Raw genomic sequence first — 57186 nt, 5'->3', positions numbered from 1 at the left:
CATGGTTGCCGCCATTCGTTGTCTTTATTCCTTCAGCATGATGGTGGCGGCTTCACTGGCCCGCACCGACAGCGTGTATTCTTGGTCACCGAGCACCAACATCAGCGGGTCGCCCAAAGGTGCCCGGCCGCTCAGCCGAACTTTCACGCCCGGGATGCAGCCCATCTCCAGCAGCTTCAGTGCCATCTCCGGGTCTTCGAGGCAGCAGATAGTGCCGGTTTCGCCCAAGCGCAGGTCTTTGGCGGTGCGCCGGGTAGTGACGGCTACGGCAGGTTGCGAAGTACGACGGAACAGGGCCACGGGCAGAAATAACTTATTTAGAAAGAATACAAACAAAGGTACGGCATCAAATGCTTTCGGCGCAGCCAGAATTTCGGGAAGTTTACAGGCATCAGTACCCCCTCGCGCACAGGCGTTGGCCTTCTTGTTTTACTCACAAATTGCATGTCCTGATTTTTTCTGATAACTTTCCGACCAGAATTTGTAATTTTGTCCTCCATATCACGCGTACTATGTCTACACGGTTACTAACTATAGCATTATTCTTGGCTGCTTCTGCAACTTCTGCCTTGGCCCAACAGGTTCAAATCAAAGGCACAATCGTTGATAAGGACACAAAGGAGCCATTGCCATTCACCTCCATTGGGTTGAAAAACGAGCAAATTGGGGCACTCAGCAACGAGCATGGCCAATTTCTGGTACCTGCTCCTACCCAAAACACCGCCGACTCGCTCATTGTGGTAGCACTCGGCTATGCTCGCCGAGCGGTGCTGGTGAAGCGCGGCGTAGCCGTGGCCGACCTCGTCATCGAAGTACCTAAACGAGCCGTGCAGCTGAGCAACGTGGTGGTAAAGGGCGGCAAGGTGAAAAACCTGGGCCTCGGTGCCAAGTCCAATGACCCCGGCGAAGGCATGATTCAGGGCTTACCCGGCTCACAATACGCTTTCTTCGTTAAAAATGACAAGAACAAGAAGCTGGGCAACGTGCGGACGGTGTCGTTCTACATCGGAGAGAACGGCTTCCCGCGCGAGCCTTTCCGCGTGCGCCTCTACAAGGCAGATGGCAACTACAACGCGCCCAACACCGACCTGCTGACCGAAAACGTGGTAGTATCGGCTCCGCAAGGCGGCCAATGGTACACCGTCGACCTGACGCCATATAATATTATGGCCCCTGAAGAAGGCTTCTTCGTAGCCATGGAATGGGTAGTTAGCGGCGACAAGTTCTTCGCAACCAACTTCATGGACGACTACACACCTTATGGTCAGATTATGCGCCCCACCTTCGAGTTCAAGGAAAGCCGCACCTGGAACTACTCCATTGGCAAAGGCTGGAGCCTTATCACTGCTGCCAACAGCCAAGGCTTGCGTTACAACGCCATGATTAAGGCTGAAGTAGATATGATTAAATAAATCGCTGACTTTGCTTACTTATGGTTTCCCGGACTACTTCCTTTTCGGAATGAGCATAAAAAAGCTCTGCTAAATAGCAGGGCCTTTTTTTATGCTCATGAAACTGTTTAAGTATTTTAATTATTCGCCAGCTTCACTCGCAGGATACCTAGGATGGAGAACAAGCCAAGGTGGTGAACTGCTTCAGCCTTAACTATACAGACGGCGTTTTCGCTTATCACTACGCTCTATCTCACAATAGAACCACACTTGTACGGCGAAATCGGTGATTAGTGTTTTACGTCTTTTGTCCACAAACCCATAATCCATTCCCGAATGGTTTCTTCAGCCGCTGGCGAGAATAAGGGCATCATTTCGCCGTTCATCAGCGTCCATTCCGTTTTGGGGGGCTGGAACAGGTGATTTACCCCAGGCAGACGCTTCACTGTAACAGCCCGATTAAAGCTTTTCAGTTCTTTTTCCAGCGCCTCAAGGTGCATATCGGCAGGCGCCTGCTGGTCGCTAGTACCATTGAGCAACAGTACAGGGCATTTCACCTGGTCGAGTTCGGCGATGGGGTCAAACGCCAGGAAAAAACGGCGCCATGGCGTGAGCATCTTGGCAGCAGATGCAGTAGCGGCCTCGGGGGTAAGAGTGGGCTGGTCCTGCCGCAACATATTGCTCACAATTGCCTGGGCCTGCGGTGGGTTGGTATTGCGAATGATACCGTACATAGTACGTTGGCGCTCGTAGGCCACCTGCACCAGGGCAGGGTCCAGCTTGGTAGCGCGCAGCTCAGCTACCTGCTGCTCCAAAAGGGTTTGCTCGCCTGGCAGGCCATAGCCGGCCAACGACACCACAAAGGCCGGTGGCAATGGCTGGCCAGCCGCCAGCAAAGCCACATTAGCACCCTCGCCGTGCCCTATCATGCCAATGCGGTTGATATTGATTTCCAGCCGCGCCCGCAGAAAATTCATGGCCGCCTGCACATCACTCACCCGCATGGCCGTGGTGGTGGTAGAAGTGTTACCGCCAGATTGGCCCACACCCCGGTCATCATAGCGCAGCACGGCAATGCCGCGTCGGGTGAGGTAGTCGGCCAAGGCTCCCAGCATGTGATAATCACCGATGGTGCCATCACGGTCCTGGCCGTCCACATCGCTTACCAGCAGCACGGCCGGGAATGGTCCGGGCCCGGCGGGCACTGTCAGGGTAGCACTCAGGTTGAGGCGCGCCGTAGGGTTGTTCACCACCACTTCTTCCTCCCGGTAAGGTGGGGTGAGCCGGGCACCAGGCGCGGAAGTAGTTGGCATGGGTGAGTGCCGCAGCACTACCGGAGATTTCACTCCTCCAGAAGACCAATCACCACTTAGTTCTTGCTTGGCTGCATCATAGCGGGCTTCGTAGTGGCTGCTCACACTAGGCATCCGCATGAGCACAGAATCGCCGCGCACGATGATTTCGGTTATGGTGCGGCTTATTTTCTGTGCCGGCACATCAAGTGCGCCAAAATACTTGCCACCGGCCAGTGGCACTACGCTAATTGTCACATCGAGCTGGCCACCGAGCAAAGGCAGTTTACCTTTCCATAAGCCGCCTAGTACCACTCCACTTTCGTTTGGCACTCCTGTTTCAGCTTGGGCTACACCAGTGCACACCATTCCCAACAGCACAAAGACCCAGAGTAAACGCCTCCTCATTGTAAAAAAGCAATCAAATTATTCAGAACCCGAAAGATAAGCACTGGCATACCGCCTTATTTAAATGGGCTAATATGCTATTACCAGTAACATAGTGGAGGAGGATTACAAAATAACAGAAAACCGCCCAGATAGACCTTACTAAATCTCTAAATGGCATCAATAACTATCTAAAACACGAATGTGCGTCGATAGACTGCCTTGGTCTAAACCAAAGCCAGTCTATCGACGCACATTCTATAGGCGTCAACGCAAAGTGGTGCTGCTAGCGGGTTCGCACGGCAATCTCCACGCGACGATTTTCCTGGCGACCAGCGGCGGTGGCATTAGAGGCCACAGGCATTGCCTCACCCATCGGTTCTACGCTGACACGGTCGGCGGCAATTTTCCCATTGTTCACGAGGTAGTTTTTCACGGCTTCAGCGCGCTGCTCGCTAAGTGCTTTGTTGTAGCTCTTGTCGCCGCGTGAATCGGCAAAACCCATTACCCGCACCTGTTGGGTGCTGTATCGCTGGCCGATAGAACCCGTAATCTGATTCAGAACTTCTGCAGCTGTGGATTTGATATCGGCTTTATCAGTATCGAAAAGCACCGTTTCGTCTACACTATATACGTTATAGGTGCTGTCGCCGCGCACCGATACTCCAGGCAATGTAATTTCTTTGAACTTGACATCGGCCAGCTTGGCTTTAGTCATATCCCAAGCATCGCCTACAGCGGCACCAGCAGCAGAGGCGGCTTCGCCAGCCGTACGACCATCGCGGGCCATTACAGCGGTATCCTGACCAGCTTCACCGAGTTGGTCTTTGGTGGGTGACTGTTTGGTATCGCAGCTACTAAGCAGCGCTGCTGCGGCAAGAACCGAAAAGAAGGCTTTTTTCATGGTATTGGAAGAGAAATGATGGGCAGCATACGGTATTACCAGAAAAAACGCCGAATCATTCTGCTATTTTTTCGGCTTTGTGGGCGGAGTCGCAACGCTTGTCAATTGACTTGGGAAAATCCAAAAAAGCTTTTTCTGCAGCCCCAAGCAATAATCCGGCAATATCAAAGCGTTTGATTAAGCAATGGGGAAAGAAAAAAATCTAATCTCCATGCACTTTACCCCAGTTTTCGAAGCATACAGGTAACAATAGATTGGACTTGAATTTGTAAATTTGCCAGACGACCATCTTATATATTATTTTTGGCGATGATGAAACGCATACTTTTTTTCGCATTATGGCTACTCCTGCCAGCACTGGGCTGGGCACAGGAAAACCGCATTACGGGCCGTGTTGTGGATGCCAAAACCAAGGACCCCGTCCCCTTTGCATCCATTGGCTTGCGGGAAGAGGGCACAGGTGCCCTCACCAATGAATACGGTTATTTCCAGTTGGCCGGCCTGGAAAAAACCAGCCAGGACTCACTGATTGTCATGACATTGGGCTACGAACGCAGTGCCATCTTTATTAAGCGCGGCAGCACCGAAGACCTTATCGTAGAATTGAAAAAGCGGGTAATTGAGCTGAGCAACGTGGTGGTGAAGGGCGGCAAGCTCAAGAACCTAGAACTGGGCTCCAATTCTAATAATCCTGGCGAAGGCATGATTCAGGGCCTACCTGGTTCACAATATGCTTTTTTCGTGAAAAATGATAAGCAAAAAAAGTTGGGCAACGTACGGACGGTATCATTCTACATCGGGGAGAACGGCTTCCCGCGCGAGCCTTTCCGCGTGCGCCTCTACAAGGCGGATGGCAACTACAACGCGCCCAACACCGACCTGCTGACCGAAAATGTGGTGGTATCAGCTTCACGCGGTGGCGAGTGGTACACCATTGACCTGAGCTCTTACAACATCCCCGCACCGGAAGAAGGCTTCTTCGTAGCCATGGAGTGGATTGTGGGCGGTGACAAGTTCTACACCACCAACTTTATGGACAACTACACGCCCTATGGTCAGATTATGCGTCCTACTTTCGAGTTCAAGGAAAGCCGCACCTGGAGCTATACCATCGGCAAGGGTTGGAACCTACTTACACTAGCCAACGGCCAGGGCCGCCGGTATAATGCTATGATTAAGGCTGAGGTAGATATGATTAAATAACCTGGATAGCCACGCTGACGGCTAATAAGTCTAAGCAGCTAATTCGGTATAGAATACAAAAAAGCCCCGCTTCACAGCGGGGCTTTTTTGTATTCTATACCCAGGCAACTACTCTATGTATTAGGGTGCATATCAAGCAGCTATTCAACAGTAGTATTCTGGTTGGCTGCCTTTGTTAGAACAGCTATTTTTTGGTCTGAGCTACTATCCATTCGCGGATGGCTTCTTCGGCTTCCGGCGCAAAGTTTGGCTGTGGCTGACCATTAATGATAGGCCACTTGGTCGGGTCAGGCTGGAACAGGTGATTGACCCCAATGAGTTTGCGCACCGTTACGCTCTTGTTTTTGCTGGATTTCAAGCCTTTTTCTAAGGGGCCCATATTGGCATCTGCGTTGATGGTGAGGTCGGAGGTGCCATTCAGCAGCAGCACCGGGCAATTGACAGCTGCCAGCTTTTCAACAGGGTTAAAGGCCAGGAAGTAGCGGTAACGCGGCGATGTCATTTCGGCGGCGCTGGCCTGAGCAGTAGCATTATCAATAGCCGAATTGTTTTGCTTAAGCATATTGGCCACAATGGCTTGGGCTTGGGCGTTGTCAGTAGTTTGGCGTATGATTTCGAGCATGGCCTGTTGGCGCTTGGTTGCAGCCTCTATTTGAGCCGCGTCGGTGCCAAGGGTACGCAGGGTAGTAGCCTGCTGCTGCACTACAATATCACGACCGGGCAGACCGTAAGCAGCCAGCGTTACCACAAAAGAGGGCGGCAGGGGCTGCGCGGCAGCCAGCAAGGCGACGTTACCGCCCTCGCCGTGGCCTACCAGGCCTAAGTGCGATAGGTCAATTTCGGGACGGGTACGCAGGTAATTGAGCCCCGCTTGAGCATCACTCACTAAGTCGGCAGTAGTTTGGGCAGGTGTGCCACCGGACTTGCCCACACCTCGGTCATCGAAGCGGAGTACGGCAATGCCGCGCCGGGTGAGGTAGTCAGCCAGCTGGCCTAGAGGGGCAAAGTCGCCCACGGTGCCGTCACGGTCGTGCGGGCCGCTGTCACTCAGCAGCACCACAGCCGGGAATGGACCAGGGCCAGCCGGAATAGTGAGCATCCCGCTGAGGCGAGCATTAACAGCAAGGTTGCTGAAGGTAGCCTCTTCCTCGCGATAAGGTGGGGTGAGGCGCACTTTTTTATCATTCATAGCCGGTAAGGCGCTGAAGGCAAGCGTCATCGGCACTTTAAAGCCCGGCGACTGCCAGGTGCCAACCATCTGTTTGCCATCGGCTGAGACGCGACCAGCGAAGCGGGTAGCGGCTTCTTCGGCGTAGAGACGCACGGTGTCGCCTTTTATTTCTGTTTTTACATTCATGCGGCTCACCTTCTGGAGCGGCACGTCGAGTGTACAGAAATATTCGCCACCGGTGAGCTTTACAAAGCGAAAAATAACTTCGAGTTGCCCACCAGGAACTTTGAGAGGGCCTTTCCAAAGACCATCGAGGGGCGGCACATCGGCCACATGAGCCGACACCGACTGAGGACGAGGACCAGCCTGTGCGGGCCCTGTCAATGCCAAGCCAGCTAGTAAAGCGCCAAAAATGTAAAACACCCGAAACGTATTGATTTTCATAAGAAAGAAGAGGTGCCGCAAACTGAATTTTAACCCAAAATTATGCAGGAGCCGCGACGCCCACTGTAAAGTAGCAAAATAAATACCTTGCCAACATTGAGAGAGCCAGCCTCTATTACAAAAAAAGTTTTTGTTTCCTTGCTAAAACAAAACTTACCTCTTTCAAATTTTTCTTTTACAGGCTATTAATCAGATTATTAAAACAAATCTGGGCATTAATATTCCTTGCGGGCTATTCACTCACGAATACCCGCTTTACCCGCTCGCTCACGTTGGTAAGCAGTTCGTACGCAATGGTACCAATGCGGCCAGCCAGCTCGGGCAGCGGCAAGCCATCACCAAATACCAAGGCGACATCGCCAGCCCGCGCCTGCGGTATGGCTGTCACGTCCACCATGCACATATCCATGCACACGGAGCCTAGCAGAGGAGCGGGCTGGCCATGGATGAGTACCGTGCCCGCACCGTTGCCGAAGCGGCGGTCGTAGCCGTCGGCATAGCCAATGGCTAGTGTGGCAATACGGCGCTCAGTAGCGGCGGCGGTGCCCCGGCGGCCATAGCCTACGGTGGCCCCAGCCGGCAGGGTTTTAATCTGAGAAATGGTAGTCCGGAGCTGACTGACCGGGCGGAGGGCGGTAGGGTCGGAGGTGTTACTGGCATCTACGCCGTAGAGGCCGATACCGAGACGCACCATATCGAAATGCGCCTCTGGAAACCGTAGAATGCCCGCTGAATTCAGCACGTGCTTGAGCACTGAATGGCCCAGAGCTGCTTCTAGCACGGTAGTCATGCGGCGAAAAGCAGCCAACTGCTCGCGGGTGAAGTCGTCGTGGCCGGGTTCGTCGGCGGCGGCGAGGTGCGTCATCATGCTGGCTACCGGTAGGTGGGCAGTATGCTGGCGCAAGCGAGCCGCTAGGGTGGGCAGTTCGGCCTCATCGAAGCCAAGACGACGCATACCGGTATCCAGCTTGAGATGGATTTTAGGTGCTGGCAATTCCGAGGGGATATCGAAGGTAGCCAGGTACTCATCCAGCATTTCGAACGAGTAGATTTCGGGCTCCAGGCGGTAGCGGCGCAGGGTTTCGAAGGCGTCGGGGGCCGCATTCATCACCATGATGGGCAGGCTGATGCCGGCCTCACGCAGGGCAATGCCTTCGTCGGCGTAGGCTACGGCAAGGTAATCGGCCCGCTGAAACTCGAGCAAGCTGGCGACTTCGTAGGAGCCTGCGCCGTAGGCAAATGCTTTCACCATCACCATAAGCTTAGTACCCGGGCGCAGTTGGCGGCGGTAGTATTGAAGGTTATGGCTGAGGGCATCGAGGTTAACTTCAAGCACCGTGCCGTGCTGTTGGGCCTGTAAGGCAGCTACAATGCGCTCAAACCCAAAACGACGGGCACCCTTGATGAGAATGGTTTCGTGGACGAAATCGGCAGGATTAAGCTGGGCGAGGAAGGCTTCGGTGGTAGGAAAAACTTGAATTGAGCATGCGGAGTTAACCTCAGACGATTCTACTTCGATGCTTAATTCTTCATTATTTGCGCTTTTCGCGCATAATTCCCTCGAAATTTCCTCTCCGATTCCTACCACACGGCTCACGCCAGCAGCAGGCAGCAGCCCGACTACGCGAGCATAAAGCGCTTCGCCCGTGAGGCCCGATTCGAGGACATCGCTCAAAATGAGTGTACGGCGGCCTGGGCGGCTCTGGCGGGCAAGAGCGTTGAGGGCCAGGGCTAGGCCGGCGAGGTCGTTATTATAGGTATCGTCGAGCAGATAGGAATCGTGGCGGCCGAGCTTCATTTCCAGACGCATGGCCACGGGGTGCAGACGGGCCAGCCGGCGCTGAATTTCGGCGGGCTCAACCTGGCGATGCAGCAGCACGGCCAGGCAGTGCAGCCCATTTTCGATAGACGGCTCATCGGCAAACGGCAGCGAGAATGTGGCTGTGAGGCCTGTAGCCACATACTCGGCTTGCAGGCTGGTGCTGTCGCCGCTAGCTGCGACCAGCGTAAAGCGCAGGTCGGCGGACTGGGTTGGCTGGCGCGTCCAGCAGAAAGTCGGCAAGCCCAACGACACCACGGCGGTGCGCACCAAGGGCTGGTCGGCACAGTAGAATAAGCGCTGAAAATGCGCCCCCTCGAACAGCCGCAGCTTCTCGCGTAACTTCTGCTCTGCGGAGGTGAAACCGGCGTCGTGGGCTGTACCGATTGTAGTGAAAATGCCTTCAGTTGGCTGGATAATAGCGGCTAAGCGCTCCATCTCCCCTACTTCCGAAATACCGGCTTCGAAGATGCCCAACGTATGCCGCTCGGGGTTCAACTCCCACACGCTCAGCGGCACTCCCACCTGCGAGTTGTAAGAGCGCGGCGAGCGGCAGATGTCCTCGTCGGGGCTCAGCAATTGGGCCAACCATTCCTTTACAGTGGTCTTGCCATTAGAGCCCGTGATGCCGAAAACCGGCCCGTTGAACTCCTCCCGGTGGACTGCGGCCAGCGTCTGCAAAGCAGCCAATGGGCTGGCAACTTCGATAATTCCTGCTTCCGAGTACGCTGACAGCCCGTTGAGCAGTGTGGTATTTTCTTCGATGATGAACAAGCGCACGCCTTGGGAATAAAGGGCAGGCAGGTAGCGGTGGCCGTCGTGGCTGAGGCCGCGCAGAGCAAAAAATACCGCGCCAACAGGCAGGCCTACCCGCCGGCTGTCCAGCAGCAGGTGACGGACTTCAGACGTGGCATTGGCGGGGGCCTGGAGCAGGCGGCCGGCCAGCAGGCCAGGCAAATCGAGGAATAGCGGGAACGACATAGCGGTGCAAAGGTCCAGCAAAAAACGGCCGCACGAGGCAGCGCCAGCAGTTAAATCCGTTGCCTGACTTGCCGGGAAAATTGCTACGCATGGCATTACAGGCGGTGGAAACCAAACGTTTAGCCAATAGGTTATTGGCTTTAAAACGAATATGCGAAGTGAATTTGGCCAGGGAATCCGCTGTCCTGTTGACTAACGCTCGGCTCAAGCTTATGGAGGATAGGGCAATAAAAAGCACCGCTACTGCGACCTCACAAGCAGCCATTTACGGTCGAAACGCGTCTGAATATTGTTGGGATACTGCCAGTTGAGGAATACTTTTTGTGATTCCGAGCTTTAGCTACGTGCCATTTCACTTCATTAAGCATCGTTTGGCCATCGTGTGATTCCTGATGTGGCCAAACACTCACTTAATGCCTTGTTTCGTTATCATTTCCTTTCCCGCTTGCTCTTTTATGCGTCACGTCGCCCTGCGACTATTACTACCGCTGTGGCTGCTGTTGAGCCTAGCCCCGGCTGCCCGTGCCCAAACCGTTGCTACCGATAGCCTGCGCCTCGCTCTCTCACACGCGCTCGCCGACTCCAGCCGCGTGCTGCTGCTGCTGAAACTGGCATCAACGTACCGGTCGTCCAAACCTGATTCGACCTTGGAATTGGCCCAGCAGGCCTGCGAACTCGCCCGGCAAGTGAGCTTTGTGAAGGGCCAAGGCCGGGCACAAGGCATGATAGGGTCGGCGTTGCGTGAGCGCGGCGAGCTACCCAAGGCATTTGCCAACCAGATTCAAGCTTATCAAATCAGTCGGCAATGCCGGGACTTGCAGGGCCAGGCTTACAGCTTGAACGGACTGGGCAACATCCGGTTCGACTTGCAGCAGTACCGGCAGGCGCTGGACTACTACCGGCAGTCGAAGGAAATATACACTCGTCTCCATCTTATGCCCTGGGTAGCCGGCACGCTCACCAGCATGGGCAGCTGCTACGAAAAGCTGAATGTGCTCGACTCGGCGCTCATCCTGCAAAGCCAGGCCGCAGCAGTACTGGCCCAAACGCCCCGGCCCCGGCTGGCTTCGGCGGCGCTGGCGCTGCGCAATATGGGCGCTTTGCAGGCCCGACTGGGCAACTATCCGGCGGCCTTTTCCTATTACCGGCAGGCATTGCAGGAAACGGGCAATACCAACGACCTGCGCAATCGAGCCATGGCGCAGTGCCGCATGGCTGGCCTGTACCACACGCTACATCAACCCGATTCGAGCCTGCTCTATGCCCGGCTGGCGCTGCACACGGCCGCCCAAGTGTCGTATCGAACAACTATTTTAGAAGCCAGCAACTTACTAACCCAGCTTCATCGGGTGCGGCACAACGTGGACAGCGCTTTCTATTACCAAAGCCTAGCTGTGACGATGCAGGATAGCCTGTTTGGGCCCGAAAAATTTCAGCAGCTGCAGCTCCTGGCTTTCTCAGAGCAGCAGCGCCAGCAACAGCAGCGCGAGGCGCAGGAGCTGAAAACTACCAGCTATCAGCGCTTCGCGCTACTCGTAGCACTGGGATTTATTCTGACCGTGGCGCTACTGCTGGGCTGGGCCAACCGTCAGCATCGCCGCGCCAACCACTTGCTAAACGAGCGCAACCAGCAGATTGAGGCCCAGCGCAATGCGCTTAATGAAGCCCTCACCGAGCTGCGCGCCGCGCAGGCTCAGCTGGTAGCTACTGAAAAGTGGGCGTTTGTAGGCGAGTTGTCGGCGGGTATTGCCCACGAGCTGCAAAACCCATTGGCTTTCATGAAAAACTTCGCCGATGTGAGTGTGGGTCTGCTCGACCACGACGGCAGCCCCCGGCCCCAGGGCCTGGAAGGTGAAATAATGGCCGGCCTGCGGAAAAATCTGCGGGAAATCAGTCAGCACGGACAGCGTGCTTCGTCCATTATTGCCGATATGCTGGCCCATGCCCGCACCGGCACCAGCCAGCGCGAATCCACCGACTTGAACACATTGGTAACCAACAACCTGCAATTGGCAATCCTGGGCAATTCGGAGGATACACACTCACATCCGGTGCATCTGGAAACGGATTTAGCGCCCGATTTGCCCTCGGTGCTGGCCGCACCGCAGGAACTGGGGCGGGTGTTGCTCAACCTGTTTACCAATGCCTTATACGCCACACGGCGACGCCAGCAATCGAGCCCGCCGGACTACCAGCCGCAGGTGCAGGTACGTACCCGCCGTATGGACCACGAAGTTGAAATTCGGGTGCGCGATAACGGCACAGGCATGCCCGCCACCGTGGCCGCCCAGGTATTCGAGCCGTTTTTCACCACCAAGCCGACCGGCGAAGGCACTGGTCTGGGACTGTCATTGGCGCATGACATTATCACGAAGGGCCACGGAGGTACGCTGACCGTAGAAACGGAGGATGGAAAGTTCACCGAATTCACGGTACGGTTGCCGGCCTAACTTTGCCGGGTTAGCTTAGCGCCACCCGCATGAAATTATCCCGATTCTTTTTTAGCCTGAGCGTGGCTCTGTTCCTGGTGGGCTGTGCACGCCGGCCCACCAAGCTCCAGATTTACGATGTGGTTATCAACCACGTAACCATCGTGGATGTGCTTACGGGCCAGCTGGTGCCCAACCAAGTGGTGGCCATTGCCAAGGGGAAAATCGTGGAAATTCAGGTAGCCGACAAGGACAGCTACGCCGCCAAGCAATACGTGAATGGCAACGGCCGCTACCTCATTCCAGGCCTTTGGGATATGCACGTTCATTTTCGGGGTGGCGACAGCTTGGCGGCGGCCAATAAAAAAAGCCTGACTCTGTACCTGGTCCACGGCATCACCACAGTGCGTGATGCTGGGGGCGACCTCACAACCAGTGTTTTCCAGTGGCGGCGCGAAATGGACGCCGGCCGGCTGGCGGGGCCACACATCTTCACCTCCGGTCCCAAAATTGACGGGCCGGGCGCCTACTGGCCGGGTTCGCTGGAAGTAGAAACGCCCGCCCAGATTCGTAAAGCCCTCGACTCACTGCAACGCCTGAAGGTGGACTACGTGAAGATTTACGATAGCAAGATTTCGGGTGCGGCCTACCTCGAAACCATCCGGCAGGCCCAACGACGCGGCCTGAAAACGACGGGACACATGCCCTACTCCGTGACATTAGGTGAGGCTGTGAAACGCGGACTGGACGCTACCGAGCACCTCTATTACGTATTCAAGGCTTGTTCCGGCAAAGAAGACAGCATTACGACGGCGGTACGCAATAGCCTGACCAGTAGTAAGCCACTTGGCCTATTTGCCGTGTTGCCGGCCGTGTATGACACCTATAGCCCGACGGCAGCTAGTCAGATTTTCACCCTCATGGCCAAGCGTCACACGGCCGCTGTACCCACGCTTTACATCCAGCGGACCCTGGCCGAGCTCCCCGAAAACGACCACGCCCAGGACTCGCTGCTGACCTATATCGACCCGAAGATTCAGGCCACCTACCAGCGGCGTCAGTCCGGCGCCCGGCAGCAGTCGTTGACCACGCAGGTTTTCAACAGAAAGCTGAGCACCAAATTCATGAGCTTGGTGCCGCAGATGCAGGCGGCTGGCGTTAGCTTGCTGGCGGGCTCCGATAGCGGGCCATTCAACTCTTTCATCTACCCTGGGGCCTCGCTGCACAGTGAGTTGGAAATGCTGGTACTGGCGGGCCTCACCCCACTGCAGGCCCTGCAAACTGCCACCGTGAATGGCGCCCGCTTCATGGGCACCGCTGAGCATACGGCTGCCATCGCACCCGGCAAGGATGCTGACCTGGTGCTGCTTACGGCCAACCCACTGGAGAACATTGGCAACGTGCGCAAGATTGACGCGGTGATTTCGCGGGGCAAAGCCTATCCGGCGGCGGCGCTGGCTAATATGATGCGAGCCGTGCGGAACCGGTAAATTCCGGGGTCTAGAAACCTACCCCTACCCGGAAGCCGGTGCCCAGCCGCTGGCCGCTTTGCAGGGCAGTATAAAAGTCCACCCGCACTACTTTCAGGATGTGCTCGATGCCTGCGCCCAGCTCCACGTAGTGGCCGGCCTGGGGCGTGGTGAGGTAGTTGAAGGAGCCGACTTCCTGCCACTTCAGCTTGCGCAGCAATGGGACCTTATCGAAGAAGAAGCCATTGAAATGGTGGTCGTAATGGGCTTCGAGGTAGGTGTTGTTGGTGCTGAAGCGGTAGTAGTCCAGCAGCTGGAATTCGCTGAAGTTGCCGGAGAGAATGGTCTGGTTGCCAGAAAAATGGCGATAATCGATGAATGTCATGCTTTCCTGCTTGCCTACAAAACCGCCCACATTCACGCGGAAGCTGCTGTTGCCCAGCAGGCCCAACGAGAGGTTGTCTCGCACGCCGGCTTGTAGCAGCATGTAGCGCACATCGGCTCCCAGCAGGTGCGGAATGGCCATGCGCCCCTGCACGTTGAAGGTCGGCCACTTCGAACCGAGGTTGAACTTGCCATCGGGCCGGTTGATGTAGCGCGTGCCCGGCCGGTAGTCGAGCGAGAGGCCCACGGTGGCAATGCGACTGCGGCCGAACCCGGTATCGGACAGTTCGTCGCTCACCGGGTGATTGTTGGTGAAGGCCCGGCCTTTCACATCATGAATGAGCCGGTCGGTGGTGTTGTACAGCTCGTGGCGGTCAAAATAGGCAGCACTGGCGCGCAGGTTCAGGCCATTGATGGGCTCGGTAAGGAAGGAAAACTCAGCCCCATCGCGGCGATAGAGCTTGGCATAATTGCGGTTGTCGAGCAGCGTATATACCGTGTTAATGAGCGGAGTTAGCTGTGAGTTCTTATCAAAATTCTCAATTGTTCGGCCCGCTACCAAACTGATTTGCTTGAGCTTGGCTGGGTGCAGCTGCCAGGTTGCACCCAGGCTGGGATTGAGCTCGTTGCTGCTGAAACCGTAGCGCAGCACAGGCGTGAGGGTAAAAAACCGCCGGTCATCGGTGCGCTGACGGAAGGTAGCCTGGGCATTGAGCACGGCTCCCTCCACGGTATTGTACTGGAAAATCTGCGACACCGGCAGGATGTAGAACGAGCGTTTGCGGAAGCTGTTGAGGTAGGTGTAGCCGCCCAGCAGCAGGCTTATCGGTTCAAACTCGTTGCGCTTGCGGTCCATCGAGTCCTGGTAGGGGCGCGAGCGGCGGATGACTTCGGTGCTGTCTTTTACGTGGTAGTCTTTTTTCTCCTCGGCCGTGAGGGGCACCGGGCGTATGCTGTCCCAATAAGCCGAGTCGCGCTCGTTCACGCCTTTCTCAATCAGCTGTACCTCACCGCGCGGCATCTGGGCGAAGAGGTCGGTTTTGAGCGAGTCGCGCTGGGCTTTCTTCACCTGCTTGCGCACTTGCCGGTTGAGGCCGCTGAGGTTGGGCTTGCGCTTACGGATTTGGGCCGCAGTTTCCTGGCCTACGGGGGCTGGTTCCTTTCCCTCAACTACCACCGGTGGCGCGGCTTTGGCTACGGGCGGCGCGGGGTAGGTAGATACTACGTGGTTATAGTTGGAAAGCACGGCCGTACTGTAAGCCGAACCTTTGAAGCCCAAACCCGAAAGCTCGGCCGTGACCTGCTGCGACTGAATGAGCCACACGTTGGCATTACCGGGGGCAGGCGCGTACTGCTGCTTGAGGTGCAACTCGTCGACGTAGTCAATCTGGGCGTCTTTGTCCAGCGCTAAATCGACGGAGTGAATGCGCCAGGTACCTTCCACGATGTAGACGTAACCCGAAAAAACCGGGTCGGTGCGGCGGCGCGGAATGACCCGGATTTTGTGCACCGTTTCGCCGCCCTGCGGGGTGCTGCCCACCAGTTCGTACTTGTAGAACAGCATGGCATTGGCCGCGATGGGCGACACGTAGCCCCGCTCCGAAATAGGCGGCTTTATCAGGTTCTCGTAAAAGCTCAGGTTGCGCCCAGCACTGGCCCGGTTGAAACTCAGGCCCCGCGAGTCGCCACTCACGCGGCTGCTTATCATGCGCTCCTTCACCACGTTGGGCTGGGTGAAGCTGATGTCGGACAGGCTTTCGGACAGGTACAGAATGCCGGGCTTGAGGTCAGGCCCGACCTTAAACAGGCCCATTATTTTGCCCGGCGTTTCCTTCAGCCGTATCTGCGACTTGATGTAGATGCGCGCCTGATAGGCCGCGGCCTCGCGCCGGTAGTAGGCACGCCACTGCTGCGCCTGCTGAATAATGGCGTAGGCCGGGTCACGGTCGGTGGATTTCACCAGCACTTCGCCTAGGTTGTAGGCTTCGGCTTGAAGAGTGATGTTGACGGTGAGCGTGGAGTCGCCGCCCGGCACGCGCACGGGCTGCACCTGCGGCTTATAGCCCACGTATTGGAACACCAGTTCGTATTGCCCAGCCGGCAGCCGCAGCTGGAACTGGCCCTGGTCGTTGGCGCCGGTGCTGGTGGCCGAGCCGCGCACCGCCACGTTGGCAAACGCCAGCCCCTCGCTGTTAGCCCCGCTCACTTTGCCTTTGATAACACCAGCATGGCTGAACAGCGGCCCGCTAATCAGCAGTAAAGCCAGGAGAATTGAGCGCAGAGTACTGACGAGCATAAGAAAGCAGAAAGGCGGAGAAGGGCCAGGGGCAAGTTACGGCCCGCCTGCTTTGGATGCTAGTTGAAGCAGAAGGGTTGCCTATGCAACAGCTAACTCTTCCTGTTAGCAGACGCAAAAAAGGCAGCCGGGAGGGCTGCCTTTTCCAAAAACAATTACTAGAGCAGTTTCAGCACCAATGTACCGGCCGGTCAGTAGCACGAACTTTCAGTTCGCGTCTTGGAATGACTACTAAACGGTGCAGGGATGCGCACTGAGAGTTCGCGCTACTCGCCACTGAGGCTGAAATCAATCTAAAGCACCCATTACAGGTTAGTTAAACAGTGCGCTCGGCACCCGGGCAAAGTTTTTCGCAATGGCCTTCACCGTTTGCGCATCCAGCGGCTCGTCGAATGCTTCGGCGCCGGCGGTAGCAGATACTCCGGGGGCTACTGTTTGCACGTTCACGCCGGGAGCAGCGCCCTGAATTACGTTGTCTTCGGCCGGATAGCTCGCAGCTGGGGTAGTAATAGCAGGCGGATTACCAGCATTGTACGGACCTACTACGCTAGGCGAGTTAGGAACCCCATTATTGGGAAGCGGTACTGGAGTGCCTACCTCATCGGGCGTAATCCAGCTTTTGGGGGCGGTGGTGCTTTGTATTCCCCCGCGCCGCAATGAGCGGATGCGCGACGAGTGCCGGGCCTCCACGGAGTGAATGTTGAGGCCAGCTTCGAGAACATCTTTGTTGGAGGCCGTCATCAGGATGGGAGCTCCACCTTTGTATGCCCGAACCCCTGTATCAACAAACCCCTGAGACGCAGTATAGAACTGGCCTAAGTCGGTAAAAGTCGCGCCGAGAGCGGGGAACAGTGCCGGGCGGGGTGTGGGCGAGCCACTTTGAGCACCAGTGTAGTCAAAATCGTTGCGCGTCAGGGCCGGACCCGCATCGGTTTCGCCAAGTAGGCCCCGCAAGGACTTGATGTGAAGCTTTTCGTCGTTGAGGATAATTTGGATGGCGGCTCTGGGTTCGCCAGCCAGCAAGTTGCCGGAGTTTAGGGCGGTGTCGTAAAAAAAGAACTCTAGGTATTCAAGCTGTAATGCGAGTCTCAGTACCGCTTTCACTGGGTCGGGAAGTGAGCCAGCGCTTTGGCCATAGGCCTTGTTGAAAATGGAGCCTAGAGCCAACGGCAGGGCCGTCGCCGTCACCTTTTTGCCATAGCTCATGAAGTTACGGAACACTTGGCGGCGCGGGTCCAACCGGTCGTAAACTTCGGGGTCTACTTTGGCGATATCGGAAATAATTTGAAAAAAATCCATGATGCAAACGAAGATTTGAGAGTGAAAGGCTGCAGTAAATTAGCTACTTAAGCGAAGCTTGGGGCACGCAGCTTAGAGCCTTCCGCCAGGTATTTATTGGCGATTTCCAGCACTTGCGGTGGGCGCTTGGAACGCTCCATGCCCGTACCTGAATTTGGGTCGATGTCTACCACATCGGAGAACACGAAGGTGTTGGGGCTCAAGAGCTCCCTAATGGCGGCAGCATGCCGGGCTTCGACCGACACTATTTTGCCCGCCAACGCCAGGTTGTTGGCATCCTGCACGAAGCGGCCCGCGCCGTTGTAGGCCGCCACCCCTAAGTCCTCAAATGCTTTGGCGGCATCAAGCACGCCTATTTTAGCCGCGTTGGGGGCTGTACGCACGTTAAAATCGATGCTGCTAAAATCGGGGACCCGGGCCGGAAGGGCCTTAGCGCCCAGCGCCGCTTTGAAGAACGCAGCATGGATAGCTTCGTGGTCGCGGATATCGGTTAGAATAGCTTTCTCAGCAGCCGTAGCACCTGCAAAAAAGGTCCCTGCGCCTCCGGCTACCACCTGCGCGTAGAACGCCGCCTCCAACTGCTCAAGCGCATAGGCGTAGTTAAGAATCCCGAAATCGTCGGAGCCCACGTCGGTAAAATTGGCGGTTGGGTCAACGATATCGTCGTCGTCATCGGAGCAGCCGGTCAGCAGCAGGCCGCCCACGGCTAGGCTGGCACCCGTGTACCGAAGAAATGAGCGCCGTGCGACTGTAGTAAGCAAGCCGCCGGCCGCCGCGGTGGGAGCCACCGGGGAATTGGATTGGTTGTGCATAAGATTGGAAAAGTTGATGTATGGAAGAACTTCCCCATCTACGCCTCCACCCTCCGGCAGGCATTTGATTCGTGCCCAAAATGAGTAAAAAGACGGACCTGTTTCAGTAAAAACCCGTAGCCAAATCAATGCGCAAAACATTATCCCACAAATAGTTATAGCCCAGCTTAAGGCGCAATAGCTGCATCTGAGCACTACCTAAACCACTGCATTAGCCAGCAGCTACTTAGGCATTTTTTGAATTGAAACGCGCTCAAACGGAATGATGACGCACGAACTTGCGTAGTACCTAATGCCCCTGGCAACGCCCTCGTACCGCACACGCATCCGCTTCATTTCCCTCGCTCCGTGTTTAAAAACCCCGACAAAGCGCCCAAGCAATACACGCCTGGCGAAGCCCTACAGAAAATCGCCGCCTTCTGCGCCTATCAGGAGCGCACCCAAAAAGAGGTAGAGCAAAAGCTAAAATCCTATGGCCTAGACGAGGACGAAGCTGGCGAAATCATCATCCGCCTGAGCCGCGAAAAGCTGTTGGATGAGGAGCGGTTTGCCCAGGCCTTCGTGCGCGGCCACTACCGCCACAAGAAGTGGGGGCGCCGTCGCATCATGCAGGAGCTCAAGCAGAAAGGCATCAGCGAGTACTGCATCAAGTCGGGCATGAAAGAAATCGACGGCGAAGAATACTACCAGAATCTGGTCGACATTGCCGAGAAGAAAGACCGCCAGGAAAAGGAGAAGAACCCGCGCGTCCGTCGCATGAAAATCTCGCAGTACCTAACCGGCAAAGGGTATGAGCAAGACCTGATAAAAATCGCGCTCGATGAGCTGGGCAAGGTGCCGGAGGACGATGAATAACCCTAATTCGGTGCTGAAGCCGAACTCTGAGCTTCGGCCACGTAAAAGTCGTAGGGCTGAAAAGCTTCTTCCGGGCCGGAGTCATCCATTAAGCAAGCCACGGCATAGGAGATGATGTTGAGCCATCCGCTCAGGCGGTCAGCATCGGCAGCAGTAATCAGGTCATTCCGTTGGAGCATGCTCCCGGTTTTCAAAGCCCAGGCACGGCCGAAATGACAAATGCCTCACAAAGCGCTGATGAGCTCCTGGTCGATGACTGCCTCCTGCAGGTTTGGGGCAACCGCACGCAATACCTGCATGATTTCGTGGAAGTTGTGCTCCTGCAATCCATGGTAAGGCCGGAGCATACCCAGAAAGCCGTCCGCAAACTTGGGGTGGTCGGGATTGGGGCAGGCCCCGGCATGGGCCAGTAGCAAGGCGTGAGCTTCGGCAGGAGTTATATGGCTGACGAGGAAGCTACTGTTTCGGTCCCGCCTTCGGCATCAGCAGTTGCTGGCCCACTATCACGCGGCGGCCGGTGAGGGTGCGCAACATGGGCACCAATATCTGCTCAGCGTTGCGCTGGGTTTCGGCCAGAATGCCGGATTGCAGCGCGGCATTGCGCACCTGCTTCTCGGCGTACTTGTAGCCTTGGTCTACAAGGTCAGCATCCTGAAAAAAGCCATTTTCAGTGCTAAAGACGCGGCTCTGGTCGTGGTTTACCTGGAAGGAACACAGCTCAGGCGCCGGAAGGGACAATCGCACAATGGAGTCGCCTTCGAACACAACATCCTGCGGGCGGATTTTGCGGAGGTCGAGGCAGCCAATAGCTTCGCCGCCTACCACGAGGGCTACTTTGGCATCGGGCAGCAGCGGGTAGCGGCTGGCCCGGCGGTATTCCACGATGTCTTTAAACTTGTAGCGTACCAGCTCCAGCTTGCCCAGGGCCTCAACCTGGGTGAGAACGGTGTTATGCGTAACGGTGACTTTGGGCTCTGCATTCAGCGGGTTGAGGCCGGCGAGCGTGGGGCCCACTTTTTTCCAGAGAAACCATCCCAAGCCAACCAGAAACAACAGTGGCAAAAGGCGGCGGATAAGGCGAGCTAGATTCATATGGGTAAAGTACGCAGGCTCGGCCGTAGCGTTGAGACGGCTGCAGCCGTGGGGAATGGCATGCTCCGCTTGGCGTCGTGTTCCACCGGAGGATGCATCCCCTAGCTTTGCAGCCAATGCCTCGTCCTCCCCTTTTTCGTTTGCTGGCCCAACGACTCTGGCCGCACCACCGGGCGCTGCTGGCGGGCCTGTGGGTGCTGGTACAGCTGGTGTACCTACGCAAGTTCCACGGTCCGCACTACGCCAACGACAGCGCCCGCTACCTCGAATATGCCCACGGCATAGCCGAGCAGGGTTATTTCGCCCCCGGCCACAACCTGCGCTACGTGCTCTACCCGCTCTTCCAGAGCCTCTGGCTGCGGCTGGACCTGGGCTGGAACGGCATCGTAGCGGGGCAGATGCTGGTATCGGCTGCCGCTACCAGCGCCATTTATCGGGGCACGCGGCGGCTGGCGGTGGGGCAGCAGGGGGCGGCGGCTTTGGCTACGCTGCTTTTCATCGCCTGGCCCGATATCCAGCAATTCAACGTTTTCCTGCTCACGGAATCCCTGTTTATTAGTTTGGTGGCGCTGTCGTTCGGCGCGTTCACCCGCGCACGCACAGGCGGCTGGCAGAGCTGGGTCCTATTGGTTGTGGTGTTGATATTGACCGCGCTGGCCCGGCCCAACGGCTTTATGGCAGGACTAGCTGCTTCCCTGGCCGGCCTCGATGCCTTGCGTAGCCGCCCCGACCGCCGGCCGTGGCGGGCGGCGCTACTGCTGCTCGTGCTGCTGTCGCCCTTGCTGTGGGTGGCACTCAACCACCAGCTCGCCACGTATTACCTGATGGATACCTACCAGCGCGGCGAGTTGATTTTCCGCTATCAGCTCTGGGCTGTACACCAGACCGCGCCGCTTGCCATGCCGCCACCCGGCACCGGCCCGGTGATGCGGGTGCTGTATTTTGCAGTACACAACCCGCTGTACCTGGGCCGGTTGATGCTAGGCAAGCTATTCGTATTCATTAGCTACCTCAAGCCGCACTACTCGCTGGCGCACCGGGTGCTGGGCGTGCTGGTGCTGTGGCCGGCCTACTGGCTGGCAGTGCTGGGAGCACGCCAGCGCAGTATATGGCGGCCAGCACGGTTGTTTCTGGCAGGTCTCTTTCTGCTGCAAACAGCCATCATCATGCTCACGGTGGATGATTGGGATGTGCGGTTTCTGGCACCGGTGCTGCCGGTGGTTTTCGTGCTCGCTGCGCTGGAGCTGGCGGGCCGTCGCCAAGTCCTGGTTAACCCAACGGCCCAAACCTAGCTTCCCAGCCTGCCCATGCCTGTAAGCCGCCGGTATGAATAGCCACCACGGTACTACCACGCCGAAAATATCCTTTGGCAATCAAATCCAGCACCCCAAAAAGCAGCTTACTGGTGTAGATAGGGTCGAGCAATACGCCCTGTTCCGCTTGGAACTGCCGGATAAACGCCATCAAATCTGCTGAGTGTTTGGCGTAGCCACCGAAGTGATATTCGGTTTGCAGGGAGTAGTTGTTAAAGGTCTGGCCAACGGCTTGCTTCGTCAGCACATCAACTTCCTGTCGCAAAAAATCACCGTTCTTCAGTGCCGCCACGCCCACAGCCTGCTCCTGCTCTGCCAAGCCCAGCAGCAAGCCGGCCAATGTGCCCCCTGTACCCACCGCTACGGCCAGCGCATCAAATGCCACCTTTGCCCTGATTTCGGCCACCAACTCGGCACAGCCGGGCAGGGCCAGCGCGTTGGTCCCGCCTTCCGGCAGCACGTAGGCCGGGCCAAACCGGGTCAGGGCTTCGGCGATGAAATCCGGGTCGTTGCGGCGGCGGTAGGCAGTCCGGTCGAGGTAGTGCAAGACCATGCCATGGGCTGTAGCTTGGGTCAGCGTGGGGTTGAGTGGCGCATCGGCGGTGGGCACATCACCCCGAATTAGACCGATGGTTTTGAAGCTCAACAGGCGGCCCGCTGCAGCTATAGCAGCAATGTGGTTGGAATAGGCCCCGCCGAAGGTGAGCAGTGTATGGTGGCCCTGCTCGCGGGCCAGCTGCAGGTTGTATTTGAGCTTGCGGGCCTTATTGCCGGGCAGGTCGGGACTGGCTAGGTCGTCGCGCCAGAGGAGCAAGCGTACCCCTCGGGCCGCAGTTATTGGCTCGGCTACTTCCTGCAAAAAAGGATGGCTGAAAGGCATGAAAAGAGGCGGCTATTAAAATGATTACCCCGAAGCTGTACTCCGGGGTAATCGTTTACTCTGCGCTCTTTTAGGCCAGCGCTGCCCCTTCCGGCAGCTCATCGGTGCTGGGCTTGCGGCGCACGGCGTATCCAATAGCGCCCAGCAGTACCAGTAGGAGTACGATGCTAGCTGCTAGCGACACGCCATTGCCCACCGCGTAGGATTTCGGCTCAAACTTAAAGTTGATGGTATGCGCACCAGCCGGCACTTGCAGGGCGCGCAACACGTAGTCGACCCGGATATGGGGCGCCGGCTTGCCGTCGATGTAGGCCTGCCAACCATCAGCGTAATAGATTTCGGAGAACACCACCAAGCCTGCCTGAGTAGCATTGCACCGGTATTTCAGCTCGTCGGGGCTATAGTTGGTGAGGGCGATGGTGGAACCAGCAATGTTGTAGGTTGCGGCTTTTTGCTGTGGAAATTTGCTGGCGTCCACTACGGCCACGGTGGCCGGGCTTAAGGTGTTGAGGGCCGTCATTTCCTCGTCGGGGCTCTGCACCGTTTTCACCTCGCTCACAAACCAGGCATTACCCAGCGCGCCGGGGTTGCGCTGCACCGGCTGCTTGGCATCGCCGGTGATGAGGTAGCGCATGTTTAGCATGTTGAGCACCTGCTGGTTATTGGTCGAAATCTGGCGTTCGATAAGGTCCTGATAGCGCCGCAGCTTAGCGCCGTGGTAGCCACCAATGCTCTTGTGGAAGTACGAGGTCTGGGCTTCGTTGAAGGGGTTTTGCAGGTTGAGCACGCGGTAGCTCAGGTCCTTATCCTGCAAAATCATTTGGTCGGCCGGAGTAGGCTGGAATTCTTCCGCAATTGTTTCGCGCTGGAATTTATTGTCGCCGAGGTAGCGCTTGTCCACGCCCCACAGGTCCACCAGCACTAGCACCACCATGATGCCCGCCGCTGGCACCAGTTTCAGCTGCCCTTTGAGGTGGAAATACAGCACGCCCAGCGCCGCCCCGATAAATAGCAACCCGCGCCACACATCATTGCGAAGCAGGTCGGCACGGTCGGCGCGCAGGGCGCCCAGTAGCTGTGGCGTGAAGCCCTGCTTGGTCAGCTCGCCATCAACCGGCGCGGCAAAATCGAAGCTGAAGCTGGCCAGATAAGCCAGTACGCACAGCCCGGCTGCAATGGCCCCAGCATAGAGCACCTTGGGCAGCAAGGCTGCCGCCTCGGCCGAGAGCGGCGCTTTGGTGCCCGGCAGCGTGGGAGCCGCGGCGGGGCGGGGACGTAGAATACGGCTCAGCGCCAGCGCGCCCAAGATGGGCATAGCCAGCTGCGCGATAACCAGCGCCATGCTCACGGCCCGGAACTTGTTGTAGCCTGGCAGCAGGTCGAAAATCAGGTAGTTAAACGTTTCAAAGTTCTTACCCCAGGCCAGCAGGACAGATAGAACAGTGCCCGCCAGCAGCCAGTAGCGCGTGCGCTTCTCCACCACAAACAGGCCCAGAATAAAGAGAAAGCACACCACTGCCCCCATATAAACTGGCCCGGCCGTGTAGCTCTGCTGCCCCCAATAAGTCGGCATCGAGCCCAGGTATTCCTGCGGCAAGCCGGCTTTGGCCAAGTTCGAATCGGTACCGAGTGGCATCGAGCTAGCCCCACCGTAGAAGTTGGGAATCAGCAGGGTAATGGTTTCGCCCACGCCGTAGCTGTACTGGAATGCGTAGTCGCGGTCCACGCCCGAGCCCTCCTCTTCGGCCTTAGGAGCTGGGGCTTGACCAGGTGCAGTCGGCGCCGCCGATTTCAGCTCGCTTGGCCCGCGGTTGCTGTACTTGCTGTATTCGGCCGTGGTGTAGAGGCGGCCGAAGCTTACACCCACTGCCAGCGCCGCGCCCAGTCCCAGCAGCGCCGTGCGCTTCAGGAAATCGGGCAGCCGGCCATTACGGGCTGATGAAACCAACTCGATAATGCCAAAAATGGCAACTAACAGCAGCAGGTAATAAGTAATCTGGAGGTGATTGACGTGAATGTTTAGCGTGAGGCCCACGGCGAACAAGGCCGCACCCAGCCACTTATCGCGTCGGTAGGTCACGAGCAAGCCGCCGAGCACCAGTGGTGCGTAAGCCAGGGCTAGGCTCTTGGTGTTGTGGCCAGCAGCCAGAATGGCTAGGTTGTAACTCGAAAAGCCCAAGGCCACGGCACCCGCCACGGCAATCAACGGCCGAATGCCCAACGCTACCAGCAATATGTAGCCGCAGAGTAGCGCCAGAAACAGGTTGGCTACTACCGCCGGCAGGCCCAGCGCAATGGCCTTCTGCAGGTACACCGACCAGTCGCCCGGAAAGTGCAGGCTGATGAGGTAAGTGGGCATACCCGAAAACATAGAGTTGGTCCACAGTGCTTCTTTGCCCATCACCTTGGCGTACTCCTGGGCCTCGTGCGCACCACCCTGGAACTGGGTGATGTCGTGCTGAGCCAGCGTCTTGCCATCGAACATGATGGGCGAGAAATACACGCAGGCCAGTAGCACGAAAAACAACACCGCCAGCACATGCGGCACGGCCCGCTGCCACCACGGCGCGGACGAAACAGTAGGAGCAGAAGCAACAGCAGCCATCAGGGCAATTTGGGGAAAATGAAAACGTGCCCGAAGGTACAGTAGAACGGGATGAAGCTGCTACCTGCCGAAGAGAAGAACGGTCCTGCCGAGCGCAGCCGAAGCACCTCTACCACAAGAGTAAATCAGATTACTTGCTTGGTAGATATGCCTTGGCTGCGCCTGGCAGGACCGTCCTTTGTTTCGCCTACTCCAACTACTTTACCTCTTCAAAATCAACGTACTCCCCTCCCGTAAACCCGTGCTGCTTGCTGGGCTGGGCTGCCTTAGGTGGTACGAAATCGACTCGTACCTCGCCGGGCCGGGAGGTGGCCGAGCCATTATTGGCTTGCCCCTGCGGGGGTACCGCAAAGCCGCCATTGCGCATCTGCTTGCGCACGAAGCTGCTCAGCGCCAGTCGCACTATAATGGGCAACAGGTAGCGAGCCGCGAAAAAAAGCAGGATGGAAATGAGCCAGAATTTCATAGAACCGGAAATGGAAACGCCGCCGCAAAGTACGGTCAACGCTTGCTGACGGCCGAACGGCGCTTTTGCTTTAGGCCAAACGATGCACCTGCAACTATCGTTTCCGCAGGGCGCGTGCCACGGCACCAGCTATCAATCCGCCGGCTGTGTACCAGGCCACCGTCATCAACTTGGTTTGGGGTGTGCGGTTGCTGGGTGCTTCGCCCAGCCCCAGCGGGCCGGGTAACACCACGCCCCCAACGCCGGCCGCCAGCCCCAGCAGCAAGCCCCGGCGCACGGCATGTCGGCCGCTGCCCACCAGGCTGTAGTAGAGGCTGTTGCTAACGACATCGCCGGCCATGGTCATGCCGAAAAGTGTATCTTCGTCGGGCTGCGGGGCACTGGCTTTGTGAAGCAGCTTGCGCAGGCCACGCATACCTAGCACGTCCATGCGCGGTGCGTCTTCGGGCCGCAGGCGGCGGGCAGTTTCGTGGATGGCCGTAAGAACCAGGGCACCGGCCAGGCCAGCGGAGAGAGAGGGAAGGAGTTTCATTGGAAAGGAAGGTTAGTTTTCAGTCAAACGAACCTTCGCGAGTGGAGTTACTAAATTTTCCCACCAAGTGGTTGCGCTGCTTCCGGCCCAATGCTTATCTTTGCAACCCCTTCCAAAAACGTTGGCCGGGCACAAGCCGATTTAGCTCAGTTGGTAGAGCAGCTCATTCGTAATGAGCAGGTCGTTGGTTCGAGTCCAATAATCGGCTCAGATAAAACCGCAAAAGCCCTTCACGTATGAAGGGCTTTTGCGGTTTTATGCATTTGGGGTATGCACCTCTCCCCATGCAAATCATTGGGTCCTCAATCTACCTGACAGCAGTAGCCTCAGCCCTTGCGAAATACTTTGCCAGCATAATAAGGTAGCTCGGTTAAGGAAGTAACCTTATTATGCTGGCACGGCAATTTATTGGGGCAAGTGCAGGCAGCGCTAATTAATGCTGCCATTGCGACGATGAGTACCCTGCTCGTAGGCTAATAACACTGTACCAGCGGTTTTGTAAGGTACGGGCATCGGGAGGGATTCGATTGTGGAGAGCCGTTGCGGTTTGGCGCTATTTGACGGGTTAGGCAAAGAGCCACAGCTATAATATTAGCCCGCCTTGGAGCGCCGCAATACGTCGAGCAAGTGAGGCTTGGCGGCGAAATACGTTTCCAGCGTCTGGGGAAACTGCTGCGTCACGGCTAGTACGATGTTGCTGACTGTACTCAACTCCCCGGCCGCAATAGCCTCGTAGGAACCTACCCACGTATCGACCTCCCAGGCTGGCGCGCCCAACTGGCTGCGCCATGCACGGCCGGCAGCACTGGTTTCGGCCTCGTAGCGCAACGGGCACCCAGTAAGTACAGCTAATCGTTGCGCCGCCTCAGCCAGCGTCAGAGCCTCCGGACCGGTGACATCGAGCCGGCCACTGCCCGATGGCGGCGAGGCCAGCAGGGTTGCCGCTACCCGGGCCGCATCGTCGCGGGCAACGAATGCCGTAGTCCCTTCGGCGGCCGGGCCGCGCACGATGCCTTGCGCATCGAACATCTCGGGCAGCAGGTCAAGGTACAGGTTGTCGCGCACGGCGGTGTAAGGCACTCCCGTGGCTTGTAGGTACTGCTCGCTCTGGTAGTGGTCCCGAGACATGGGAAAGCGGGAATCCGGCGAAGCCCCCTGAAACGAGAGGTACACCACGTGCCCCACCCCGGCGCGGGCGGCGGCCTCAAAAGCGTTGCGGTGGAGCTTGGCCCGCTCGCCAGGCTCGGCGTAGCCCGAAACAACAAAGGCCGTTTGCACGCCGGCAAAGGCAGCGTCCAGCGAAGCGGGGTTGGCATAGTCGCCATGCACGGCCGTAGCGGTGGCCAGCGGGGCAATGCGCTCGGGCTGGCGGCCCATCAGGCGCAGAGAATGCCCCTGTTGGGCTAGCAAGGCTGCTACTTGCCGGCCAACGTGGCCGGCAGCCCCGGTAATAAGAATGGTCGGACTCATACGTGAATACGGGATGAGAAGTGAAGCAACAGAACACAAACAGCGTTAGCCAGGAATCAACCAGCACTGTTGCCTGGCTTATAAGGATATAGCTTAGAACTTACCGTTCTGATTTTTCCACTCTGATTTGGCGGGTACGGCTTCGATGGTATCCCAGTGCTCGGCAATCTTGCCATTCTCCACGCGAAACAGGTCGTAGAATACGGTGGGTTTGCCACCAAATGTGCCTTCGCTGGCCGTCAGCACGAAGTTGCCGCAGCCCAGCACCAGGTGAATCTTATCGTACTTCATGGTGATGCCCCGTTTGGCCATGGCATCCAGCGCTGCACCCAGGCTCGAGAGGCCGTCGCCAATCTGGGGATTGTGCTGGATGTAGTGGTCGCCTTTGTAGTAGCCCTGCAGCTTCTCCATGCGGCCGTTGACGAGGATGTCATCGACGAACTGGTGCACTAGGTTCTTGTTTTCATTCGTTTTATCCAGGTCCTTGATTTCGGCGGGGCCGTCAATCATGGAGTGGCCACTGGGATTGGGCTGGGTGGGCGTCTGCTGCAGGTTGTCCCAGTGCTCCACAATCTGGCCGTCCTCAAAGCGAAAGATGTCAAAGCCGATTTTGGGACCAAAGAAGTTATAGTCGGTGTGGGCCACCACGTAGTCACCGTCCTGAAAGGCACGCACGGTGTTCACCTTGGCCGAGCCTTTGGGCAGGGCTTGGAGCAGCGCGCCGAAGCCGGTCAGCCCGTCGGCAGCACCGAGGTTGTGCTGGGTATAGTGGGTGGGGTTGATGTAGGCCACGGGAGCCGCGTCGCCGGTTTCAATGCTCTTGAGCAGGGCCACGACTTTCTCGGTGTTATTCATTTTGTTGGAATTGGGTTTCGTCGTTTGGGGTGTTTTTGACTTGGCTTTACCGTTGGCTTGGGCCTGGGCAGTTGTGGCCGTGACGGCTGCGGCCAAGGCAAGCAATGCAATGCGTTTCATGTCCTCTGGGGTTAATTGACAGGGCAAAGCTCCCCCACCCCGCTCCCTGCGAAAAGGTAGTTTCCCGCTCTTTTAGGGTAATTCCCAGCCGCTTCCCCAAGGCCACAAAGGGCTACACCGCGCTTAGGCGGGGTTCATTTCCCGAAACTCGATGGGAGTGAGCCCAGCCTGCCGTCGAAAGTATTTGATAAAGTTCGTAGGCTCATCAAAACCCAGCTCAAAGCCTATTTCCTTGATAGAAGCCCGCGTGTGCACCAGCAGGCGCTTGGCTTCCAGAGTCACCCGGTCGTCAATCAGCTCCTTGGGCGACTTGCCCAGCGTCTTAGCGGTGGCCTGCGCCAGGCGCTTTTCCGTCACGTTTAGTTGGGCAGCATAAGTCCTGACCAGGCGTAGCTGCCGGAACTGCGCCTCCAGCAAGTCACGGTACAGCTCGGTGTAGTCCAGGTCGGGCCCTTTGGCCAGTGGCCGAAACCCTTGCTGGAGGCGGGCGCGCTCAGCCAGCAGCAACAGGTTGTGAAGCAAATTTTGCAGCACCACTTGCTGATATGGGTCGCCCGGCTGCGCCAGTTCGGCTTCCAGCTGCCCAAACAAGACGCCAAACGTAGAAGCTACTCCTTCAGCCTGCACCAACGGAATGTCGAGCAGGTCGTGGTACAGGATGGTAGTGCGCAAAAATTGCCGGTCGGCCTCGCTGCGGGTGAAGAAGGCATCGGTAAAAAGCAAAACCTGGCCTTCGTAATTGGCCGTAGCATCGAAGGTATGCACCCGCTGCGGGCTGACAAAGAGCATACTACCTGGCCCGAGAGCCACGGATTGGAAATCTACAGTGTGGGTAGCGTGCCCCCGCTGCACCCAGATAATGTGATAGAACGCTGCCCGCGAAGGCTCAATCAGCAGCGGACGGAAGGTGCGCATGGCCTGCCCGATGGTAGTCAGCTCCAATTCCTGCGGCAGGTCAGGGCGAAAAGCGTAGGTGGTGATGGCGGGAGCGTGCACGGAACGGGAGCGCGGATGGTGCGCGAAGCTACAGCGAGTCTACGCCTGCTTACCCTTAACCAGATTGACCCTTTATCCAGGGAGCGGGTAAACCATGGCCTCCCGAAGCGAGGCTTTGGCTTTTATAGGACCTTGTCGGGGAAGGTTTCCTGGTTTCGTTCAGCCGAAACACCGCTTCGGAATACTTGTTCGGCTGATGCAAACAGTCCCTTACCAGAGGCAGCGCATGAGACAACAAACTATATTTTCTATCCTTCGACCATCATTATTGAAATGAGTTGATGTACTGGCCCCGGATGGCAGTAACTTGGCGGCGGTGCAGTGGCTGTGACAGCCCCCACCTGTGCCCCTCTTGCTATCTATGATTTACGACCTTGGCTACTACCCCACTCTCTAACCTGCCCACCGACGAAAGCGACCGGCTTCGCAGCGTGCGTGCCTATGATATACTGCCAGCCCTCACCGAGCCCGTGTTTGAGGAGTTTGTGGCTTTAACGGCCCGCATTTTCAGTCTGCCCATCTCGCTCATCTCGGTGGTTGAGGAAGATGAGGTGTACTACCCTGCCAACCTGGGCATGCCTGGCAACGACCAGCAGCCCCGCGTCGAAGCCCTGTGCTCTACAGCCATTAGCCTGGCACGGGCCGTGGTTTACCACGACCTGGCCCTCGAACAATATTCGGATATCCCCTCCGAAGCGCTGCACGCTGCTGAGAATAATCAGCTGCGCTTCTATGCTGGTGCCCTGCTGCGCCTGCCCGACCAGCGTCCGCTCGGCACACTCTGCATTATTGACCGAGCTCCCCGCACCTTCACATCGGATGAGCAGCATATCCTCGACCTGCTTGCTGCCCTGGTCAGCCGCACCATTGCGGTACGCCACCTCTGCCGCATGCAGCCAGAAACCGGCGACGTCCAGTGGAAACGGCTCAGTGCCGAGCTACAGGAAGAAGTACAGGCATTCAATGCGCTGGTCCGGTACCTATTTGCACGCCATGGTACGCAGGTGCCCATTCCCGGCGCCTTTCTCACGCAGGTCGAAAGCCGCATCCGCGACTTACAGAGCCTCTTGGATGCTTATCGGCCCTAGGCGGCTCTTTTCCAGTAGTTACTCAGAATAATACAGTTAAAACACCCGTTGTGCAGCTGTAACCTGGTTGAACGAGGCCACTACGCCCACAACTTCCGCCAGAAATTCCGGTCGGGCCTCAATGTGATTGCCGACTACTACGACATCGGCTCCGGCAGCTAGTGCGGCGTACACCTTCTCGCCCGAGTTCAACCCGCCGCCCACAATAATGGGCGTGCTTACAGCTTCACGCACGGCTTTAATCATGGCACCGGAAACAGGGTTTTTGGCACCACTGCCCCCATCAAGGTACATCAGTTTTAGGCCTAGCTGCTCGCCAGCCAGTGCAGTGCAAGCCGCAATACCGGGCTTGTCGTGCGGCAGTGGCAGCGTTCCACTCATGTAGGAAGCTGTGGTGGGCCGGCCCGAATCGACCAGCATGTAACCGGTGGGCAGGAGTTGCAGGCCGCTTGCCTTGAGGCGCGGTGCAGCTACCACATGCTGGCCAATAAGAAAATCAGGGTTGCGGCCGGAAATGAGCGAGAGCAACAGCACGCCGTCGGCAGGGCCGTCGAGGTGCAGGCTGTGGCTGGGGAACAGCAGCACCGGCACCGTGGAATGGGCTTTTACCAATGCAATAAGGGCAGCCTGATGCTCGGTAAGCACCAGGCTGCCCCCCACAAAAAAGTAGTCTACCGGGTGCGCCTCGCTCAAGCGGAGCAAGTGCAATAGACTGGTTTCATTCAGGTTATCGGGGTCGAGCAAGACCGCCAGTGCCTTACGGCCGTGCTGCTGACGGGTGCACAGCGCATCATACAGACTGGGAGGGGTTGGACGCATCCGAGGAGACAGAAGGGGCAGGCGAGGCGACGGAAACAGTACCGGCTTCAGCAGGTGCGTAGCCGGGGGAAGTCGCAAGGTCGGCATTTTTGTCGGCCGGGAAAAACTCTCCTATTTTTTTCGTCACCAAAGCCATGGCCACGGCAGCAGCTTGCGCCACCAGAACCTTGCCCGTATCGGTCTGCAAAAAGGCCTTCAGTACCGAGCCCACCATTTGCGAGCGGGAGTTGGCAGCGCTGTTTTTTGGCGCGGATACTTCGTCATCAAATGTGTGCGTATCGGGCAAACGGCGGCTGTCGTCGTAGGGCAGGTCCTGGAAAGGGTCATCCTCAAACTCTTCGGTATCGAAGCTTGACGCATCAGCGCCAGCCGCAAATTCCGTAGCATTCGCACCCGCTGCTTTGGAACCAAAGCCCAGGTCGTCGGCTTCGTGCGCGTTTTCGTGGTGGCTGGTAAAGGCCTGCGCCGAATCAGCGGCTGATTTGTGGGCTAAGCCGTCGTCGTGGCTGTGGGCCCCGAATTTCGCGCTGGAGTAGTAGTTAGAACCAAACTCATAGTCATGGTCGGCCTCTTCGTAGTGGTTATCGGCAGCGTAATTGTCGCTGTAGTCGTCTCGTTCAGCACGTTTGCGGCTCTTGCGCTTCTTTCCCCCAATCAGCTTGCTGATGAGCCACAAGCTGCCAGCAAGGCCAGCACCAACCAGTGCCACTTTGCCCACCATCACCGATTGGTCTTTGATGTGGTCTACGTCGCCGCGCAACGCCCGCTCGTATTCCAGCTTCTTGCGCTCCAGAAACTCTTTTTCTTCCTCGAACAACGGATTTTGCAACTCACTCATGGCAGGCTAGGCTTGGCGTTTGTCAGATTTATAAATGGTGTCCTTGAGCACCTTGTTGGCAATGCCTTGAAAGGCGGCTTTGTCTACCCCCACCAGTACCAGTACCAGCAGCACAAGGTAGAATCCTGCCACTACGCCAAAGCCCCAGTATGTGCTGTTGAGGGCTGAATTGAGGGCCAGTCCGGCAAAGATGCTCACGAAAATAACAAATAGTAGGCCCAGCATAGCTAAGGCGGCACCGTGAATGGTGCCCACCAATATCGTGGAAACTTTCTGCTGGATTTCAAGCTTGACTATATCGATGCGAGTGTCGAGGTAACCGGTCAGGTTGCCAATCAGGCTGTCGTTGCGCGGGGTTTTGGAAGTATCGTCGTCGGTGAACATACGGCGCGAAAAAGGGTGGCGAAAAGAAAAAAAGCTCAACAGAAACGCTGCTTTCGCGGAAACTTAGTAGCAGACTGCGCTGGTTCTACGGAAAATCCCGGCCCGCGGCTGAATTTTGCAGCGCCCTTTGTGTTTCCCACCCAGCGTGAGTCAGAATCATTACCAAGTACTTGGAGTAGCCCCCGATGCCCCGGCCGCCGAAATCAAGCGTGCCTACCGGCAATTGGTGGTACGCTACCACCCAGATAAGCACGGCGGGGATGTTCGCTACGAAGACCAGTTCAAATCCGTAGCGGTAGCTTATGGCGTCCTCAGCGACCCAGGCAAACGCGCAACCTATGATTTCCAGCTGGCCCAGGCCGCCCGGCGCGCTCAGGAAGCACAGCGCCGCCAGCAGCACCGCCCGGCTACCCAGCATGTGTACGGTGTGCCTATGCCGCCCCCCGCCCCATTGCGCACCCGCCCCCCGGCCGGCGCCCGCGAGCGGCACTACCAACGAATACCCAAGCAGCGCGCCCGTTTCAACGCCCGCGACTGGCTGCTGACCGGCGCGCTCTTGCTGGGCATCGTGCTGTTTTCGTTGGCCGTAAAAGTGACCATGGACCGCATAACGGCCAATAGCAACTACCGCGACGGCCTGCGAGCCTACACTCACGGCCAGTGGGCTACGGCTTATACTTTCCTGGATGAGTCGCTGCATTTCCGGCCCGACCACGCACCAACCCTCGCCCGCCTTGGTGAGCTTGATTTGCTCATTAACCACGACCCGCGCAGTGCCCGGGCCAGCTTCCAGGCGGCGCTGCTACATCCACAGTCGCCCCACAGCCAGGCCAGCCTTTTTTATTTTTTGGGTCGTTGCGAAGCTATGCTAGGGAATCCTAGCGCGGCTGAGCTTCATTTTACGCGCGCCCTTGTGCTCGACAGCATGCGCAGTTCAGCCTATCTGGCCCGGGGCGAAACCCGCTTGCTTGACCTGGGCCAAACGGACCGGGCAGTCAATGACTTTAGCACCGGGCTGGAGCAGCGCAAGCGGGCGGGTAGCCCCACGCCTTGGCATTACATGCAGCTCCGCGGTGTGGCCTATACTTCGCTTAACCGGTACGCCGAGGCCCGCGACGACTATTTCCGCGTCATCCGGGCCAATCCCACCGATGGGCGCACGCATTTCCTCCTTGGCCGGCTGGCGACGCGCACCGGCGACTCGGCTGCCGCCTGCGAGTTTTATAGCCGTGCCGTTCGGCTGGGCTACGAGTACGCCCGCACCGCGCAACGAAGCTGCGGCGCCGAACCACCCGCGAAGCCACGCACAGCACCTCCGGCATCGGACCGCCCGAAAAGCAAGCAACCGCCGCTGGCACAGGGCCAACGACGGTTGCCGAAGTTGTAATCAGTAGCTCAGAAAGCCTTATTGGGGCATCAGCACCGTGTTGACAACGTGAATAACACCATTGCTCTGGATAACGTCGGCGATGGTTACGGTCGAAACACCGCCTTTTTCGTCCTTCAGCTCCAGGGCTTTGCCTTTCATCATGGCCGTTAGGGTGCCGCCGCTCACGGTTTTAAGGGTGGCCTTGCCACCGCCAGCCTTGATGGCTTTCATGAGGTCAGCTGAGGTCATGCGGCCTGCTACTACGTGGTAGGTCAGGATTTTGGTGAGCGTTGCCTTGTTCTCGGGCTTCACCAGGGTTTCTACCGTGCCAGCAGGCAGCTTGTTGAAGGCTTCGTTGGTAGGAGCAAATACGGTGAAAGGACCCGCGCTTTGCAGGGTTTCTACCAGTCCGGCGGCTTTCACAGCGGCCACCAGAGTGGTGTGGTCTTTCGAGTTAACAGCATTTTCCACGATGTTTTTCGTGGGGTACATGGGGGCACCACCGACCATCACCGTCTTAGTGGCCTGGGCCGAAACAGTAGTGGTAGCGGCAACACTGAAAAGGGCAACGAAGGCGAGCGAAAACAAAGACTTTTTCATCGGTATAGCTAAATGATTTGGTGTTTGAGATGATGACCCACCTACGCCACCACTTCCGCAAGCGGATTGCCTCGTCGGTAAATTTTTCTGTAGCCTGCTTGTCTGGCCGGCTACCCGCTGCCTGCGGCTAAACCCCACTGTCCAGCGGTCTATTCAGTGAGAAAAGTCGACTTGGCCATCAAACCAGCTTCACCATAATAATCTGTGTGTCAGACGGGCAAATCACCCGTATCATACCCCATCAACTTCCTGCCTAGTGCTCAGCCGGCGGGTAAGAAAGATGGTAGCCTGACGCTATCAACTCAGTAAAACGGTGGCTTTCTTCTATCACATTTTTTATTGTTCGCGTACCTTCATTATCCCAACGCTTGCCTTTATATGCGCTCCATTGCTCCGCTACTAGCAGCTATTTTGCTGTTGGCTTCCTGTCAGAAAGAAACAGTACCCGGCCCGACGGGCCCCGTTCAGCCGCCGCTGCCGGAACACCTCACGCTGGGAAACCCCAGCGGGGCCACCACCGACGAAGCGCAGCCCACCAATTACCTGCTCTCGAAGCCCCAATATGCCCTTTCCTATCACCGCGACCAGGGCAAGCCGAACTGGGTGAGCTGGCATCTGAGCAGCACCTGGCTGGGAACTGCTGCGCGCCAGGACGACTTCCGGCCCGATGCTGACCTACCAGCCAGCTGGTACCACGTAAGCGCCAGCAGCTACACCAACTCGGGCTTTGACCGCGGCCATAACTGCCCCAGTGCCGACCGTACGAGTACCGTAGCCGACAACTCGGCTACCTTCCTCATGACCAACATGATGCCCCAGGCACCACGCAACAACCAGCAGACCTGGGCCAACCTGGAAGAATATTGCCGCACGCTCCGGGCCGCCGGTAATGAGTTGTACATCATCTGCGGGAGTTACGGCCGGGGCGGCACAGGTTCAAACGGCTACCTCACCACCCTCGACAACGGCCACGTCACGGTACCCGCCCGTTGCTGGAAGGTGGTAGTAGTGCTACCCACCGGTGATAACGACGCCAGCCGAGTTGGCAGCGCGACGCGGGTTATTGCTATTGACCTGCCTAATGACAACGCACTGAGCACAAGCTGGGGTACGTATCGAACCAACGTCGACGCCATTGAAGCCGCTACCGGCCTCGACTTGCTTTCCGCCGTACCTGCCACCGTGCAGCAAACAATTGAGTCCCGCACCGATACCGGGGCTACTAATTAAGTGGTCCGTTCCCGTGGCAGCACGTTTCCCAATCGTCAATGGGAAACGTGCTTGCTGTGCTAGCCTACAGCCATGCCAGTTTTTTTTATGCTTGGCTTGTAAGGTTGAGCCCAGAAACACCTCAAACTTTTCAGCTGCGCAGGCCCGTATATGCCGGCCAACATCTGTGCTAATGAAAGCTTCTTCGTTCTGTGCCCTGCTCCTGGCCGCCTGCTTACTGGGTCTTACTACGGCTACGCCATCGGTTTCGCGGCCGGCACCATTGCCACCACCCTTATCGGCCCCAGTGGCTTTCGACCACAGCGCCTTCGATAAGCTGCTGAAAAAGCACGTCAACGAGAAAGGGCTCGTCAACTACAAAGCCTGGAAAGCCGACCAAACGGCCTTTAACCACTACCTGGACCAGCTGAGCAAGACCCCGCCCGCTGCCAACTGGAGCAAGGCCGAGCAAATGGCCTATTGGCTAAACGCCTACAACGCCTTCACCATCCGCCTCATTCTGGACCACTACCCGGTGCAGAGCATCAAGGACATCGGCGCCAAAATCAAGATTCCGTTCGTGACCACGCCCTGGGCGGCCAAGTTCTTCAGCATCGCGGGCGAAAAGATGAGCCTCGACAACATCGAGCACGGCATTTTGCGCAAGAAGTTCGACGACCCGCGCATTCACTTCGCCCTGGTGTGCGCCGCGCTGTCGTGCCCGCGCCTGCGCAACGAGGCCTACACCGCCGCCAAGCTGGACGGCCAGCTCGAGGACCAGGGCCGCGACTTTCTCAACAACCCGGCCAAGAACAAACCCGGCAAGGCCGCCGCCCAGCTCTCCAAATACTTCGACTGGTACAAGGGCGACTGGACCCAAAACAACCTGTCGGTCGCCAAATGGGTCAATAAGTACGCTACCGTCAAAATGGACGACAATACCAAGATTACCTACCTCGATTATAACTGGAATCTGAACGAGCAGTAGGGCCTCCCCATTGTGGTAAGGCTATTAGTGGTGGCAATAGCTGTTAAAATTGATGCTATAAGCATACGCAAAGTGCGTAGCCGACAAAGGCCAACACCCAGCATTTATGCCACGGTGCCGCCGCAGCTGGACCCCGCGCCGGCCGTACAGCCATAGCAATGCTGGTTGACAACGATGGGTCGCTGGGCCAAGGCCGCCGCGTCGAAGTCGCGGATGTGCTGGCTGGTGCTGGCCACGTGCAGGTCAAGCATCTGATTGAAATCGCAGTCGTAGAGCCCACCATCCCAACCCACCGAAATGGTGTCGCGGCACATCACGCCGGCAGCAGCCGTGGGGTTGAAGGCCGTCACGAGCTTTTCCATATAACCGGCGTAGTTGCCCGATTCCACAAGGTAGTCGAGGAAGCGGCTCACCGGTAGGTTGGTGATGGCAAACAGGCTGTTGAAAACGATGCCGTAGTCCTTGAACAGTGCCCGCTTGAACTGCTGCTCCAGCCCTGCCTGTGGCCCCGGCATAAAGGCCCCGGCGGGGTTATACACCAGGTTCAGCACCAATCCACTATCAGGCTGGCCATAGCCTACAGCATTCAGCATCAGCAGGGCTTTGATGGAATCGGCAAAAACACCGTCGCCGCGCTGCCGGTCAGTTTTATCGGCGGAGTAGAACGGCAGCGAGCTGACGACTTCCACCCCGTGCCGTTTAAAGAACTCGGGCAAGTCGTGATACTTCTTATTGGCTACGATGATGGTGAGGTTGCAGCGCACCAGCACCTTGCGGCACAGCTTGCTGATTTCCTCCACAAACCAGCGAAAATCGGGGTTCATCTCGGGTGCGCCTCCCGTGAGGTCCACGGTGGGGATGTTGGTCTGGGCCAGTGCGTCGAGGCAGAGCTGCATCGTCGCGCGGGTCATAATTTCTTTGCGGTCGGGGCCCGCGTCTACGTGGCAATGTTTGCAGACTTGGTTGCACATTTTGCCCACGTTGATTTGCAGCACTGCCGGCGCTACCGGCCGTAATGGAAACAGCCCCGTTTCGGCCATTTTTTGGTGAAAGGGTGGTAGATGCAGCACCTCGACGACTTCCTGGCGCAGCACAGTCAGCTGAAAAGCCGAATCGGCAAGCTGGCTGCCAGAGGCTTTAAGAGATTTTATCATGGCAAAAAGGTAGCACGAACTCCGCGAGTCCGTGCGCAGGAATGTTGGGTGGCACAACGTACAAACTCGTAGCATCCACGCTACGGGCCTACATGGATAACTCTTTGACTTTATTCATCATCTGCACGCCATGCACCAGCGTAGCTCCCCCACGAATAGCAGCGGCCACGTGAACGGCCTCCATCATTTCGGGCTCAGTGCAGCCTTTTTCCAGCGTATCCGCCGAGTAGGCATCAATGCAGTATGGGCATTGCACTGCGTGGGCCACGGCTAGGGCAATCAGAGATTTTTCGCGGGCGGTGAGAGCCCCTTCAGCGAAAACGGCTCCGTAGTAAGTGAAGAATTTATCGGCAAACTCTTTCTGAAACTCACCGATGTTGCCGAACTTCTTGAGGTCGGCGGGGTTGTAATACGTTTCCATACGTGGGTTTAAAAAATATAAAAAAGGTTAGGGGCCAGATTGTGGCGGGCTATTCGTAGAAATTCCGCATCCGGCGTTGGGAAGTTAACACCACCCAGTCGCCGAGCCGGGGCAACAGCGAATGCACTACCAGAATGAGGCGTCCAAGGGCTGAAATAATTGTGCGCCGCCGCCGCCGCCGGACGTGCTTTAGAATGATGGCAGCCACCTGAGCCTGCGACTTTTGCCAGCGCGGCGGGCGGTGCGCGATGGGCACGGGCTGCCCTGCCGCATCGAGTACACGCTTGTCGGGGTCGTTCTGCGTGAAGCCAATGTGCACCACGCCAAAATGTACCCCGGTCGCGGCTAACTCCAGGCGCAGGGTGTGAGCTAAATTCGCCAGGGCAGCCTTGCCAGCGCAGTATGCCGAGCCGCTGGGCATGCCATTGAGGGCCGAGATTGAGGAGATAAACGTCACACTGCCCTGGCGGGCGATAAGGTGCGGCAGCGCGGCCTTGAGTGGGTACACAGAGCCGTACACGTTGCTATCGAGCACCTGTCGGAATACCTCGGGCTGCATGTCGGCAAAGTAGGCTCGTTGGGAAATGCTGGCGTTGGTTATCAACACATCGAGGCGGCCGAAGCGGTTGAGCGCCATCGCCACAAGGTGCTCGCAGTCGGCATAATTGGTTACGTCGGCCACGCAGGCGGCTACCCGGTAGCCTTCGGCTGCCAGGGCCTGCCGGGTACACTCCAGGCGCTCGGCCTGGCGGCCGTTGAGTACCACGGCGGCTCCCAGTTGGCAGAACGCGCGGGCCGTCTCGCGACCAATGCCCGATTCGGAGCCGGTAATCAAAACGACTTGACCCACCAGCGGGCCGGTGGTGAGATTAGTGGACATAGCCGTGGGCTTTAAACCAGTCGAATGCTTCGACAACGGCTTGGTGAACAGGCGTTCTGGGCAGTTCCAATTCGACACGCGCCTTCTGTGGGGTGAAGTAGTGCCCATCGTTGGCCACAGCAATCATTGCCGGGTTAATCTGGGCGGGGCGCCCGGTGAGCGAAGCCTTCCAGGCGCAGAGTACGCCGTAGAAATTGGCCAGCGGGGGCAGCAACGGCCAGCGCGGCGAGGCCACCTCCAGCACGCCGGCCATCAACCCAAACGCTTCTCGGTAACTTAAATTCTCATTGCCCAGAATGTAGGATTCGCCCACGCGGCCCCGTGTGAGAGCGTTGACGGTGGCCACGGCCACATCGCGCACGTGTACATAGTTTTTGCCGCCCAGCGGGTAGCCCGGCAGCCGGCCGGCGCGCAGTTCCAGCAGTAGCTTGCCCGAGGTTGGTTTGGCATCGCTAGGCCCTAGCATAAAGGTGGGGTGCACCAGCACAGCGGGCAATTGCTCCTGGGTCACGGCTTGCAGCACCAGGTTGGTAGCGGCGCGCTTGCTGTCCATGTAGTCGAGGCCGTAGCGCCGGCCGGTGTAGGGCCGGGTTTCATCACCGGGCCGCTTTTGGGTGCCGAAACCAAAGACATTGGCAGTGCCCACGTAAACCAGACGGGCTACTCCAGCCTTCTGCGCCAGGCGCAGTACCTGCTCCGTGCCCCGAAAGTTGGTAGCCCACACGGTCGGGTTGCGGGCCGGGTTCACCTGGGCGGCAGCGGCGGCGTGGATAATGGCCCCGCAGCCGGCGGCTATTGCTGCCAGTTCCGCTTTGCAGACCGAGCGACTTAAGTCTATTTCGCACACTTCAATAGGCAGCGCCTGCAGGGGCGGCAAGGGCGAGGAGGCAGCGCACTTCTGGCTGGGCCGTACCAGCGCACGCACCGGGTAGCCACGGCGCAACAACTCCGCTACGAGGTGGCGGCCCAGAAAGCCATTGGCACCGGTCACAAGCACACGTGGGAGCATTAGCGGTAATTAAGCAATGCCTTGTAGGTGCGGGCAATGCGGGTGGGTGACAGCTTGAGGAAGTACATCGAGAAGGCGGTGAGGTTGGCCAGCTGCACGCGCAGCCAGCTGTTGGTTTCGTACTTACGGGCCGATACCACCACGTCCTGCGGCACGATGTGAAAGCGGGCCACCCGCCGGATACGCTGAATAATCTCGAAGTCCTCCATGATGACAAACTGCTCGTTGAAGCCCCCTAGCTGCTCAAACAGGACCCGGCTGATGAACAGCGTTTGGTCGCCACCTCGGCTCATGATGCCTTTAAAGCGGGTGCCGTAGCTATTGATGCGCAGCAGCAGATGATTGGAATCGAACCGGAAGCGGTAGCAGCCGGCCGCGTCACCCCGGGCCACAGCTTCCTGGATGGTGGTCACGTAGTCGGGGTGAATGCGCACATCAGCGTGCACAAAATAGAAAATGTCCCCGCGGGCATGCTGGGCTCCGTAATTCATCTGGGTAGCCCGGCCGGGCCTCGGCGATTCCAGCACAGTAGCCCCGGCGGCACGGGCAACAGCAGCCGTACCATCGGGGCTGCCAGCATCTACCACCAGGATTTCTATGCCCTCCGGAGGCGCGTAGCATCGCAGGTCGGCTACTAATCGGCCGATGTTAGCCGCCTCCTTATAGGTGGGAATGATTACGCTCAGCATCAAGAAATAGGAGGGCTTAGAAAATGCAACTTCCGGATTAATTGATAGAGTAAAACTGTAGTCGCTACTTTGTACGAAGTTGCAGCAGCTAGAGGATTGCGGCCTATCAATCTTTAGCGTGGAGCTTTCTCGTATGTAGCACGATGAACAAGCTCATGAAAATATCAACCATCGGGTCCCTACTACTGGCCGCCGGCACGCTAACCGCCGTGGCAGTAACTGGCTTCAGCCCAGTGCCGTCCCCCACCTATGCCGTAGCCGCCACCAGTGCCCTAGTCGACCACAGCGCCTTCGATAAGCTACTCAAAAAGCACGTCTCGGCGCAGGGGCTGGTGGATTACAAGGGATTTCAGGCCGATGAGCAGGTGTTTAATCAGTATTTGGCGATGCTGAGCAAGACTCCGCCCGCTGCCAACTGGAGCAAGGCCGAGCAAATGGCCTATTGGCTAAACGCCTACAACGCCTTCACCATCCGCCTCATTCTGGACCACTACCCGGTGCAGAGCATCAAGGACATCGGCGCCAAAATCAAGATTCCGTTCGTGACCACGCCCTGGGCGGCCAAGTTCTTCAGCATCGCGGGCGAAAAGATGAGCCTCGACAACATCGAGCACGGCATTTTGCGCAAGAAGTTCGACGACCCGCGCATTCACTTCGCCCTGGTGTGCGCCGCGCTGTCGTGCCCGCGCCTGCGCAACGAGGCCTACACCGCCGCCAAGCTGGACGGCCAGCTCGAGGACCAGGGCCGCGACTTTCTCAACAACCCGGCCAAGAACAAACCCGGCAAGGCCGCCGCCCAGCTCTCCAAATACTTCGACTGGTACAAGGGCGACTGGACCCAAAACAACCTGTCGGTCGCCAAATGGGTCAATAAGTACGCTACCGTCAAAATGGACGACAATACCAAGATTACCTACCTCGATTATAACTGGAATCTGAATAAGCAGTAGCGCACTTTCTTGCTTCATCTTTAGCCTAAAGCGCCTCTTCATTATGGGTTATCTCGACACCACCGCCGACGTGTACCGCCAAGCTGCCCAGAAGCCCCAGGTGGGCCTGTGCTGCACCACTAACCCTGTATGGCAACTGCCCAGCCTGCGCATTCCACAACGCATGCTGAGCATGAACTACGGTTGCGGCAGCACCGTAAACCCGCGCGACCTTACCAATTCGCCCACCGTGCTCTACGTCGGCGTGGGCGGTGGCATGGAGCTGCTGCAATTCGCATATTTCAGCCGCCGGCCGGGGGCCGTGATTGGGGTAGATGTGGTGAGTGAAATGCTCGAAGCCTCCCGCGAAAACATGCGGACGGCCGAGGAGCAGAACGACTGGTTTCGGCAGGATTTTATTGACCTCCGCGCCGGCGATGCCCTGCACCTGCCCGTAGCCGACGAAAGCGTAGACGTGGCCGCCCAGAACTGCTTGTTCAACATCTTCAAGCTCGACGACTTGCGCCGGGCCCTGCAGGAAACCTACCGTGTGCTCAAACCCCACGGCCGCCTCGTGATGTCGGACCCCACTTGCGAGCAACCCATGAGTGACGAGTTGCGCGCCGACGAGCGTCTGCGCGCCCTCTGCCTCACCGGCTCTTTGCCCCTGCAACAGTACCTGAATATGATAACCGAAGTAGGTTTCGGCACGGTGGAGGTGCGCGCTAAACGCGCCTACCGCGTGCTCTCGCCCCAGCACTACGCCACCGCCGAGTTGATTTACATAGAGAGCGTGGAAGTGTGTGCCATAAAGGAACCCGTACCTACTGACGGTCCCTGCATATTTACTGGTCGCACGGCTATCTACTACGGTTCCGAAGAATACTTCGATGACCACGAAGGCCACGTGCTGCTACAGAATCAACCCTTGGCCGTGTGCGACAAAACGGCCGGAACGCTGGCCCGGCTGAACCGCGACGATATCTTCATCTCACCCTCGACTTACCATTACGATGGCGGCGGGTGCTGCTAGCTCGCCCAATCCCTAAGCTGCTTTAAAGAACGGCGATGCCCGCTACAAGTTGGCAGGGGCCTTGTTTTTACTTTTCTAACTGCTTGCGCTCATGTTGCTCCCTTCTTTTTTGCTGGTCAGTGCCCTAGTCCTGCCCGCGCCCGTGGTTGCGGGCCCACCCGCTGGGGCCGAGGCGCGGCACTACGGGATTGAAGTGGCCGGCCTTCGGGTAGGCACCATGACAGCGACACGGCAGGCACCGGTTGGGGCCGATGTGACGTACTCCCTGGTAAGCGACGTGAAGGTAAACTTCCTGCTCTACCACCTAAAGATTTACTACCAGGTAACCAACCGCTTCCATAACGGTCAGTTGCTGCTCTCGACGGTAGAAACGCACACCAACCAAGGCGATTTCGCTTCCCGGACCGAGTGGAAGGGTGACCACTACGACATTGTGGCCGACCAATACAAGCACCACTACAAAGCCACCGAAACACAGCCCATTCGCTACGCGGTAACAAACATGTTTTTTGGCGAGCCGCCATTGAGCCAAACGCGAGCCTTTGCTGAGTACTTCGGTGATTATTTCGCTTTGAACCGAGGCAAATCAGGTAGCTGGCAGGCACTGCGCGACGGACGCGAAGACGAGTACCAGTATGTAAACGGTCAACTGGTAACGATTATTAAAAAGAACCCGCTCAAGAACTTCATTATCCGCTTGCTGCCAGAATAATGGGCTGGTAGCAGGCAGTCGTTGGATTGTAAAGGCAGTGTCTACGCATTCAACAAAACCTAAGTATTTGGCCTAAAAGCAAAACCCCCATTTCTGTTATAGAAATGGGGGTTTTCGTGGCAACAGTTGGAATCGAACCAACGACACCAGCATTTTCAGTGCTGTGCTCTACCAACTGAGCTATGTTGCCGTTTCCCCGTAGCGCCTTTAGGTTGCTTTGGGGACCGCAAAGGTACGAATCCAAAACAATGACGCAAGGAATGGAGTAAAAAAAGTGTTGGGACCTGTACTTTTTTCCAGAAAGTATTCGGCATGCCGAGTATCTTGCGTCCCCAATCGTTCCCACCTTACCTTTACCCCATGTTGCAATCTATCCTCTTCCTGCTGCTCTTGGTAGCAGCTTTTGGCTTGTTCACGTGGCAGGTCCGAAAAATTCGCGCCAATATCCTCGTCGGACGCGACCGTGACATGAGTGGCCACGCCGCCGAGCGCTTCCGCAAAACCCTGCTGGTGGCCTTCGGGCAGCAGAAAATGTTCAAGCGCATGACGCCGGCTCTGCTCCACCTCGTGGTGTACGTGGGCTTTCTGGTCATTAACATCGAGGTAATTGAAATCGTCATCGATGGCTTGTTTGGCAACATTTTCGGCTTCCACCGCGCCCTGAAGTTTCTCGGGCCGGTGTACGATGCGCTAATGGCAACCAATGAAATCCTGGGGGCGTTGGTAATCATAGCAGTGGCTGCTTTCTGGTGGCGCCGCAACCGCAACCCACCAGTGAAACGCCTCAGCGGCGTGGAGTTGCGAGCCTGGCCCAAGCTGGATGCCAACATCATCCTCTACATTGAAGTAGCCCTGATGGCGGCCCTGTTCTTCATGAACACCGCCGACCTAAAGCTGCACCAGATGGAGGGAGTAGACCTGCCGGGCACTTTTCCTATCAGCAATCTGCTGGTGGGCCTGCTGCCGTCTGATGTGGCTACGCTGCACGTGTTAGAACGTCTGGGCTGGTGGATTCACATCACGGGTATCTTCCTCTTTCTGAACTACCTGCCAAGCTCAAAGCATTTCCACATCATCTTGGCATTCCCGAACGTGTGGTATTCGCGTCTGGTACCGCAGGGCCAGTTTTCGAATGTGGAAAGCATTACCAATGAAGTGAAGGCCATGATGGACCCTAGCTTCGTGGTGCCGCCCGCGCCCACCGCCCCCGACGGCTCGGCCCTGGCACCCACGCCGTTCGGCGCCAAAGATGTGGAGGACCTGCCCTGGACCAACCTGCTGAATGCCTACTCCTGCACTGAGTGCGGCCGCTGCACTTCGGTGTGCCCAGCTAACCTGACGGGCAAGTTGCTCTCACCGCGCAAAATAATCATGGACACGCGTGACCGCATGGAGGAGAAATACGAGTCGCCGCTCATTTTCCGCCCCAACGTGTATGGCCCCGAAGCCAAGCACGAGCCCGTAACCGACCTTATAGAAGCCACGCTGCTGCGCGGCAAAGTGACTCCTGAAGAGCTATGGGCCTGCACCACCTGCAACGCCTGCGTGGAAAGCTGCCCCGTGAACATCAACCCGCTCGAAAGCATTATTGAGATGCGCCGCTTCCTGGTGCTAGAAGAATCGGCTGCCCCGAACTCGCTGAACGTGATGTTCTCCAACATTGAAAACAACGGTGCGCCGTGGGCCTTTTCGCCTTCGGACCGCTTCAACTGGGCTGACGACTTGTTTGCGGCTGAGAAATCGGCAGCAACGGTTGCCTAATCGTCGCATCAAATGCACGGTCACGCGGAGCGCAGGCAAAGCATCTTTACCGTGTAAGTAATCCATTTAAAAAAGATAGTTACGCGGTAGAGATGCTTCGGCTTCGCTCAGCATGACGTTCTACATAATAAGCTGTTATGACTCCCGAAGCTCCCACCAAAAAGCAAATCAACGTTCCCGTCATGGCCGATTTGGCGGCCCGTAACGAATCGCCCGAAATCCTGTTTTGGGTGGGCTGTGCGGGTGCGTTTGACGACCGGTATAAGCGCGTGACCCGCGCCTTTGTGCGGATTCTCGACCATGTGGGCACCAAGTATGCTGTGCTGGGCCTGGAAGAAAGCTGTACCGGCGACCCCGCCAAGCGCGCCGGCAACGAGTTTCTGTTTCAGATGCAGGCCATGCAGAACATCACGACCCTGAATGGCTATGGCATCAAGAAGATTGTGACGGCCTGCCCGCATTGCTTCAACACCATTAAGAACGAATATCCAGCGTTGGGCGGTGACTACGAAGTGATTCATCACAGCACTTACTTGCAGCAGCTCATCAACGAAGGCAAAGTGGGCGTGACCGGTGGCGAAAGCTTCAAAGGCCGTCGCATCACCTTTCACGACAGTTGCTACCTGGGCCGGGCCAACAATATTTACGAAGCTCCACGCGACGTGCTGGCGGCCCTTGATGCTGATTTGGTAGAGATGAAGCGCAGCCGCGCCAACGGCTTGTGCTGCGGCGCCGGCGGTGCTCAGATGTGGAAAGAGCCCGAGCCTGGCAAAAAGGATATTAACATCGAGCGCACCGAGGAGGCTCTGGCCACTCTCAGCGGCAAAGCCGATGCGCTAGCCAACCTAGGTGGTGTAGAAACGGAAACCAGCACGCCCGCCACGCACGACCTGCAAGGCAGCATCATTGCCGTGGGGTGCCCCTTCTGCATGACCATGATGAGCGACGGCGTGAAGAACAAGGAACAGGAAAGCAAAGTCCAGGTCTTCGACCTCGCTGAATTGGTGGCTTCAGCCGAAGGCATCAACGCCTAGATTTTGCGGACTACTTAATTTTTGGGGGTAAACGAAGCAAGAAAAACGAGCTTGCTTCGTTTACCCCCATAACTTTGAGGCATCAGGCTGCCGCGCTGCCGGTTTGCCCGCCATTGCCCACTGTTAATTCTGCGGCTTATGTACGTTGCTTTCGACCAACTCCCACCCAAAGCACGGGTCTGGATTTACCAAGCCAGCCGGCCGCTCAGCGGCCCCGAAATAGTGTCGGTGATGCCGGCGCTGGCGCACTTTGCCGATGAGTGGACCAGCCACGGCCGGAGCCTGCTGGCCTCGGCAGAATTTCTGCATCAGCATTTTCTGGTGATTGGGCTTGATGAAGACGTTGCCAACGCTAGTGGCTGCTCCATTGATGCTTCGGTGCGATTTGTGGCGCGACTGGAACAAGAGCTTGGGGTGACGCTGCTCGACAAATCCCAGCTGGCATTTTTACGAGCCGGCACAGTGTACACCGTGAAGCACACTGAACTCAAGGCTGCTGTGGCTGCTGGAACTGTGCTTGCGGACACCTTTTATTTTGATAATACGGTAGCGACTAAGGCTGAATTGGATACCCACTGGCCCCGCCCAGCAGGTGAAACCTGGTTAGCTCGCTTCTTCAGACACGAAGAAAAAAATCCGGCCCTAGCATGAATCCTAGTTAAACGTAGTATTATTGCTAACCCAAAAATGCCTAGTCGGTACCTTTTCCCCCTGCCCTCTTTCTCCACACCACCCCAATTTCACCTATGAGGAAACTATTATTCGTCTGCACTGCGGCTGGCTCTGTCGCGCTAATGAGCGGTTGTGCCACTACTGGCGGCATGAGCAAAGGCGACAAGCAATTCGCGCGAGGCCAATATGAATTGGCAATTCCTTTGTACCAGGCCGATGTAGCCTCGGGCAAAAATGCGGCCATCTCCAACTTCCGCATCGGTGAGGCCTACCGCCTCTCGAACCGGGTGGAGATGGCCGAACCCTTTTACAAGGCGGCGCTGGATGGCGGCGTGAAAAACGCCGACGCCGGCTTCCGCTACGCTGAGGCCCTGAAAGCCAATGGCAAGTACGACGAAGCGGCTGCTCAGTTTGCCACTTATGCCACCAGCGGCGGCAACCGTGCCCTCGCTGCCCGGGCCGAAGCCGAAGCTAAAAATGCTACGGCTAGCAAAGACGTAGCCGGTATGAAGAACAAGTACGATGTGATGCCCGTGGACGCGCTGAACTCGGCGGCTTCCGATTTTGGTGGTGCAATGATTCCCGGCGGCGACTTCGTGTTCACTTCCGGCCGCGAAGGCAAAAAGTACCTAGGTAATGGCGAGAACTTCAACCACCTCTACGCCATCAAGTTTGACGATGCTACGGCCATGACCGGTGGTACCGCTCGCAAGCTCGAAGGCCCTTTCAACAGCGAAACCAAGCACGAAGCCAGCGCCACTTATACCCCCGACGGTAAAACAATGGTGTTTGCTCGCTCGAACAGCGGCAAGAAAAACGACTATAAGCCGGAAGGTGGCGACAAAACCACGCTCCTGAGCGTTGACCTTTGGATTTCTTACAACAAAGGCGGCACTTGGAGTGAGCCCGTACTCGCCAACATCAACGACCGCACCGCCGACGACTTCTCGCCGGTTTTCGCGCCCGATGGTACTACACTATACTTCTCCTCGGCTCGCAAAGGCGGCCAGGGTGGCAACGACCTTTACAAAGCCACGCTGGGCCCCAATGGCCGCTTCTCGCCCGCTGAGAATCTAGGCGAAAGCATCAACACGGCAGGCAATGAAAACTTCCCCGGCGTAGCGCCTGACGGCACGCTGTACTTCGCCTCGGACGGACGTCCGGGCTTGGGCAAGCTTGACTTGTTCATGGTGAAAGGTGGCAAACCGGTAAACCTAGGTGCTGATGTAAACAGCCCTGCCGACGACTTTGCCCCCGTGCCGATGGCCAACGACATGGGTCTGTTCAGCTCGAACCGCGCCGGTGGCAAAGGTTCGGACGACGTGTACATGTTCAAGAAGAAGCCCCTCAAGCTGGTTACCTTCTATGCTGATGGTACTGTGCTGGAGCGCGACGACAAAGCCGGTACTACTACGCCGGCTGCCGGTGCTACCGTTACCGTGAGCGGCCCCAACGGTGCCCCACAGACAGTAACGACCGACGCCTCGGGTAAATTCAACCTGAAGCTGGACTCGGTGAGCAACTACAGCTTCCGGGCTGAACGGGCTGGCGACTTCGCTGCGCGTACGACCCTGAGCACTTCGGGCCGCAAGCCCAGCCAGGACCAGCTGCCTAATCTGACGAATGACGTTCAACTGCCAGTGACCCTGACGCTGAACAAAATCATCCTTGCTCGGGCTATCGAAATCAAGGACATCCTGTACGATTACAACAAATACGACATTCGTCCGGATGCCGCTATTCGCCTCGACACGCTGGTGCAGACACTAGTGGACAACCCCAAAATTTCGGTTGAGTTGAGTTCACACACTGACTCGCGCGGCAAGGACGCCTACAACTTGAAGCTGTCGCAACAGCGCGCTCAGGCCGCCGTTGACTACATCGTGAGCAAGGGCATTGCCAAAACCCGCATCACCGCCAAAGGCTACGGTGAAACCCGTCCGTTGGTGGCGAATGCCAAGACCGAAGAAGAATTCCAGCGCAACCGTCGCACGGAGTTCAAAGTGACGAAAGTCGCGAAGTAACCTAAGCGTTTCACTGATTAGAAGAGCCCCCGCAGCTTCGGTTGCGGGGGCTTTTTATTATTCATTATGTTGGAAAATAGGGTATGAATGAAATGACGCAAAACATGGCATAGGTTTTGAAAACAGCTTCACAGCAGCCGGATTTTCCCGGCCAGCATTTTTCCTCCTGGTACCATGAAAAAGGCTTTACTTCTCGCTTTGGTCGGTTTGTTTATAACCGCAGTTCCTGCATTGGCTTACCCACCAGCCCCGGCCAATGTTAACTTTTCGTCGGAGCGCGGGGTACCATTTGGGCTGGTGCTCGATGGGCGTCCGCTCACGCGGGGCATGGCCCGGCAGGTACACGTCGACCAACTAGTGCCCGGCCTGCACTGGGCCGATTTCAGCGTGCCCACAGCATATGGCGGGGCCGTGCGCTTCCGCAGCCGCGTATGGTTGGAGCCTGGCCTCGAAACCACGTTTGTGCTGGTGACGCGCCCCGGCCGGCCGCTGTATTTGCAGCAGGTAAATGCGGTGTCGCTGTATGGCGGCGGGCGGGGCTATGGCAATGGTTACAACAACGGCTATGGTGGGCGCTACAACAGCCCCACGCCCTATCCTGCTCCCGTGCCCCCCGCACCAGGCTACGGCAACGACCCTTACAACGGCGGCAACCCCAACAGCGGATACGATGATGGCAGCTACAGCAATGGCGGCAATGGTGGCTACAACACGCCCAATCCTAACAACAACGGCGGCGATAATAACGCGCCCAATAATGGCAATAGCCCTTATGGTACCAATTCGAACGCGCCCGGTGGCTATCATAATGGCTCCAACAACGGCACGGGGTATTATCCCGGCTCGACAGTGAGCAGCTACCGGGCATTGGCCCCGCAGGACGTAAACGGCCTGGTGCAAACCATGCGGCAGCGCATTACGGAAGTGAGCAAGCTAAATGCGGCCAAGGACGGCCTGAAAGACCGCAGCATTCAGGCCGACGACCTGGACCGGCTGTTGCGGAGCCTCAACTCTGAAGCTTGCCGGATAGAACTGGCGGAGTTTGCCTACTCCCACGTTTCGGACCCCAATAATTTCAGCCGTGTGTATGATGCTTTCGAGACGGAAGACGGGGCGCGTGCAGTAGAGCAGGCAGTAGGTGCCGCACCACAACGGTAAACATGTAATCCTGAGCAGAGCGAAGGATAGCAGACAATAAGAAAGGCCACTGTAGCAATACAGCGGCCTTTCTTATTGTCTGCTAAATCAACTCTACAGCCCCTATCGAAGGCGGTCCATGCTGCGCACCAGTTGCTCATCGCGGCGGATGAAGCGGTTGGCCAGCAGGTTGAGGAGCAGGGCCAGGGTGGGCAGGTAGAAACCCATCAGGAACTGGCCTTCGAGCTTGAGGTTGAGCAGTTGCTCGCCTTTGTTGGAGAAGTAGAACATGGCGCCCAGCGTGGATACGATGAGCAGCAGGTTGACGGAGCCCAGCAGCAACTGTTTGGCGCGGCTCCGGAACTGAAAGATTTCGAGCGCCGCCACGGCTGCTGAGGCGATGGCCAGCACGCCGATGAGCCAGACGGGCCCCGTGCCGGCGGGCGTGAGGCCTTGGGCCTGGAAGCCGAAGGCAGTGAGGGTAAGTTCCTGGTGCGTGAGGCCGTCGACTTTGTGCCACAGCGGCAGGGCCAGGACGCTCAGCATGGCCAAAGCCAGCAATAGTAAAAACACGCTTTGGATTCTTTGTATCATCTTTGTTGTAGTGTAGAAAAGGGCCGGACCGGTGCCGAGCCACAAATTTAGTCTCATCCGGCGCTTGCGCCGCCATTAGTTACTTCCGAATGCCAACTGCTTATATCGTGGACGCGGTGCGTACCCCGATTGGAAAATTTGCCGGCGCCCTCAGCAGCGTCCGCCCTGATGATTTGGCCGCCCATGTGCTCCGCGAGCTCCTGCGCCGCAACCCCTCCGTTGATAAGAACGACATTGAAGACGTCATCATTGGCGCGGCCAACCAGGCTGGTGAGGACAACCGCAACGTGGCCCGCATGGCGGCGCTGCTGGCTGGCCTACCCATTACGGTGCCCGGTGTGACGGTGAACCGCCTTTGTGCCTCCGGCCTGCAAAGCATCATGGACGCCTCGCGGGCCATCATGGCCGGCGAGGGCGATGTGTACCTGGCCGGCGGGGCCGAGAGCATGACCCGTGCACCCTTCGTCATGGCCAAGTCGGAGTCGGCCTTCGGGCGTGAGCTTACGGCCCACGACACCACGCTGGGCTGGCGCTTCATTAACCCGCGTCTGAGCAAGCTGCACTACCCTTTCGCCATGGGCCAGACGGCAGAAAATGTAGCCAAGCAATACGGTGTGACCCGCCTGGAGCAGGACACCTTTGCCTTTGAAAGCCAACGCAAGTATGCGCGGGCGCTGGAGAAAGGCCGCTTCCGCAAGGAGATTGTGCCAGTGTTCATTCCCAATCCTAAGGGCGACACGGCTTTGTTTGATGCCGACGAGCAGCCGCGCTTCTCGTCCATTGAGAAGCTGGGCACTCTTAAGCCGGCCTTCCAGCCTGAGGGCGGGACGGTAACAGCCGGCAACTCAGCAGGCATCAACGACGGGGCAGCGGCCGTGCTGGTGGTGAGCGAGGAGGCGCTGAAGAAGTACAACCTGAAACCCCTGGCGCGGGTAGTAGCCTCGGCCGTAGCCGGCGTCGACCCTTCGGTGATGGGCCTGGGCCCTATCCCGGCAACCCAAAAGGTGCTGAAACGCGCCGGCCTGACGATGGCCGACATCGACCTGATTGAGCTGAACGAGGCCTTCGCAGCCCAGAGTATTGTGTGCATCCGGGAGATGGGCATGGACCCCGCCAAGGTGAACGTGAACGGCGGTAGCATTGCCATGGGCCACCCGCTGGGCAGTTCGGGCGCCCGCATCACGGCCACATTGCTGCACGAGATGCACCGCCGCGGCGAGGGCATGCGCTATGGCCTGGCCACCATGTGCGTGGGCGTGGGTCAGGGCGCCTCCATGGTGTACGAGAAGCTATAGCGGCCTCAGCGGCGTGGACGGAAGCCTCCACCCTCTTCATACATTGCTTGATGCCTAGCATGATGGAGAAGGGATATTAGCTCCGAACCGGTGCACTTATTCAATAAAAAGAAAAAGCCCGCTGCTCAGCGGGCTTTTTCTTTTTATATCGGGTCTCTCCGAATAAGTGGAAGCAGGGCCTGCTATCAGCGCTGCAAGTCAGCCTACTATATTCTCGTACTGCTGACTAAGAAAAATCAGCAGTGCAACTAACACAGCACGTTACAACACCGTGCGATGAATAATAAGCATGTTTATGTCATACCACATCCACTCTTCGGTTCGGAACTTTGTAAGGCCGCGCGGGTGCGGGGCTGTAGTTTATTCATCCTATTCTTTTTGCATATGATGCATCTCTTCTCTTTTCTGCGACGGTCCGCATGCTCCTTGGCGGCGATGGGCCTGGGGCTGGTTACGGCCGGGGCGGCGCAGGCCCAAACCTTTACCCCGTCGGCCACCTACAGCACGGGCATCGTTCCGCAGGGCATTGCCTCCGCCGACGTGAACGGGGATGGTCGGCTCGACCTCATCATGACCAACTCCAACAGCAACACCGTGGGCGTGTTGCTAGGCTCGGCCACCACGCCGGGCACGTTTCCGGCCACGGCCACTTTCTACGGCTCGGGCGGCACCTTTCCGGTGCAGGTGGGCATGGGCGACGTGAACGGCGACGGTCGCCCCGACATCGTAGTCGATAATGCCAACAGCAATAACGTGAGCGTGCTGCTGAACTCAGCTACCACGCCGGGCACCTTCGCGACGGCTGTGGCGTACCCGAGCAGCAGTTCCGGCCCCCGGGGCCTGGGCCTGGCCGACGTGAACGGCGATGGCCGGCTGGACGTGGTGGTAGGTGGCAGCGGAACCATTGGTGTGCTGCTGAACTCGGCCAGCACGCCGGGCACCTTCGCCACCGGCATCACCTACCCTACCGGGGTTGACGCCGATGCCATCGCCGTGGGCGACGTGAATGGTGACGGCCGCCCCGACGTGGCCGTGACGGGCTACTTTACTGCCAATACTATTATCGTGCTGCTGAACTCGGCCAGCACGCCGGGTACGTTCCCAACTGCGACCTCTTACGGCTCAGGCGGCGGCACCCCCCGGGGCGTCACCTTCGGCGACGTGAACGCTGACGGCCGCCCCGACTTGGTGGTGGGCAACGAAAGCTCGGGTAACAACGTGGGCGTGCTGCTGAACTCGGCCACCGCGCCAGGCACCTTCGGTACGGCCGTGGCGTACCCGAGCGGCGCCAACGGCCCTAACGGGGTCCGGGTGCGGGATATGAACGGTGACGGCCGCTCCGACATTGTGGCCGCCAACTACGACGTCAGCAACGGCAGCACCGTGAGCGTGCTGCTGGGCTCGGCCACCACGCCGGGCACATTTGCTACCGGCACCACCTACAGCAGCGGCGGCCAGGGCCCCGTCAATCTGGAAGTTAGCGACCTGAACAACGACGGCCGCCCCGACATTGCCACTACCAACGTGCTCAGCTCCACGATAGGCGTGCTGTTGAACACCAGCCTGTTTACGGCGCCCACCCTCAGCAGCATCAACCCAACCAGCGGTCCGGTGGGCACCAGCGTCACCCTCACCGGCACCAACCTGACGGGGGCCACGGCGGTACGTTTCAATGGCACAGCAGCTACCACCTTCGCCGTGGTGAACGCCACCACCGTGACGGCCACCGTGCCCGCAGGCGCCACCACCGGCAACGTGACCGTGACCACTCCCATCGGTACCAGCAACGGGGTGGCCTTTACAGTGACCGCGCCAACCACCGTCGTGTCCATTGTGCGGGCCGACCCCAACCCCACCAACGCCGCCAGCGTGCAGTTCACGCTGACGTTTGCCGCGCCCGTCACGGGCCTCTCTCTTTCCAATTTTAGCGTAACGTTTATTGGCTCCGGCTTCACCAGCTTTGGCAGCATCACGGGCTTCTCAGGCTCAGGCACCACGTACACGGTGACGGTGAATACCGGCAGCGGCAGCGGCGACATTCGCCTGAACCTGGCCAACAGCACCGGCCTGACGCCCAGCGTGAGCAATGTGCCTTACGTTACCGGCGAGCAGTACACCATCGACAAGACCGCGCCCACAGTGGCCATCAGCAGCACGGCGGCTACTGGCAGCACCACGAGCACGACACCTTTCGCCTTCACAGTGACCTTCTCGGAAAGCGTCACCGGCTTCGTGCAAGGCGACCTGACGGTCAGCAACGGCACGGTATCGGGCTTCTCGGGCGCGGGCACCACGTACACCTTCAATGTAACGCCCACCACGGCCGGCACGGCCACTACCGTCAACGTGCCCCAGAACGTGGCCCAGGACCAGGCCGGCAACGGCAACACCGCTGCGGCCGCCGCCTACTCGCTGACGTTCCAGGCGCCTACCATCACGGTAACTCCGGCCACGCTGCCGAACGGCACGCAGGGCACGGCCTATAGCCAGACGCTGACCGCTGCAGGCGGTACGGCGCCCTACGCTTTTGCCTTCACCGCCGGCACTCTGCCAAGTGGGCTGACGCTGGCCAGCAACGGCACGCTGGCGGGCACGCCAACGGCGAACGGCTCGTTCAACTTTACGGTGACGGCCACCGACGCCTCGGCCGCGCCGGGTCCGTTCAGTGGCTCTATCGCTTACACACTCACCATCGCGGCCCCGGCCGTGACGGCCGTCATCTGGACTGGCAGCATCGACAGCAACTGGTACACAACCGGCAACTGGACGCCCACTCAAGTACCCACGGCCACCACAGACGCCACCATCCCGACCGCACCCAGCGGCGACCGCTTCCCGGCCATCACCAACAGTGCGGCCAACGCCCGCAACCTGACCCTAAACAGCGGCGCTAGCTTGACTCAGACTGGCGGCACGCTGGCGCTGGCCGCTGGCTTGACCAACAACGGCACCTTCCAGCCCACGGGCGGCACGGTGAGCTTGGGTGGCACGACACTGAGCAACATTCAGGGCAGCGGCAACACCCGCTTCTGGAACCTGACGGTAGGCGCCAACGGGGCGCAGTCGGCCACCTCGGCCAGCACCTCGGTGCAGCGCCTGCTCACACTCAACGGCAACTTCACCACCAACGGCAACCCCTTCAAGCTCGAATCGAATGCGAGTGGTACGGCCATGGTGGTGAACAACGGCAACAACGTGGTGAACGGCACCGTGACGGTGCAACGCTACATCGCCACCGACCTCAACCCCAACCAGGGCTACCGCCACATCTCGGCACCCATCGGCAACGCCACGGTGGGCAGCCTAGCCACGAGCGGCTTCACGCCCGTGGTGAACCCGGCCTACAACGGCTCGGCCACCCCGTACACGGTGACGCCCTTCCCCACCGTCTACGGCTATGACCAAGCCCGCCTAGCCACGACCAACAACAACCTGATTGTGTTCGACAAAGGCTGGTTCTCGCCCGCCGCCACTGATGCGCTGGCCGGGGGCCAGGGCTACACCGCTCTCATCAGCGGCGGCCAGACCTGGAACTTCACGGGCGCCCTGAACAACGGCAACGTGACGCAGGCCTTGGCCCGCAACGCCGGCCCCACGGCCGCCGACGCAGGCTGGGCCCTCATCGGCAACCCCTACCCCTCGCCCTTGGACTGGTTCGCAACGAGCCAGGACGCTGGCGCTTTGGTGAACGTGGGCACCACTATGTACGTGTACCAGAGCAACGACCCGTCCAACCCCTACGCCGGTGCGTACGGCTTCTTCAACAACGGCATCGGCACCATCAGCAACATCCTGCCGCTGGGCCAGGGCTTCTTCGTGCGGGTGGCCGATGGCCAGACCGCCGGCTCGGTGACGTTCAAGAACAGCCACCGCCCCACTAGCTACGCGCCCACCACCTACCGCCGCACCACCGAAACCCGCCCCCTAGTAGAACTGAACCTGCAAAGCGCGGGCAGCGCCCTGACTGACGCAGCCTTCGTGTACTTCGAGCAAGGCGCCACCGACAGCTTCGACCGCACATTTGACTCCGAGAAGCTGCCCAACCCCTCGGGCTTGAACCTGAGCACGAGCCTGACAGCCACCCAGCGCCTGGCCATCGACGGGCGGGCGCCGCTGGGCACCGCTCAGCGCGTGGTGCCCCTGGCCGTGGGCGTACCCGCCACGGGCAGTTACACGCTCAGCGCAGCCCAACTGCTGAACCTAAGCACCACGCCGGTGTACCTGCGCGACCTGTTGACTGGTGCTGTGATTGACCTACACACGCAGTCCAGCTACGCCTTCACGGTGGCAAATGCCTCGGCGCTGCTCACCAGTCGCTTCGAGCTGGTGTTCTCGCCGCAGGGACCACTGGCGACGGCGACGGCCGCGCTGGCAGCCCAAGTGGGCCTGTACCCCAACCCAGCCACCGCTGCGGCCTTTGTGGAACTTCCGGCCTTCCTGGGCCGGGCCGCGGTAGCAGCGGAACTGGTGGACGCGCTGGGCCGCACGGTGCGTAGCCAGTCGTTGTCCGCCCAGGGCGCGGCGGCTCACCGCCTCGACCTAGCCAACCTGTCCACGGGTGTCTACACGCTGCACCTGCGCACCAGCACCGGCGTCATCGTCAAGAAGCTCGTGGTCGAATAGGCCGTCACCGCCCCAAACGAGCGGCTCTCAGCAGTAACGGCAAACGCCCCCGCTACGGTTCGTAGCGGGGGCGTTTTGCTGACCGCCCTTTCGTCAGCTCTCTCAACGCTAGAGGCGTTATATATTGGCCAAGCGCGCAATGCAGCCAACGCCTTCGCTGTGGAGCTGCCCACCGGCCTCCCTCTGGCCCGGCGTGTGGTGGTGGAGTAGCGCGAACTTTATAGTTTGTGTGGCAGCACAATAATAGGTGAGCTGGCTCAAGGATGCGAACTGAAAAGTTCGCGCTACTGCGACCCGTACTTTTGCGAGCCATGCGCTACTTCCTTCACCTTGCCTACGATGGCACCCGTTACTGCGGCTGGCAGATTCAGCCGAACCAGCTTACCGTGCAGGCCGAGCTCGACCGCTGCCTTACCCAGATACTACGCCGGCCCACCTACTGCCTCGGCAGCGGCCGGA

Annotated in this window: 50 protein-coding genes and 2 tRNA genes (2 of these 52 running past the window's edge); 22 read left to right on the top strand and 30 right to left on the bottom strand. The window is 58.1% G+C overall.

The window, feature by feature from the left end; translation table 11 throughout:
* Positions 1–3, bottom strand: partial view of a ferrous iron transport protein B gene (gene feoB / locus J4E00_RS05955; protein ID WP_236049518.1) — the start only. 2190 nt of this gene lie to the left of the window's left edge; only the first 3 of its 2193 coding nucleotides appear in the window; the start codon lies at positions 1–3; its stop codon lies beyond the left edge, outside the window.
* Positions 4–24: 21 nt separating this feature from the next.
* Positions 25–300: a FeoA family protein gene (locus tag J4E00_RS05950; RefSeq protein WP_317196595.1), complete on the bottom strand. Its 276-nt coding sequence runs from the start codon at positions 298–300 to the stop codon at positions 25–27.
* A gap of 269 nt (positions 301–569) precedes the next feature.
* Between J4E00_RS05950 and J4E00_RS05945 the strand changes: the two genes are divergently transcribed.
* Positions 570–1412 carry a carboxypeptidase-like regulatory domain-containing protein gene (locus tag J4E00_RS05945; RefSeq protein WP_208174201.1) on the top strand — a complete coding sequence of 281 codons (843 nt, stop codon included), beginning with the start codon at positions 570–572 and terminating at the stop codon, positions 1410–1412.
* 269 nt (positions 1413–1681) lie between these two features.
* On the opposite strand, the gene J4E00_RS05940 is transcribed toward J4E00_RS05945, so the two are convergent.
* Both J4E00_RS05940 and J4E00_RS05935 read right to left on the bottom strand, forming a co-directional pair.
* Positions 1682–3016, bottom strand: a complete 1335-nt coding sequence (locus J4E00_RS05940) for an alpha/beta hydrolase family protein (protein WP_208174200.1) — start codon at positions 3014–3016, stop codon at positions 1682–1684.
* A gap of 340 nt (positions 3017–3356) precedes the next feature.
* Complete coding sequence (locus tag J4E00_RS05935) at positions 3357–3974, bottom strand: OmpA family protein (RefSeq protein WP_208174199.1); 618 nt, start codon at positions 3972–3974, stop codon at positions 3357–3359.
* A gap of 312 nt (positions 3975–4286) precedes the next feature.
* On the opposite strand from J4E00_RS05935, the gene J4E00_RS05930 reads away from it, so the two are divergent.
* Positions 4287–5177, top strand: a complete 891-nt coding sequence (locus tag J4E00_RS05930; RefSeq protein WP_208174198.1) for a carboxypeptidase-like regulatory domain-containing protein — start codon at positions 4287–4289, stop codon at positions 5175–5177.
* A gap of 184 nt (positions 5178–5361) precedes the next feature.
* Here the strand turns inward: J4E00_RS05930 and J4E00_RS05925 are convergent, their stop codons facing one another.
* Both J4E00_RS05925 and J4E00_RS05920 read right to left on the bottom strand, forming a co-directional pair.
* A complete protein-coding gene (locus tag J4E00_RS05925) occupies positions 5362–6792 on the bottom strand; it encodes an alpha/beta hydrolase (RefSeq protein ID WP_208174197.1) in 1431 nt (476 codons plus the stop codon).
* A 232-nt stretch (positions 6793–7024) separates the two neighbouring features.
* Entirely contained in the window at positions 7025–9592 is a 2568-nt protein-coding gene (locus tag J4E00_RS05920) for a bifunctional UDP-N-acetylmuramoyl-tripeptide:D-alanyl-D-alanine ligase/alanine racemase (protein WP_208174196.1), read from the bottom strand.
* Positions 9593–10047: 455 nt separating this feature from the next.
* On the opposite strand from J4E00_RS05920, the gene J4E00_RS05915 reads away from it, so the two are divergent.
* Both J4E00_RS05915 and J4E00_RS05910 read left to right on the top strand, forming a co-directional pair.
* The gene (locus J4E00_RS05915; protein ID WP_208174195.1) at positions 10048–12042 is read left to right on the top strand and encodes an ATP-binding protein; all 1995 of its coding nucleotides are present in this window, start codon (positions 10048–10050) and stop codon (positions 12040–12042) included.
* Between the two features lie 29 nt (positions 12043–12071).
* Positions 12072–13511: an amidohydrolase family protein gene (locus J4E00_RS05910; protein ID WP_208174194.1), complete on the top strand. Its 1440-nt coding sequence runs from the start codon at positions 12072–12074 to the stop codon at positions 13509–13511.
* A gap of 10 nt (positions 13512–13521) precedes the next feature.
* On the opposite strand, the gene J4E00_RS05905 is transcribed toward J4E00_RS05910, so the two are convergent.
* The 3 genes from J4E00_RS05905 to J4E00_RS05895 form a co-directional block, all read right to left on the bottom strand.
* Positions 13522–16170: a DUF5686 and carboxypeptidase regulatory-like domain-containing protein gene (locus J4E00_RS05905; protein ID WP_208174193.1), complete on the bottom strand. Its 2649-nt coding sequence runs from the start codon at positions 16168–16170 to the stop codon at positions 13522–13524.
* A 312-nt stretch (positions 16171–16482) separates the two neighbouring features.
* A complete protein-coding gene (locus J4E00_RS05900; RefSeq protein ID WP_208174192.1) occupies positions 16483–17469 on the bottom strand; it encodes a ferritin-like domain-containing protein in 987 nt (328 codons plus the stop codon).
* A gap of 47 nt (positions 17470–17516) precedes the next feature.
* A complete protein-coding gene (locus J4E00_RS05895; protein WP_208174191.1) occupies positions 17517–18281 on the bottom strand; it encodes a ferritin-like domain-containing protein in 765 nt (254 codons plus the stop codon).
* A 348-nt stretch (positions 18282–18629) separates the two neighbouring features.
* Between J4E00_RS05895 and J4E00_RS05890 the strand changes: the two genes are divergently transcribed.
* Positions 18630–19136: a regulatory protein RecX gene (locus tag J4E00_RS05890; protein ID WP_208174189.1), complete on the top strand. Its 507-nt coding sequence runs from the start codon at positions 18630–18632 to the stop codon at positions 19134–19136.
* Positions 19137–19138: 2 nt separating this feature from the next.
* On the opposite strand, the gene J4E00_RS05885 is transcribed toward J4E00_RS05890, so the two are convergent.
* From J4E00_RS05885 to J4E00_RS05875, 3 genes are read right to left on the bottom strand one after another with little or no spacing between them, the layout of a single operon-like run.
* A complete protein-coding gene (locus J4E00_RS05885; RefSeq protein WP_208174187.1) occupies positions 19139–19315 on the bottom strand; it encodes a hypothetical protein in 177 nt (58 codons plus the stop codon).
* A 45-nt stretch (positions 19316–19360) separates the two neighbouring features.
* On the bottom strand, positions 19361–19552 hold the full coding sequence (locus tag J4E00_RS05880) for a hypothetical protein (RefSeq protein ID WP_208174185.1): 192 nt from the start codon (positions 19550–19552) through the stop codon (positions 19361–19363).
* Positions 19553–19592: 40 nt separating this feature from the next.
* On the bottom strand, positions 19593–20228 hold the full coding sequence (locus J4E00_RS05875) for a DUF4230 domain-containing protein (protein ID WP_208174183.1): 636 nt from the start codon (positions 20226–20228) through the stop codon (positions 19593–19595).
* A 116-nt stretch (positions 20229–20344) separates the two neighbouring features.
* On the opposite strand from J4E00_RS05875, the gene J4E00_RS05870 reads away from it, so the two are divergent.
* Positions 20345–21520 carry a hypothetical protein gene (locus J4E00_RS05870; protein ID WP_208174182.1) on the top strand — a complete coding sequence of 392 codons (1176 nt, stop codon included), beginning with the start codon at positions 20345–20347 and terminating at the stop codon, positions 21518–21520.
* On the opposite strand, the gene J4E00_RS05865 is transcribed toward J4E00_RS05870, so the two are convergent.
* From J4E00_RS05865 to J4E00_RS05850, 4 genes are all read right to left on the bottom strand, one after another.
* Entirely contained in the window at positions 21498–22421 is a 924-nt protein-coding gene (locus J4E00_RS05865; RefSeq protein WP_208174180.1) for a 1-aminocyclopropane-1-carboxylate deaminase/D-cysteine desulfhydrase, read from the bottom strand. The genes J4E00_RS05870 and J4E00_RS05865 overlap by 23 nt on opposite strands.
* A gap of 70 nt (positions 22422–22491) precedes the next feature.
* Positions 22492–25026 (bottom strand): YfhO family protein, encoded by a 2535-nt coding sequence (locus J4E00_RS05860; RefSeq protein WP_208174178.1) that lies wholly within the window; start codon positions 25024–25026, stop codon positions 22492–22494.
* 196 nt (positions 25027–25222) lie between these two features.
* The gene (locus J4E00_RS05855; RefSeq protein ID WP_208174176.1) at positions 25223–25492 is read right to left on the bottom strand and encodes a DUF4834 family protein; all 270 of its coding nucleotides are present in this window, start codon (positions 25490–25492) and stop codon (positions 25223–25225) included.
* A 94-nt stretch (positions 25493–25586) separates the two neighbouring features.
* Positions 25587–26024 (bottom strand): hypothetical protein, encoded by a 438-nt coding sequence (locus J4E00_RS05850; RefSeq protein WP_208174174.1) that lies wholly within the window; start codon positions 26022–26024, stop codon positions 25587–25589.
* Between the two features lie 135 nt (positions 26025–26159).
* On the opposite strand from J4E00_RS05850, the gene J4E00_RS05845 reads away from it, so the two are divergent.
* Positions 26160–26232 (top strand) — tRNA-Thr (locus J4E00_RS05845).
* 383 nt (positions 26233–26615) lie between these two features.
* Here J4E00_RS05845 and J4E00_RS05835 read toward each other — a convergent pair.
* From J4E00_RS05835 to J4E00_RS05825, 3 genes are all read right to left on the bottom strand, one after another.
* A complete protein-coding gene (locus J4E00_RS05835) occupies positions 26616–27494 on the bottom strand; it encodes an NAD(P)H-binding protein (RefSeq protein ID WP_208174170.1) in 879 nt (292 codons plus the stop codon).
* Positions 27495–27587: 93 nt separating this feature from the next.
* Positions 27588–28469: a nuclear transport factor 2 family protein gene (locus tag J4E00_RS05830; protein ID WP_236049516.1), complete on the bottom strand. Its 882-nt coding sequence runs from the start codon at positions 28467–28469 to the stop codon at positions 27588–27590.
* A 123-nt stretch (positions 28470–28592) separates the two neighbouring features.
* A complete protein-coding gene (locus J4E00_RS05825) occupies positions 28593–29465 on the bottom strand; it encodes an AraC family transcriptional regulator (RefSeq protein ID WP_208174168.1) in 873 nt (290 codons plus the stop codon).
* Positions 29466–29839: 374 nt separating this feature from the next.
* On the opposite strand from J4E00_RS05825, the gene J4E00_RS05820 reads away from it, so the two are divergent.
* Positions 29840–30553, top strand: a complete 714-nt coding sequence (locus J4E00_RS05820; RefSeq protein WP_208174166.1) for a GAF domain-containing protein — start codon at positions 29840–29842, stop codon at positions 30551–30553.
* 36 nt (positions 30554–30589) lie between these two features.
* Here the strand turns inward: J4E00_RS05820 and J4E00_RS05815 are convergent, their stop codons facing one another.
* Genes J4E00_RS05815 through J4E00_RS05805 form a run of 3 tightly spaced genes read right to left on the bottom strand, consistent with a single transcriptional unit; the run spans position 30590 to position 32594 of the window.
* Positions 30590–31372: a geranylgeranylglyceryl/heptaprenylglyceryl phosphate synthase gene (locus tag J4E00_RS05815; protein ID WP_208174164.1), complete on the bottom strand. Its 783-nt coding sequence runs from the start codon at positions 31370–31372 to the stop codon at positions 30590–30592.
* Entirely contained in the window at positions 31344–32210 is an 867-nt protein-coding gene (locus tag J4E00_RS05810; protein ID WP_208174162.1) for a hypothetical protein, read from the bottom strand. Before J4E00_RS05810 ends, J4E00_RS05815 begins: the two co-directional genes overlap by 29 nt.
* 6 nt (positions 32211–32216) lie before the next feature.
* Positions 32217–32594, bottom strand: coding sequence for a phage holin family protein (locus tag J4E00_RS05805; RefSeq protein ID WP_208174161.1), 378 nt, complete (start codon positions 32592–32594; stop codon positions 32217–32219).
* A gap of 145 nt (positions 32595–32739) precedes the next feature.
* Between J4E00_RS05805 and J4E00_RS05800 the strand changes: the two genes are divergently transcribed.
* Positions 32740–33981 (top strand): DnaJ domain-containing protein, encoded by a 1242-nt coding sequence (locus tag J4E00_RS05800; protein WP_208174159.1) that lies wholly within the window; start codon positions 32740–32742, stop codon positions 33979–33981.
* Positions 33982–33999: 18 nt separating this feature from the next.
* Here J4E00_RS05800 and J4E00_RS05795 read toward each other — a convergent pair whose 3' ends face one another.
* Positions 34000–34563, bottom strand: coding sequence for a fasciclin domain-containing protein (locus J4E00_RS05795; protein ID WP_208174158.1), 564 nt, complete (start codon positions 34561–34563; stop codon positions 34000–34002).
* A 378-nt stretch (positions 34564–34941) separates the two neighbouring features.
* Between J4E00_RS05795 and J4E00_RS05790 the strand changes: the two genes are divergently transcribed.
* Complete coding sequence (locus J4E00_RS05790; RefSeq protein WP_208174156.1) at positions 34942–35793, top strand: DNA/RNA non-specific endonuclease; 852 nt, start codon at positions 34942–34944, stop codon at positions 35791–35793.
* Between the two features lie 172 nt (positions 35794–35965).
* Entirely contained in the window at positions 35966–36760 is a 795-nt protein-coding gene (locus tag J4E00_RS05785) for a DUF547 domain-containing protein (protein WP_208174155.1), read from the top strand.
* 104 nt (positions 36761–36864) lie between these two features.
* On the opposite strand, the gene arsS is transcribed toward J4E00_RS05785, so the two are convergent.
* From arsS to J4E00_RS05760, 5 genes are all read right to left on the bottom strand, one after another.
* On the bottom strand, positions 36865–37911 hold the full coding sequence (gene arsS / locus J4E00_RS05780) for an arsenosugar biosynthesis radical SAM (seleno)protein ArsS (RefSeq protein ID WP_208174414.1): 1047 nt from the start codon (positions 37909–37911) through the stop codon (positions 36865–36867).
* Between the two features lie 91 nt (positions 37912–38002).
* Entirely contained in the window at positions 38003–38335 is a 333-nt protein-coding gene (locus J4E00_RS05775) for an arsenosugar biosynthesis-associated peroxidase-like protein (RefSeq protein WP_208174153.1), read from the bottom strand.
* A gap of 49 nt (positions 38336–38384) precedes the next feature.
* On the bottom strand, positions 38385–39215 hold the full coding sequence (locus J4E00_RS05770; RefSeq protein ID WP_236049511.1) for an SDR family oxidoreductase: 831 nt from the start codon (positions 39213–39215) through the stop codon (positions 38385–38387).
* Positions 39205–40224: an NAD-dependent epimerase/dehydratase family protein gene (locus tag J4E00_RS05765; protein WP_208174150.1), complete on the bottom strand. Its 1020-nt coding sequence runs from the start codon at positions 40222–40224 to the stop codon at positions 39205–39207. The genes J4E00_RS05770 and J4E00_RS05765 overlap by 11 nt, the downstream gene beginning before the upstream one ends.
* A complete protein-coding gene (locus J4E00_RS05760) occupies positions 40224–40916 on the bottom strand; it encodes a TIGR04283 family arsenosugar biosynthesis glycosyltransferase (protein ID WP_208174148.1) in 693 nt (230 codons plus the stop codon). Before J4E00_RS05760 ends, J4E00_RS05765 begins: the two co-directional genes overlap by 1 nt.
* A gap of 152 nt (positions 40917–41068) precedes the next feature.
* Here J4E00_RS05760 and J4E00_RS05755 point away from each other — a divergent pair, with 152 nt between their 5' ends.
* The 3 genes from J4E00_RS05755 to J4E00_RS05745 all read left to right on the top strand — a co-directional run bounded on the left by J4E00_RS05755 (position 41069) and on the right by J4E00_RS05745 (position 43587).
* Complete coding sequence (locus J4E00_RS05755) at positions 41069–41863, top strand: DUF547 domain-containing protein (protein WP_208174146.1); 795 nt, start codon at positions 41069–41071, stop codon at positions 41861–41863.
* A gap of 43 nt (positions 41864–41906) precedes the next feature.
* Complete coding sequence (gene arsM / locus J4E00_RS05750) at positions 41907–42875, top strand: arsenosugar biosynthesis arsenite methyltransferase ArsM (protein WP_208174144.1); 969 nt, start codon at positions 41907–41909, stop codon at positions 42873–42875.
* Positions 42876–42966: 91 nt separating this feature from the next.
* Positions 42967–43587 carry a DUF6134 family protein gene (locus tag J4E00_RS05745; RefSeq protein WP_236049509.1) on the top strand — a complete coding sequence of 207 codons (621 nt, stop codon included), beginning with the start codon at positions 42967–42969 and terminating at the stop codon, positions 43585–43587.
* Between the two features lie 117 nt (positions 43588–43704).
* Here the strand turns inward: J4E00_RS05745 and J4E00_RS05740 are convergent.
* Positions 43705–43777: transfer RNA gene (locus tag J4E00_RS05740), tRNA-Phe, on the bottom strand.
* A 170-nt stretch (positions 43778–43947) separates the two neighbouring features.
* On the opposite strand from J4E00_RS05740, the gene J4E00_RS05735 reads away from it, so the two are divergent.
* From J4E00_RS05735 to J4E00_RS05715, 5 genes are all read left to right on the top strand, one after another.
* Complete coding sequence (locus tag J4E00_RS05735) at positions 43948–45348, top strand: (Fe-S)-binding protein (RefSeq protein ID WP_208174142.1); 1401 nt, start codon at positions 43948–43950, stop codon at positions 45346–45348.
* 182 nt (positions 45349–45530) lie between these two features.
* The gene (locus tag J4E00_RS05730) at positions 45531–46382 is read left to right on the top strand and encodes a (Fe-S)-binding protein (RefSeq protein ID WP_208174412.1); all 852 of its coding nucleotides are present in this window, start codon (positions 45531–45533) and stop codon (positions 46380–46382) included.
* A 138-nt stretch (positions 46383–46520) separates the two neighbouring features.
* Positions 46521–47033, top strand: coding sequence for a hypothetical protein (locus J4E00_RS05725; RefSeq protein WP_208174140.1), 513 nt, complete (start codon positions 46521–46523; stop codon positions 47031–47033).
* Positions 47034–47128: 95 nt separating this feature from the next.
* Complete coding sequence (locus J4E00_RS05720; protein ID WP_208174139.1) at positions 47129–49078, top strand: OmpA family protein; 1950 nt, start codon at positions 47129–47131, stop codon at positions 49076–49078.
* A 231-nt stretch (positions 49079–49309) separates the two neighbouring features.
* The gene (locus J4E00_RS05715; RefSeq protein WP_208174137.1) at positions 49310–50236 is read left to right on the top strand and encodes a DUF4476 domain-containing protein; all 927 of its coding nucleotides are present in this window, start codon (positions 49310–49312) and stop codon (positions 50234–50236) included.
* 102 nt (positions 50237–50338) lie between these two features.
* On the opposite strand, the gene J4E00_RS05710 is transcribed toward J4E00_RS05715, so the two are convergent.
* Entirely contained in the window at positions 50339–50809 is a 471-nt protein-coding gene (locus J4E00_RS05710; protein ID WP_208174135.1) for a DUF4293 family protein, read from the bottom strand.
* Between the two features lie 89 nt (positions 50810–50898).
* On the opposite strand from J4E00_RS05710, the gene J4E00_RS05705 reads away from it, so the two are divergent.
* From J4E00_RS05705 to truA, 3 genes are all read left to right on the top strand, one after another.
* On the top strand, positions 50899–52104 hold the full coding sequence (locus J4E00_RS05705; protein ID WP_208174133.1) for a thiolase family protein: 1206 nt from the start codon (positions 50899–50901) through the stop codon (positions 52102–52104).
* 384 nt (positions 52105–52488) lie between these two features.
* Complete coding sequence (locus J4E00_RS05700) at positions 52489–56727, top strand: FG-GAP-like repeat-containing protein (RefSeq protein WP_208174131.1); 4239 nt, start codon at positions 52489–52491, stop codon at positions 56725–56727.
* Positions 56728–57038: 311 nt separating this feature from the next.
* Positions 57039–57186, top strand: the 5' end (the start) of a protein-coding gene (gene truA, locus J4E00_RS05695; RefSeq protein ID WP_208174130.1) for a tRNA pseudouridine(38-40) synthase TruA. The gene runs 608 nt beyond the window's last position; only the first 148 of its 756 coding nucleotides appear in the window; its start codon is at positions 57039–57041; its stop codon lies off the right edge, out of view.

Source organism: Hymenobacter negativus, from assembly GCF_017571495.1.
In the GTDB taxonomy this organism is placed as follows: Bacteria; Bacteroidota; Bacteroidia; order Cytophagales; family Hymenobacteraceae; genus Hymenobacter; species Hymenobacter negativus.
The sequence above is the reverse complement of the archived record's forward strand: the minus strand, read 5'-3'. Positions and strand labels throughout refer to the sequence as shown.

Excerpts from the sequence above, each read along its gene's own strand:
- J4E00_RS05935 (WP_208174199.1), bottom strand. The coding sequence starts at position 3,974 with ATGAAAAAAGCCTTCTTTTCGGTTCTTGCCGCAGCAGCGCTGCTTAGT.
- J4E00_RS05930 (WP_208174198.1), top strand. The coding sequence starts at position 4,287 with ATGAAACGCATACTTTTTTTCGCATTATGGCTACTCCTGCCAGCACTG.
- J4E00_RS05925 (WP_208174197.1), bottom strand. The coding sequence starts at position 6,792 with ATGAAAATCAATACGTTTCGGGTGTTTTACATTTTTGGCGCTTTACTA.
- J4E00_RS05920 (WP_208174196.1), bottom strand. The coding sequence starts at position 9,592 with ATGTCGTTCCCGCTATTCCTCGATTTGCCTGGCCTGCTGGCCGGCCGC.
- J4E00_RS05915 (WP_208174195.1), top strand. The coding sequence starts at position 10,048 with ATGCGTCACGTCGCCCTGCGACTATTACTACCGCTGTGGCTGCTGTTG.
- J4E00_RS05910 (WP_208174194.1), top strand. The coding sequence starts at position 12,072 with ATGAAATTATCCCGATTCTTTTTTAGCCTGAGCGTGGCTCTGTTCCTG.
- J4E00_RS05905 (WP_208174193.1), bottom strand. The coding sequence starts at position 16,170 with ATGCTCGTCAGTACTCTGCGCTCAATTCTCCTGGCTTTACTGCTGATT.
- J4E00_RS05900 (WP_208174192.1), bottom strand. The coding sequence starts at position 17,469 with ATGGATTTTTTTCAAATTATTTCCGATATCGCCAAAGTAGACCCCGAA.
- J4E00_RS05895 (WP_208174191.1), bottom strand. The coding sequence starts at position 18,281 with ATGCACAACCAATCCAATTCCCCGGTGGCTCCCACCGCGGCGGCCGGC.
- J4E00_RS05885 (WP_208174187.1), bottom strand. The coding sequence starts at position 19,315 with ATGCTCCAACGGAATGACCTGATTACTGCTGCCGATGCTGACCGCCTG.
- J4E00_RS05875 (WP_208174183.1), bottom strand. The coding sequence starts at position 20,228 with ATGAATCTAGCTCGCCTTATCCGCCGCCTTTTGCCACTGTTGTTTCTG.
- J4E00_RS05870 (WP_208174182.1), top strand. The coding sequence starts at position 20,345 with ATGCCTCGTCCTCCCCTTTTTCGTTTGCTGGCCCAACGACTCTGGCCG.
- J4E00_RS05865 (WP_208174180.1), bottom strand. The coding sequence starts at position 22,421 with ATGCCTTTCAGCCATCCTTTTTTGCAGGAAGTAGCCGAGCCAATAACT.
- J4E00_RS05860 (WP_208174178.1), bottom strand. The coding sequence starts at position 25,026 with ATGGCTGCTGTTGCTTCTGCTCCTACTGTTTCGTCCGCGCCGTGGTGG.
- J4E00_RS05855 (WP_208174176.1), bottom strand. The coding sequence starts at position 25,492 with ATGAAATTCTGGCTCATTTCCATCCTGCTTTTTTTCGCGGCTCGCTAC.
- J4E00_RS05850 (WP_208174174.1), bottom strand. The coding sequence starts at position 26,024 with ATGAAACTCCTTCCCTCTCTCTCCGCTGGCCTGGCCGGTGCCCTGGTT.
- J4E00_RS05835 (WP_208174170.1), bottom strand. The coding sequence starts at position 27,494 with ATGAGTCCGACCATTCTTATTACCGGGGCTGCCGGCCACGTTGGCCGG.
- J4E00_RS05830 (WP_236049516.1), bottom strand. The coding sequence starts at position 28,469 with ATGAAACGCATTGCATTGCTTGCCTTGGCCGCAGCCGTCACGGCCACA.
- J4E00_RS05815 (WP_208174164.1), bottom strand. The coding sequence starts at position 31,372 with ATGCGTCCAACCCCTCCCAGTCTGTATGATGCGCTGTGCACCCGTCAG.
- J4E00_RS05810 (WP_208174162.1), bottom strand. The coding sequence starts at position 32,210 with ATGAGTGAGTTGCAAAATCCGTTGTTCGAGGAAGAAAAAGAGTTTCTG.
- J4E00_RS05805 (WP_208174161.1), bottom strand. The coding sequence starts at position 32,594 with ATGTTCACCGACGACGATACTTCCAAAACCCCGCGCAACGACAGCCTG.
- J4E00_RS05795 (WP_208174158.1), bottom strand. The coding sequence starts at position 34,563 with ATGAAAAAGTCTTTGTTTTCGCTCGCCTTCGTTGCCCTTTTCAGTGTT.
- J4E00_RS05790 (WP_208174156.1), top strand. The coding sequence starts at position 34,942 with ATGCGCTCCATTGCTCCGCTACTAGCAGCTATTTTGCTGTTGGCTTCC.
- J4E00_RS05785 (WP_208174155.1), top strand. The coding sequence starts at position 35,966 with ATGAAAGCTTCTTCGTTCTGTGCCCTGCTCCTGGCCGCCTGCTTACTG.
- J4E00_RS05775 (WP_208174153.1), bottom strand. The coding sequence starts at position 38,335 with ATGGAAACGTATTACAACCCCGCCGACCTCAAGAAGTTCGGCAACATC.
- J4E00_RS05770 (WP_236049511.1), bottom strand. The coding sequence starts at position 39,215 with ATGTCCACTAATCTCACCACCGGCCCGCTGGTGGGTCAAGTCGTTTTG.
- J4E00_RS05765 (WP_208174150.1), bottom strand. The coding sequence starts at position 40,224 with ATGCTCCCACGTGTGCTTGTGACCGGTGCCAATGGCTTTCTGGGCCGC.
- J4E00_RS05755 (WP_208174146.1), top strand. The coding sequence starts at position 41,069 with ATGAAAATATCAACCATCGGGTCCCTACTACTGGCCGCCGGCACGCTA.
- arsM (WP_208174144.1), top strand. The coding sequence starts at position 41,907 with ATGGGTTATCTCGACACCACCGCCGACGTGTACCGCCAAGCTGCCCAG.
- J4E00_RS05745 (WP_236049509.1), top strand. The coding sequence starts at position 42,967 with ATGTTGCTCCCTTCTTTTTTGCTGGTCAGTGCCCTAGTCCTGCCCGCG.
- J4E00_RS05735 (WP_208174142.1), top strand. The coding sequence starts at position 43,948 with ATGTTGCAATCTATCCTCTTCCTGCTGCTCTTGGTAGCAGCTTTTGGC.
- J4E00_RS05730 (WP_208174412.1), top strand. The coding sequence starts at position 45,531 with ATGGCCGATTTGGCGGCCCGTAACGAATCGCCCGAAATCCTGTTTTGG.
- J4E00_RS05725 (WP_208174140.1), top strand. The coding sequence starts at position 46,521 with ATGTACGTTGCTTTCGACCAACTCCCACCCAAAGCACGGGTCTGGATT.
- J4E00_RS05720 (WP_208174139.1), top strand. The coding sequence starts at position 47,129 with ATGAGGAAACTATTATTCGTCTGCACTGCGGCTGGCTCTGTCGCGCTA.
- J4E00_RS05710 (WP_208174135.1), bottom strand. The coding sequence starts at position 50,809 with ATGATACAAAGAATCCAAAGCGTGTTTTTACTATTGCTGGCTTTGGCC.
- J4E00_RS05705 (WP_208174133.1), top strand. The coding sequence starts at position 50,899 with ATGCCAACTGCTTATATCGTGGACGCGGTGCGTACCCCGATTGGAAAA.
- J4E00_RS05700 (WP_208174131.1), top strand. The coding sequence starts at position 52,489 with ATGATGCATCTCTTCTCTTTTCTGCGACGGTCCGCATGCTCCTTGGCG.